We start from the raw sequence: 55,921 nt of genomic DNA on the forward strand, positions 1-55,921 counted from the left end.
GCACGCAGCGCTTGCCGGCAGGGAGATCGGCCTCGCGCCGCCGCGCGGGATGACGCAACCGCTCGTCCTGCGCGTGACGCTGGCGGGCGCACGCTGATGCGGCGTGCGCGTTTGAAGGAAGCAATCGAGAGGGCAGTCCAACGATGATGACGAAGATGAAGATGCTGGCGATGGTGGCAGGCGGTCTCGTGCTGGGCGCGCCGCTCGTGGCATGCGCGCAGGACGACGTGATCGCGAATGCCGCGCAGGCGTCGGTCACGCAGGCCGATATCGCCGGCCTGTTGAAGACGGTGAGCGCCGAAGGGCGCGAGCGCCTCGCGGCCGATCCGGCGACGCTCGACCAGGTCGTGCGTTCGACGCTCGCGCAGAAGGCCGTGCTCGCCGAGGCGAAATCGAAGGGCTGGGACAAGCAGGCGCCGGTGCAGGCGGCCATCGAGCAAGCGCAGCGCGATATCGTCGTGCGCAGCTATCTGGCATCGGTGAATGCGCCGCCGCCCGACTACCCGTCGGACGCGGAGCTTCAGTCGGCCTATGACAAGAACCGCGCGGCATTTACGGCGCCGCGCGCGCTGCACGTCGCGCAGATCTTTATCGCGGTGCCGCCGAACGCGGATGCCGCGACGCTCGACAAGGCGCGCAAGCAGGCGGCCGATCTCGCGAGCCGTGCGCGCAACGGCGATTTCGCGGCGCTGGCGAGGGCGAACTCGCAAGACAAGGCAAGCGCCGCGAACGGCGGCGATCTCGGTTTCGTGCCCGATCAGCTGATGGTGCCGGCGGTCCGTCAGGCCGCCGACGCGTTGAAGCCGGGCGAGGTAGCCGCGCCGATCCGGACGCCGGCCGGTTTTCACGTCGTGAAGCTGATCGAGATACGCGCGGCCGCGCCGCGCCCGCTGGCCGACGTGAAGGAGCAACTGCGCGCGATGCTGCGCGCCCAGCGTACGCAGCAGAATGCGCAGGCGTATCTCGCGAAGCTGGCCGCGAACGCACCGATCAACGAAGACGCGCTGAAGAAAGCGCTCGCGTCGGCCCGGTAGCGCGATCATGGCAACGCTCCGTTCGACGCCGCGCGTCGACGCGCCCGATGCGCGCACGCCAGGGCGTCGCCGCCCGGCCGCGGCCGCCGACCGTCCGCGCATGCCGAAGGCGAACCCGTGGCCGGGGCGGCCCGGCGAGTGGCCGACGCATTGCCCGCTGTGCTTTGGCGCGCTGGAGCCGTTGCCCGGTGCGGGCGGCCATGCGCGACACCGCAGCGCGCGATGTTCCGCGCAGTGCGTGCTCACGACGCGCCAGTATCAGCCCGAGGAGCCGACGATTCGCGGCTCGCGCGACCTGCAGGTCGCGACCCGCCATCGAGACCGCTTCATCGCGCAGTGGCCGCGCCATTACGCGCTGATGCGGCGGGCGTGGCCCGCGCTTACGATGGGGCGCTTCACCTCGGTGATCGCGTGCGCGGATGTCGCGGATCTCTGGTCGTACCGGACGTTGCGCGACGACGATCTGGCGGCCGTGCTGCTCGTCCTGGCCGGCTTCCTGCGCGTGCCGGACGGATCGGCCGCCGCCGCGCCGGCCGACGACGCGTGCGCGCCCGCCGTGCGCTGGGTGCGGTTCTGGTTCGACGCGAGCGTGCGCGACGTCGGCGATCTGTGGACGGCCGGCGGCGCCGTGCCGCCGCTGTTCCGCGTCGATTACCGGGAGCCGCTCGTCACGCCGTATCCGACCGGCGCGCAGGTGCACGCGTGGCAGCCCGTCGACGGGCTGCGCGATGCGTGGGCGGAGCATGCCGTCGCGGACGAGCCGGCCATCGAGGCGACCGAGCGCGCGGCGTTCGAGCGCTTCCTCGCGCGTGCGCCGGCGTCGGGGGCGGGTGGGTGAGTGCGCGAGCGCGACGACATCAGGGAAGGAGGTGCGGATGAAGCGGCGACGGAACGCGGGCGCGGTCGTCTGCCTGCTGCTGACGGCCAGCGCACATGCGCAGGGCGGCGGCGCGGCGGCGCCGGCCAGTGCCGGATCGACGGAGAAGCCGGTATGCGTCGATGCGGAAATCGACGGCAAGCGCGCGCTGTCGTACGACTGCCTGAGCCGGCAGCTGCAGCCGAAGGCCGAGCCTCAGGCGGGCGCCTCGCAAACGGATTCGGAGCGGTTGTCGAAGCAGCCGTCGAACCGTCTCGGCACGTTCAACCTGTCGACCGAGCGAAACCGTTTCGGCTCGAACTGGGGGCGCTCGATCACGCCGCAGCGGCCCGATGCACCGGTCCCGGTGCCGCCGAAGTGATGCATGCGGGCGGACGCGCGACACGGGCATCGATGTACCGAAGACGTTTCGGCCGGAATCGACGAGGAGCAGCGACATGAATACGGGCAGGCAGACGGACCGGGCGAAGGTGCTGAGGGCGATCGCGGGCGTACTCGCACTCGCGTGCGCGTGTGCCGGGGCGGCAGTCCAGTCCGCCGAGCCGCCCGCGCAGGCGGATGCCGCACCGCCGGGCGTCGCGCTGCCGAACTTCGCCGCGCTGGTCCGGCGGGTCGGCCCGGCCGTCGTCAACATCAGCGTCACGCGCGAAGTCACGCAGATGGGCATCCAGTTGCCGCCCGGCATCGCGCCCGATCATCCGCTCGCGCCGTTTCTCGCGCGGCGCGTGATCGGCAACCGCGAGGAAGTGAGCCTCGGATCGGGTTTCATTGTCAGTGCGGACGGCGTGATCCTGACCAACCGGCACGTGGTCGGCGACGCGGTCGCGATCGACGTGAAATTGACCGACAAGCGGCAGTTCAAGGGGCGCGTGATCGGCAGCGATCCGGTATCCGACGTCGCGGTGATCCGCATCGATGCGCACGACCTGCCGGTCGTCGCGACCGGCGACCCGGCACGCACCGAGGTCGGCGACTGGGTGATGGCGATCGGGTCGCCGTACGGGTTCGCGAATACCGTCACGCAGGGCATCGTCAGCGCGAAGTCGCGCTCGTTGCCCGGCGAGCAGGCGATTCCGTTCATCCAGACCGATGTGCCGATCAATCCCGGCAATTCGGGCGGCCCATTGTTCGACCTGAACGGCCGCGTGATCGCGATCAATTCGATGATCTTCTCGAAGACGGGCGGTTACCAGGGGCTCGCGTTCGCGATTCCGATCGATATCGCGCTCGACGTGAAGGACCAACTGCTGCGCACCGGCAAGGTCACGCGCGGCCGGCTCGGCGTGGCCTTGCAGGAAGTGAGCCAGGCGCTCGCGCGCTCGTTCGGGCTCGCGAGCCCGGACGGCGCGCTGGTCACGATGGTCGAGCCGGACGGCCCGGCCGCGCGCGCCGGCCTGCAGGCGGGCGACGTCGTGCTCGCGGTCGACGGCAAGCCGGTCGCGGAATCGGCGGATCTGCTCGGCACGGTGGCGGGCATGCGGGCGGGGCGGCAGGCCGACCTGCTCGTGTGGCGCGCGGGGCGGGCGATGCACGTGATCGCGACGATCGGCGCATTCGACAGCGGCGCCGCGTCGGCCGGTGGCGAACAGGGGCCGGCGCGGTTCGGGCTCGCGCTGCGGGCGGCGACGGAGCAGGAGCGCCGACGGCTCGGCGTCGGTCAGGCGCTCGTCGTCGAGCAGGCGAGCGGCCTGGCCGCACGCGCGGGTTTGCAGCCCGGCGATGTCGTGCTGTCGGTCAACGGCACGCCGGTGGCGAGCATCGGCGCGTTGATGACCGGGATCGACGCCGCGCATGGCAACGTCGCGCTGCTGGTACAGCGTGGCGGTACGCGGCTGTATGTGCCGGTCGAGATCGGCCGGGCGGACCCATCGTCGACACGGGAGGCGGGATGAAGCGAATGCGGAAGCGGAGCGCATCGGGATGGCTCGGTGCGATCCTCGTCGCGTCCGTGCTGGTCGCGGGTGTCGCGCCGGCCGTCGCGCAGACGGCCGACGTGCCGCCGACGTGGATCCGCTACGGTCAACTCGCGGGGCAGCAGTTCCAGACGTGGCTCGAAGCGGACGGCGACGCGGCCGACCGGCTCCACCGCTATCTCGAGACGCGCGTGCTGAACGCGCGCGCCGGTGCGCCGCCGCCCGCGATCGTCGTGCGGGCGTGGATCGGTACGAACGGCGTCGTCACGCGTGTCGAGTTCGCGTCGCTGGGCGATGCCGATGCGGACGCGGCGCTGCGGCAATTGCTGACGGCCGGCCCGCTGGCCGAGCCGCCGCCGCCCGACATGCTGCAGCCGCTGCGCGTGCGCCTGCGGCTCGCGCCGAATCCGGACGCGGCGGCTGCTGCGCCGGCGTCGGCCGCGCGCATGCCGTGACGTTCGGGACCGGTCGACGCGGGCGCAAATCATAATAAGATATGACGTTATCGCGTCGACGGGACGACGACGTCCCGCTTTCCTGAAAGGAGCTATCCGTGCAACTGACCCAGTTAGGCGGGCATGTCGCCCAATCCGGCATCGCCGAACGGCAAAAACACGCGCAGGCGCTGATGTTCGGGATGGCGAACATCGACGAGTACGTGTCCGCCGGCGTGTGCTACGACGCCGCGGCCTATGTCCGCTATCTGCTGCGCGCCGACGCGATGATCGCGCCCGGTGCGCTGCTCGACACGATCGGCCAGCAGTGGAGGACGCGCTTCAATTTCGAGACCGGCGTGCAATGGGACGGGCGCGCGAGCATTCCGGCGGGCACCGCGGTCGGCTTCGCGCGCGGCGCCAATGTCTTTCATGCCGCGATCGCCGTCGGCGGCACGCGGATCCGCGGGATCAACGGCGGCCTGCTGGGTGCCGGATGGCTGCGTCCGGTCGACCTGGCGCGCGTGCTGCAGCCGGATCCGGCCGGCGGCTTCGCGTACGATCGCACGACCATTCGCGTCTATCTGTCGCGGCTGTAGACTGTCCGGCGTCGAATCTCTCGCTGTCTTCGCACTTCCCCGCAGGCGGCCGCCTTCCCGGCGTCCGGCGATTTCCGCATGGCGTCGCGCGGCCCAACGCTGCTATCCTCTCGACCTTGAACGACGCGTCATGGCGGCGTGGACGCGCATGCTGCATCGCGGCGGCGCGCGCCGGTGCGAGCCCATGCGCGCACTGAGGTAGCATGCTTGAATATCCACGACGATCGATGACCTGTTTCGTGACCGATTTCCTTCCGTCCATGTCCACATGGTCAAGACAACGATGAGCGGCGCACCTGAGCCGGCGGCGTCCGGCGACGAAGAATCGTCGGGCGGCGCTTCGTCCTATCTGGTGCCGGGGCTCGAACGCGGGCTGCGGATCCTTGCCGAATTCTCCGCGCGCGAGCCCGTGCTCGGCGCGCCCGAGCTGTCGAAGCGCATCGGCATTCCGCGCACGACCACGTTCCGCCTGCTGCAGACGCTCGAGGCGCTCGGTTTTCTCGAACGCGTGAACGGCGACCGCTATTTCCGGCTCGGCGTCGGCGTGCTGCGGCTCGGCTTCGAATACCTGAATTCACTGGAACTGACCGATCTCGGCACGCCCGTGCTCGAACGGCTGCGCGATTCGACTGGGCTGTCGACGCACCTGCTGATCCGCGACCAGCGTGACGTGGTGTTCGTCGCGAAGGCGCAGAGCAATGCATCGATGTTCGGTTCGGTGAAGGTGCACGTCGGCACGCGCCTGCCCGCGCATGCGACCGTGCATGGCCATGTGCTGATGGGCGACCTGACGCGCGATGCGATGCGGCAGCTCTATCCGGAGAAGAAACTCGAACCGTTCACCGAGCGCACGCCCGGCACCGTCGACGAGCTGTACGACCGCGTGCGGCATTACGCGCGGCTCGGCTACGCGGTCAGCGAGGCGGCGTTCGAGAGCGGCATTTCGGCCGTGACCGCGCCCGTGCGCGATCATTCGGGCTCGATCGTCGCGGCGATCACCGCAACGGTGCCGCGCTCGGAGATCGGCGAGGCCGGCGAGAAGGAACGGCTCGTCGAGGCCGTGTGCGGCGCGGCGGTCGACCTGTCGCAACGGCTGAACTATCGTCCGCTCGAAAGCGATCCGACGTTCGCGCATGCGCGCCACAAGGTCGCGATGTTCTGATCCGTCGAACGAGCCGCGTCGCGCGGCTTCGCCGAGCGCCGACAGCAGTCGTCCATGAGGAAAGAGCAGCCCCGGGGCTGCTCTTTTCGTTTCGGCATCGCGGCTGCCGCGCCCGCCGGCGGTCAGAACGAGTGGTGAATGCCGGTCAGCACGATCACCTGGTTCGCGGTGCTCGACACGCCGGCCGTGAAGAACGCGGCCTTCGCTCCGCCCGAACCGTGTTCGTACAGCACGTTCGCATACAACTGCGTGCGCTTGGACAACGCGTAGATGTCGCCGAGCTCGACCTGCGTCCAGCGGCGGCCGGCCAGCGTCGTGGTCGCCGCGCCGCCCGCGATCGTGTTGAACGCGCTGCTGCGGTAGTTCACGCCTGCGTCGTAGCTCTGGAACGTGTCGGAAAACCCGTTCGACTGCATCTTCACGCGCGTGTAGAGGCCGTGCACGAGGAAGTCGCCGATCTGGTACGACGCGCCCGCGCCGATGTTCTCGACCTTGCTGGCGAGATAACCGTTCGCGGTGTTCTGCCCCTGGAACGACGCGATGCCCGTCTGGCCGATCAGGATCGCGCGGTCGTGCTCGTTCGAGTAGACGGCCGACGCCTTGAACGGCCCGTTCGCGTAGTTCAGCGCGACGCCGACCGATTTGCCAGTCGAGAAGTTCGTCGTGTTGCCGAGCGCGAGCGTCGCCGCGGCCGAGAAGCCCGCGAAGCTCGGCGAACGGTACTTGATCGAATTGTTGTACGGCACGTTGCCGGTCGCGGCGAGCCCGTCGATGTTGCCGGGGTGGAACGCAAACCAGCTCAGCGCGAGGTACGCGGTGCTGAGCGGATCGAGATAGTCGAACGTCAACGGCGTCTGGCGGCCGAGCGTCAGCGTGCCGTAGCGCTCGGCGCTGAGGCCGACGTACGCCGCGCGGTTCCATATCGTGTTCGCGGTCGCGAACTGGCCGTTGTTCGTATAGAAGCCGTTTTCCAGCTGGAAGATCGCCGACAGCCCGTCGCCGAGGTCTTCCTTGCCTTTCAGGCCCCACCGGTCGGGCTGCGTATTGCCCTGGATCATCGCCCACTTCGCATGGCCGCCGACGTTGTTCACATACGCGACACCCGCATCCATGCTGCCGTACAGCACCACGCTGCTCTGCGCCCACGCGCCCGACGCGGCGCCGATTCCGATGACTGCCGCTGCTACCGCATGCTTGACCATTTGATCTCCTGACTCTCCAACCTGATGAAAACGTGTTGTGACGGCCTGCGCGGGGACGGCCGGCCGTCGCGCATGGTCATCGCCGAGTGGGCTTTCTTATGTTCCATATAAGGAACATCATGCCTTTGATGGAATGGAGTATAGAGGCGTCATGCGCGCGGACAAAAATAAATTTTTCGGGACGGATGGGCGCCGTCGTGAGACCCGGCGGCACGGCTTGATGTCTTGAAAAAGCCGATAAACCCTCGCAATAAAACAAAAAATTACATTCGATAAGGTAGGCGAGGGGGATGGCGGATCTGTGCGTCGGTGTTTTCCCTAGGACATGCAGCTTTTTATTTTGATCGCGGAACGTCGCTCCTATAATCACCATCCATAAACTGTTGTTCCTGATATGGAACAAATCGGAACAAACCGAGTGTCGCTCAGAAGGAAGGGTGTGAGATGTCTGAACAATGGATTTGCGCCGGTCACGCCGGCGCGCTGTCGGAAGACACGCCGATCGAGTTCAAGCGGACCGACGGCGTGGAAATCGGGATCTACCGCGTCGGCGACGACGTGTATGCGCTCGAGAACGTGTGCCCGCATGCGTACGCGCTGCTGACGCAGGGGTTCGTCGACGAAGGCACGGTCGAATGCCCGCTGCACGAGGCCGTGTTCGACATCAGGACGGGCGAATGCCTGAAGGGGCCGGGCGGCCGCGCGCTGAAGCAGTACGCCGTGCGCCTCGCCGGCGAGGAAATCCAGATCAAGGTGGACTGACATGAAACCAGCGACCGTCAACTTCAATCCCTTCCTGAAGCCGTGGGTGGCGCCGCAGCCGAACAACGTCGCGGGCAAGGGGCAGATCGAGATTCCCGGCCAGGCCGAGAACCAGGTCTGGCAGAACCGCAAGGCCGAACCCACCCAGTACGAGAACGACCTCGGCGATGCGCTCGAACGCGTGTTCGAGCGCGGGGCGACCGAGCTGGACGATGTCGTCGCGGGCCTGAACCGCATCGGCTTTCGCGCGCCGGACGGCACCGCGTGGACCGCGGAGCGTTTTCGCGCCGAAATGGCCTCGCTGGCGGAATGAACGCCCCGACCGCGCCGCGCGCCTGAGCGCCGGCCCGACGACAACCGCATCCGGAGCACACTGATGACGTCCCCCGACCAACACGAAACCCAACACGACGCGGTTCGCGACTATCTCGACCGCGGCATCAAGAACTACTGGTATCCCGTTGCACCGAGCTGGCAGGTGTCGAATGCACCGGTCGGCCTCACGCGCCTGTCCGAGCAGATCGTGCTGTGGCGCGATCACGACGGCAAGGTCCATGCGCTGGAAGACCGTTGCCCGCACCGCGGCGCGCGCCTGTCGCTCGGCTGGAACCTCGGCGGCAACATCGCATGCTGGTATCACGGCATCGAAGTCGACGGCGGCGGCACGGTCAACCGCGTGCCGGCCGTATCCAACTGCCCGCTCGAAGGCACGAAGTGCGTGAAGTCGTATCCGGTCGAAGAGAAGGCCGGCGCGATCTTCCTGTGGTTCGGCGACGAAGCGCACGGCGAGCCGGCGCCGCTGAACCTGCCGGAAGAACTGGTCGCCGACGAATACGCGCACTTCCTGTGCGTGTCGAACTGGAAGTGCAATTACCAGTACGCGATCGACAACGTGATGGACCCGATGCACGGCGCGTATCTGCACGCGAGCTCGCACTCGATGGCCGAAGGCGACAAGCAGGCCGAGATGCGCGTGCGCAAGACGGAAACGGGCCTGATGTTCGAGAAGATCGGCCAGCGCGACGTGAACTTCGACTGGGTCGAGCTCGGCGAAACCGGCTGCCTGTGGATGCGCCTCGCGATTCCGTACAAGCAGAAGTTCGGCCCGGGCGGGAACTTCGGGATCACCGGCTTCGCGACGCCGGTCGACGGCGACCACTGCCAGGTCTATTTCTGGCGCACCCGCAAGGTCAGCGGCTGGCAGCGCGACGTGTGGCGCTTCATGTACCGCAACCGCCTCGAAGGCCTGCACTGGGACGTGCTCGAGCAGGATCGCTACGTCCTCGAAAGCCTCGCGCCGCACGCGCGCGATCACGAATACCTGTACCAGCACGACGTCGGCATCACGCGCGTGCGCCGGATGCTGCGCCAGCGTGCGCAGGAGCACCTGGCCGCGCTCGACGCGCACCGTGCGGCGCGCGCCGCTGCGGAGCCGACGAATGGCTGAGTTCGCTCCGGTCGTCGCGCTGCCGGGGCGCCGCGTGCTTGTCACGGGCGGCGCGCGCGGTCTCGGCGCCGCCTTCGTGAAGGCGCTGGTCGAAGCGGGCGCGCAGGTCGCGTTCGGCGACGTGCTCATCGACGAGGGCCGCGCGCTCGCCGCGCAGCTCGCGCAAGCCGGCCACACCGCGCACTTCTTCGCCCTTGACCTCGCCGACCCGGCCAGCATCGACGCGTTCGTCGCGCAGGGCGCGGCGGTGCTCGGCGGCGTCGACGCGCTGATCAACAACGCGGCGATCACGAACTCGGGCGGCAAGCTGTCGACCGAGCTCGACGTGTCGACGTGGGACGCCGTGATGAACGTGAACGTGCGCGGCGTGTGGCTCGTCAGCAATGCGGCGCTGCCGCACCTCGCGCAATCGGGCCGCGGCGCGATCGTGAACCTCGCATCGGACACCGCGCTGTGGGGCGCGCCGAAGCTGCTCGCGTACGTCGCGAGCAAGGGCGCGGTGATCGCGATGACGCATGCGCAGGCGCGCGAGTTCGGCGCGCACGGCGTGACGGTCAACGCGATCGCGCCGGGGCTCACCGAAGTCGAGGCGACCGCCTACGTACCGGCCGAGCGCCATGCGTTCTACCTGCAGGGCCGTGCGCTGACGCGCGCGCAGGTGCCCGACGACGTGACGGGCCCCGTGCTGTTCCTGCTGTCGGACGGCGCGCGCTTCGTGACGGGTCAACTGCTGCCGGTCAACGGCGGCTTCGTAATGAATTGAATCGCAGTTTTCACTCGGAATGAAGGAGAGGACGATGGCGGACGCCGATCTCGAACGCAAGTCGTGGGACCAGCCGGAAGGCACGAGCTTCAACGAATGGATGGAAGGGCGCGTCGCGCGCTACGCGACGCGGCGCTACGACTGGGACGCACTGAAGTTCCAGGCCGACTACGACCCGAAGTACCGCCGTGCGCAGATGCGCTATGTCGGCACGGGCGGCACGGGCGTCGCGAAGGACGTCAACACGGTGCCGGCCGGCAACTTCACGTTCTCGACGATGGTCATCCCGGCCGGCAACATCGGCCCGAGCCACATTCATATCGACGTCGAGGAAATCTTCTTCGTGCTGCGCGGCAAGATGAAGGTGATCTGCGAGCGCGACGGCGAGACGTGGGAAGCGATCCTCGGCGAGCGCGACCTGATCTCGGTGCCGCCGGGCGTGTATCGCACGGAAATCAACATCGGCGAGGAAGATGCGCTGATGTGCGTGATGCTCGGTTCGCCGAAGCCGATCACGCCGACGTATCCGCCCGATTCGCCGCTCGCGAAGATCAAGCGTTGAGACGGGGCGGGTAAAGCAATGCGTGTCATCGACAAACGTGAACGCGACCGCACGGCGGCGTTCGCCGCGCTGCTCGGACAGTTTCCCGAGCAGCGTTGCGCGGCCGGCGCGGCGGGCACGATCGGCTATCGCGAGGCCGGCGCGCGGCATGCGGGGCGCACGCTGCCCGTCGTGCTGCTGCACGGGATCGGCTCGGGCGCCGCATCGTGGGTGCGCCAGCTCGACACGCTCGGCGCATCGCGGCGCGTGCTCGCGTGGGATGCGCCCGGGTACGGCGTGTCGACGCCCGTGCACGGCGCGTCGCCGGCCGCCGCCGATTACGCGGCATCGCTGAACGCGTGGCTCGAGGCACTCGGCATCGAACGCTGCGTGCTGGTCGGCCACTCGCTCGGCGCGATCATCGCGGGCGGTCTCGCCCGCGTGATGCCCGCGCGGATCGCCGGCCTGCTGCTGGTGTCGCCCGCGGGCGGCTACGGCAGCGCACCGGCCGACACCCGCGAATCGCGCCGCGACGCGCGGCTCGCGATGCTCGCGGCACTCGGCCCGGCCGGGCTCGCCGAGCAGCGCAGCGGCAACATGCTGTCCGGCTTCGCGAACGAGGAGGCGCGCGCGTGGGTGCGCTGGAACATGGCGCGCATCGTGCCGGCCGGCTATGCGCAGGCCACGCACCTGCTCGCGAACGCCGATCTCGCCGCCGATCTCGCCGGCTTTCGCGGCCGCACGGCCGTGGCCGTCGGCGCGAACGACGCGATCACGCCGCCCGCCGCGTGCGAGCGGATCGCCGCGGCCGCGCAGGTGGGGCTGCAGGTGATTCCGCAGGCCGGGCACGCCGGCTACGTGGAAGCGCCGGACGTGTATTCCGCATTGATCGATACGTTCTGCCGTCAGTGCGATACGCAGTGGGGGCTGGCATGAGCGAACCGCTGCAACGAAACGAAACCGACAACGCGAGGACCGAAGCCAGCTACGTGGTGCCGGGCCTCGAACGCGGGCTGCGGATTCTCGCCGAATTCTCGCCGCGCGAGCCCGTGCTCGGCGCGCCCGAGCTGTCGAAGCGCCTCGGCATTCCGCGCACGACGGTGTTCCGTCTGCTGCAGACGCTCGAGTCGCTCGGCTTTCTCGAGCGCGCGGACAAGGATCGCAACTACAAACTCGGCATCGCCGTGCTGCGGCTCGGCTTCGAATACCTGAGCTCGCTGGAGCTGACCGATCTCGGCCTGCCGGTGATCGAGAGCCTGCGCGATGCGACCGGTTTCACGACGCACATCGTGATCCGCGACGGCCGCGACGTGGTGTTCGTCGCGAAGGCGCAGAGCCAGGCGCCGGTGTTCAGCTCGATCCGTGTGAACGTCGGCACACGGCTGCCCGCGCATGCGACGACGCACGGCCACGTGCTGATGGGCGACCTGTCGCTGAAGGAGCTGCACGCGCTGTATCCGGAAGGCGTGCTGAACCGGATGACGAGCGCGACGCCGGAAACGGTCGACGCACTGTACGAAGCGATCCGCGAGGATGCGCTGCGCGGCTACGGCGTCAGCAATTCGTCGTTCGAACGCGGGATCTCGGTCGTCACCGCGCCGGTGCGCAACGAGACGCAGAAGATCGTCGCGTGCATCACGGTGACGGTGCCGCGTCCGGAGATCGACGCGGCGTTGATCGCCGACGGGCTGATCGACAAGGTGCAGCGCGCGGCGGCGGAATTGTCGCGGCGCCTCAATTACCGCTCGGATGACGAGCACACGTTCATGAAAGCTTTAGGACTCCGATGATCCAGATCGATCTGACCGGGCAAGTGGCGGTGGTGACGGGCGGTTCATCCGGCATCGGCCTCGCGACGGCCGAGCGGTTCCTGCAGGCCGGCGCGTCGGTCGCGATTTGCGGCCGCGACGGCGACCGTCTCGCACGCGCCGAAGCGATGCTGCGCGACAGGTACGCTGGCGCTCAATTGCTGGCCGCGCGCTGCAACGTACTCGACGAAGGCGACGTGACGGCGTTCGCGCAAGCGGTGTCCGCGCGCTTCGGCCGTGCCGACATGCTGGTCAACAACGCCGGCCAGGGCCGCGTGTCGACCTTCGCCGATACGACCGACGACGCCTGGCGCGAAGAACTCGAACTGAAGTACTTCAGCATCATCCGCCCGACGCGCGCCTTCCTGCCGCTGCTGCGCGATGCGGCCGCGCCGACGATCACCTGCGTGAACTCGCTGCTCGCGCTGCAGCCGGAGCCGCACATGGTCGCGACGTCCTCGGCGCGCGCGGGCGTGCTGAGCCTCGTGAAGTCGCTCGCGACCGAACTGGCGCCGCAGCGCATCCGCGTGAACTCGATCCTGATCGGCATCGTCGAGTCGGGGCAATGGCGCCGCCGCTACGACACGCAGGCGCAGCCCGGCGAAAGCTGGGAAGAGTGGACGGGCGCGCTCGCCCGCAAGAAGAACATTCCGCTGAATCGCTTCGGCAAGCCCGATGAGGCCGCCTGGGCGCTTTTTTATCTCGCAACGCATCTGTCGTCCTACACGACGGGCAGCCATATCGACGTTTCTGGAGGCTTTGCACGCCATGTCTAAAAAAACCACGGTTGGCGAGCTGATTGCCGCCTTTCTCGAGCAGTGCGGCGTGAAAACCGCATTCGGTGTCATCTCGATCCACAACATGCCGATCCTCGATGCGATCCACTCGCGCGGCAACATCCGGTATGTCGGGGCACGCGGCGAAGCAGGGGCGCTGAACATGGCCGACGGGCTGGCCCGCGTGTCGGGCGGCCTCGGCGTCGCGTTCACGAGCACGGGCACGGCGGCGGGCAACGCGGCCGGCGCGATGGTCGAGGCGCTGACGGCCGGCACCGCGCTGCTGCACATCACCGGGCAGATCGAGACGCCGTACCTCGACCAGGATCTCGCGTACATCCACGAAGCGCCCGACCAGCTGTCGATGCTCGACTCGATCTCGAAGGCCGCGTTCCGCGTGCGCACCGTCGAGACCGTACTGCCGACGATCCGCGAAGCCGTGCGCCTCGCGCAGACCGCGCCGACGGGCCCCGTGTCCGTCGAGATTCCGATCGACATCCAGGCGGCCGAGATCGAATGGCCGGAAGACCTTGCTCCGGCCCACGTCGCGGTGCGCGAGCACGACAGCGCCCGCGTCGCGAAGCTGGCCGACGCGCTCGCGGCCAAGCGCCGCCCGCTGCTGTGGCTCGGCGGCGGCGCGCGCCATGCCCGCGACGAAGTCGAACGCCTCGTGAAGCTCGGCTTCGGCGTCGTGACGAGCGTGCAGGGCCGCGGCGTGCTGCCGGAAGATCACCCGGCGACGCTCGGCGCGTTCAACGTGCATGCGTCGGTCGAGGCGTTCTACAAGACCTGCGATGCGCTCGTCGTGGTCGGCTCGCGCCTGCGCGGCAACGAGACGCTGAAGTACAAGCTCGCGCTGCCGCAGCCGCTGTTTCGCGTCGATGCCGATGCGCTCGCCGACAACCGCGGCTATCGCAACGCGCTGTTCGTGCATGGCGATTCGAAGCGCGTGCTGGCCGAACTGGCCGATCGCCTCGAAGGCCGCCTGTCGGTCGATCCGCAATTCGCGGCCGATCTCGCGGCCGCCCGCGAGGATGCGGTGGCCGATGTCGCGAAGGGCCTCGGGCCGTACAGGAAGCTCGTCGACACGCTGCAGGCTGCGGTCGGCCGCGACTACAACTGGGTGCGCGACGTGACGATCTCGAACAGCACGTGGGGCAACCGCCTGCTGAAGATCTTCGAGCCGCGCTCGGGCGTGCATGCGCTCGGCGGCGGCATCGGCCAGGGCATCCAGATGGGCATCGGCGCGGCGCTCGCGGGCGCGGCGGCGAAGACGGTCTGCCTCGTCGGCGACGGCGGCCTGATGGTCAACGTCGGCGAGCTCGTCACGGCCGTGCAGGAAAACGCGAACGTGATGATCGTGCTGATGAACGACCAGTGCTACGGCGTGATCCGCAACATCCAGGACGCGCACTACGGCGGCCGCCGTTGCTTCGTGCAGCTGCACCAGCCCGATTTCGCGCAGTTCTGCGCGAGCTTCGGCCTCACGCACTACCGGATCACGTCGCTCGACCAGGCCGACGCGATCGTGCGCGAAGGGATGGCGAAGGAAGGGCCGGTGATGGTCGAAGTCGACATGCTGTCGGTCGGCTCGTTCGCATCCGCGTTCGCGGGCCCGCCGGTGAAGCAGGAAGCGCCGACGGAGCGCCAGTATGCGTAACGGGCAAAAGCGGGCGCACGCCCCCGTCGACGTCGCGATGATCGGCTTCGGCGCGATCGGTGCGGCCGTGTACCGCGCGGTCGAGCACGATGCGGCGCTGCGCGTCGCGCATGTGATCGTCCCCGAGCACCAGCGCGATGCAGTGCAGCGCGAGCTCGGCGACGCGGTGGAGGTCGTGTCGTCGGTCGACGCGCTGGCCCGCCGCCCGGAGTTCGCGCTCGAATGCGCGGGCCACGGCGCGCTCGTCGATCACGTCGTGCCGCTGCTGAAGGCCGGCACCGACTGCGCGGTCGCGTCGATCGGCGCGCTGTCCGATCTCGCGCTGCTCGACGCGCTGTCGCGTGCGGCCGACGAAGGCGGCACGACGGTGACGCTGTTGTCCGGCGCGATCGGCGGCATCGACGCGCTGGCGTCCGCGCGGCAGGGCGGACTCGACGAGGTGCTGTACGTCGGCCGCAAGCCGCCGCTCGGCTGGCTCGGCACGCCGGCCGAGGCGTTGTGCGACCTGCGTGCGATGACCGAAGAGAAGGTGATCTTCGAAGGCACCGCGCGCGACGCCGCGCGGCTGTATCCGAAGAACGCGAACGTCGCGGCGACGGTCGCGCTCGCGGGCCTCGGCCTCGACGCGACGCACGTGCGCCTGATCGCCGATCCGGCCGTCGCGCGCAACGTGCACCGCATCGCCGCGCGCGGCGCATTCGGCGAGATGTCGCTGGAAATGAGCGGCAAGCCGCTGCCCGACAACCCGAAGACGTCCGCGCTGACGGCATACAGCGCGATTCGCGCGCTGCGCAACCGCGCGGCCCGCTGCGTGATCTGACCGGACCCTGGAGCGTTCGCCCGCGCCACGGCGAGGGCGGGCGTGCAGAGACAGATTTGTGGGACTTGTGACATGACTCCTTTCGATACGAGCCTCGTGCCCGACGGCAACATCCTGATCGGCGGCGCGTGGCGGCGCGGCCGTGGCGCGCCTTACGCGAGCATCTATCCGGCCGACCAGTCGGTGAACATGGAAGTGTCGACGGCGAACGCGGAAGACGCGGTCGAGGCCGTCGTGGCGGCCGATGCCGCCTGGCGCCGCGCCGACTGGGCCGGGCTCAAGCCGCACCAGCGCGCGCAGCTGCTGTACCGCATCGCCGACCTGATCATGCAGCGCCACGAGGCGCTCGCGCACCTGCAGCGCCGCGACAACGGCAAGCCGATCGGCGAGACGCGCGTGCTGGTGGCCAGCGCCGCGAACACGTTCCGCTATTTCGCGGCCTGCCTCGAAACGCTCGACGAAGAACTGACGCCGTCGCGCGGCGATTACCTGACGATGAGCGTGTACGAGCCGATCGGCGTGATCGCGGCGATCACGCCGTGGAATTCGCCGATCGCGTCCGATGCGCAGAAGCTCGCGCCGGCACTGGCCGGCGGCAATGCGGTGGTGCTCAAGCCGGCCGAGGTCACGCCGCTCGTGTCGCTCGCGCTGGCCCGCATCTGCGAGGAAGCCGGCGTGCCGAAGGGCGTGCTGAGCGTGCTGCCGGGCAAGGGCTCGGTGATCGGCGACGTGCTCGTGCGTCACCCGCTCGTGAAGAAGGTGTCGTTTACCGGCGGCACCGAAGTGGGCCGCGGCATCGCGCGCATCGCGGCCGAGAAGCTGATGCCCGTGTCGCTCGAACTCGGCGGCAAGTCGCCGACGATCGTGTGCGACGACGCCGATCTCGATCATGCGGTGAACGGCGTGCTGTACGGCATCTTCAGTTCGTCCGGCGAAGCGTGCATCGCCGGCTCGCGCCTGTTCGTGCAGCGCGCGGTGTACGGCGCGTTCATGCAGCGCCTGGTGGCCGGCGCACGCAAGCTGCGCGTGGGCGACCCGTTGCGGCCCGACACGCAGATGGGCCCGCTGATCACCGCGAAGCATCGCGAGTCGGTCGAACGCTACGTCGCGCTCGGGCTGGAAGAAGGCGGCCGGCTGCTGTGCGGCGGCGAGCGGCCGTCGGGCGACGGGCGCGAGCATGGCTTCTTCTATCAGCCGACGATACTCGAAGGCTTGCCGAACAGCGCGCGCATCTGCCAGGAGGAAATCTTCGGGCCGGTGCTGGTCGCGATGCCGTTCGACGACGAAGCGTCGCTGATCGCGCAGGCGAACGACAGCGTGTTCGGCCTCGCGGCCGGCATCTGGACGCGCGACTACAAGCGCGCGTGGCGCATCGCGCGAGCGCTGGAGACGGGCACCGTCTGGATCAACACGTACAAGCTGTTCTCGATCTCCACGCCGTTCTCGGGCTGGAAGGAGAGCGGGATGGGGCGCGAGAAGGGGCGTCTCGGCATCCGCGAATACATGCAGCAGAAGAGCCTCTACTGGGGCTTGAACGACGCGCCGCTGCCGTGGGCGAACTGAGCGAAGGGGAATGACGCAATGAGCATCTTGGGAATCGAGCAGATCACGTACGGTGTCGACGATCTCGCGACCTGCCGGCGTTTTTTTGCCGACTGGGGGATGAAGGAAGTCGCGCACGACGACACGCGCGCCCGTTTCGAGACGATGAACGGCTGCACCGTGCTGGCCGTGAAGGCCGACGATCCGTCGCTGCCGCCCGCGTTCGAAGCGGGCCCGACGCTGCGGGAAGTCACGTGGGGCGTCGCGACGCGGGGCGAGCTCGACGCGTTGCGCACGAAGCTCGCCGGCCAGCCCGGCTATTACGCGCAGGACGATGCACTCGGCTGCATCGATCCGAACGGAATGGCGATCCGCATCGAAGTCACGCGCAAGCGCGCACTCGACATCACCGGCTCGCCGTCGAACGTGTGGGGCCAGGCGCTGCGTGTCGACCAGCCGAGCCCGATCTATGCACGCGCGGAGCCGGTCGAGGTCGGGCACGTGGTGTTCTTCACGAACTGCCTCGACGCGCAGGAAAAGTTCTATCACGAACTGCTCGGCTTCGAGACGTCGGACCGTTATCCGGGCCGCGGCGCGTTCATGCGCTGCGCGCCGCACGGCGGCCATCACGACCTGTTCCTGCTCGCGCTGCCGAACGGAAAACGCGGCCTGAACCACGTCGCGTTCACCGTGCGCGACATCCACGAAGTGTTCGGCGGCGGCATGCACATCGACCGCTGCGGCTGGGAAACGCAACTCGGCCCGGGGCGTCATCCGGTGTCGTCCGCATACTTCTGGTACTTCCAGAACCCGGCCGGCGGCCTGATCGAGTACTACGCGGACGAGGACGTGCTGACGCCCGAGTGGCAGCCGCGCGAATTCGAGCCGGGCCCGACCGTGTTCGCCGAATGGGCCGTCGATGGCGGCCTCGACGGCCACACGCGCCGGCAGAAGAACGCGAAGGCGCCGGAAGGCAAGTTCATGACGGAGCGCAAATCGTGAGCGAAACGAACTCGCAGGAATCGGCCGCGCCGGGCACGGTCGTCGTGATCGGCGGCGGCCAGGCCGCCGGCTGGGTGCTGAAGACGCTGCGCGCGGAAGGCTTCGCGGGCCGCCTCGTGATGATCGCCGATGAGCCGCATCTGCCGTACGAGCGCCCGCCGCTGTCGAAGGCCGTGCTGGCCGGCGACGCCGGCATCGACACCGTGCGCGTCGTGCGCCCAGACGAATTCGACGCGCTGAACGTCGAAGCGTGGCAGCCCGAACGCGCGACGTCGATCGATCGCGCGCGCCGCGTGGTGACCACCGAAAGCGGCCGCGAGATCGCATACGACCGGCTCGTGATCGCGACCGGCGGCACGTCGCGCCGCCTGCCCGAGGCGCTCGTCAGGACCCCGAACCTGCATTACCTGCGCACGCTCGACGAAGCGGCCGCGCTCGGCGAGAAGCTGCGCGCGAGCCGGCGCGTGCTCGTGATCGGCGGCGGGTGGATCGGTCTCGAAGTCGCGGCGACCGCGCGCAAGCTCGGCGTCGACGCGGTGGTCGTCGAAGGCGCGTCGCGCCTGTGCGGCCGCTCGGTGCCGCGGATCGTGTCCGACTTCCTGCTCGACCTGCATCGCTCGAACGGTGTCGACGTGCGGACGGGCGCGGCGCTCGCGTCGCTCGACCCGCAGCCGGACGACGCGTCGAAGGTGCGCGCGACGCTCGCCGACGGCACGACGATCGACGCCGATTTCGCGGTGGCGGGCATCGGCCTCGCGCTGAACGCATCGCTCGCGAGCGACGCGGGGCTCGCGGTCGACGACGGCATCGTCGTCGACGAATACGGCGCGACGAGCGACCCGGCGATCTTCGCGTGCGGCGACGTCGCGAACCATCACAACGGCTGGCTCAAGCGCCGTGTGCGGCTCGAATCGTGGGCCAACGCGCAGAACCAGGCGATCGTGGCGGCGAAGGCCGTACTCGGCGTGCGCGCACCGTACGCGGAGATTCCGTGGTTCTGGTCCGATCAGTACGACGTGAACCTGCAGATCCTCGGCGATCTGCCGGCCGATGCGCAGCTCGTCGTGCGCGGCGATCTCGCCGCGCGCCGCGCGACGCTGTTTTTCGTGGGCGACGGGCATGTGAGAGGTGTCGTCGCCGTGAACAACGCACGCGAGCTGAAGCTCGCGCGCAAGTGGATGAACCAGGGCCGGGCAGTGGATACGGAAGCCCTGGCAGACACGACCCAAGCGCTTGCCTGACCGGCCCAACCCGGAAAGAGATCCAGGAGATCCCCCGCATGAGCACTTTCGACAACGTCGTGGCCGGCAGGGCCACGATGGAAGCTGCCGCCTCCACGCCCGGCGCGATCATCGCGCGGCTCGAGCGGCTTCCGGCCAACGCGATGCAGATCCGCGCGCGCGTGCTGATCGGCACCGCGACGTTCTTCGACGGTTTCGACGTGATCACGATCGCGGCGACGCTGCCGCTGCTGATCCACAAATGGGGGCTGTCGCCGACGCAGATCGGCATGCTGATCGCGTCCGGCGCGATCGGCCAGCTGATCGGCGCATTCCTGTTTCCCGCGCTCGCGGAAAGGCACGGCCGCGTGAAGGCGATCGCATGGAGCTCGGCCGTGATCGGCATCACCAGCATCGCGTGCGGCTTCGCGCCGACGTTCGAGGTGTTCGTGCTGCTGCGGATCCTGCAGGGGCTCGGGCTCGGCGGCGAGTTGCCGGTCGCCGCGACGTACATCAACGAGATCACGCGCGCGCATGGCCGCGGCCGCTTCGTGCTGCTGTACGAGATCGTGTTCCCGATCGGCCTGCTCGTGTCGATGGCGCTCGGCGCGTGGCTCGTGCCGCGCTTCGGCTGGGAGATCATGTACTTCGTCGGCGGGTTGCCGGTGATCCTTGCGCTGGTGCTCACGCGCTTCGTGCCCGAATCGCCGCGCTGGCTCGCATCGCGCGGACGGCTCGCGGAAGCCGGGCGCGCGGTCGGCGTGTTCGAGGAATCGGTGCGCGGCGAGCTGCCGCCGGTCACGCAGGTCGCCGCGTTCGACGAGATGGTGCGCCAGCATCCGAAGCGCAGGATGAGCGACCTGTTCAGCGCCGCGTATCGCAAGCGCACGCTCGCGGTGGCGACGTTGTGGGCGACCTGCGGGTTCATCCAGTACGGGCTGTCGACGTGGCTGCCGACGATCTACAAGAACTTCTATCACGCGCCGCTGCAGCTCGCGCTGAACCTCGCGGTGATCGGTTCGGTGATGGGCGTGCTCGGGTCGCTGGCCTCCGCGCTGCTGGTCGACAAGCTCGGCCGCAAGCCGGTGATCGTGTGGTCGTTCGTGCTGTGCGCACTGTCGCTGGCGCTCGCCGGCATCTATCACGCGTCGTCGGTGTATGTGGTCGCGGTCTTCTGCTCGTTGTCGCTCGGGCTGATGGCGTCGGGCTTCATTACCGCGTACGTCTATACGCCGGAGCAGTATCCGACGAGCATCCGCGCGTCGGGCTGCGGGCTCGGCAGCGCGTGGCTGAAGATCGCGTCGTTCGTCGCGCCGATGGTCGTGCCGCACGCGATCATCGGCGGGAACCTCGCGCCGGCGTTCTACCTGATCGGCGTCGTGCCGCTGATCGCGGCGCTGACCGTGCACTTCGTCGGGATCGAGACGAAAGGGAAAGTGCTGGAGGCACTGGAGGCGTAAGCGTATTCCGCTGCGTGGATGAGGCGAACCGGAAAGGCCCGGGCGATGCGCGCCGGGCCGTTTCGTTTCGGGGTGCTGCCGTAGCCGCGGGCAGGGTGCCGGGCATACGCGATTGTTGACGCGTGGCTGGCGTGGTCTAATTCACGGTGCCGATTCCATCAGACGAATTGCCATGCCCCTGTTCGAACCCGTCACACTGCCTACTTCCCGCCTCGTCCTGCGGCCGCTTCGCGACGCGGACGCACCGACTTTCTTCGAGATCTGGTCCGATGCGGAAGCGATGCGCTATTTCTCGTTCTCGCCGATGACGCGGATCGAACAGGCCGAGGCGCGCGTCGCGCGCAACGTGCAGACGTCCGCGAGCGGGGAGAGCCTGGTCTGCGTGCTCGAACTGCGGGAAACCGGCGAAGCGCTCGGCGAGTGCTCGCTGTTCCACGCGAACGAACAGTGCCGGCGCGCGGAGATCGGCTTCAGCCTGCGGCGCACGTTCTGGCGTGGCGGATACATGCGCGAAGCGGCGTCGGCGTTGATCGATCATGCGTTCGGCACGCTGCGGCTGAACCGGCTCGAGGCCGATATCGATCCACGCAATGCCGCGTCGGCGGGGCTGCTCGAACGGCTGGGTTTCGTCCGGGAAGGGCTGCTGCGCGAGCGCTGGATCGTCGGCGACGAAGTGTCGGACAGCGCGCTGTACGGGTTGCTGGCGAGCGATCGCGGCGCGTAAGTGGCCGACTTGCCGGATTCGCGGCGCGAACGTACGCTTGATCGATACCACGATCGACCGACAGGTTATCGACCATGCAAGCCCATCCTTTGCGTCTTTCCCCCGGCGACGATCTGCGCGGCGCCATCGAGGCCGCGCTCCACCAGCACGATGCGCATGCGGCCTTCGTGATCCAGGGCATCGGCAGCCTGAGCGTCGCGCAGTTGCGCTTCGCCGGCGTCGATCGGCCGACCGCGCTGCGCGGCGACCTCGAAATCCTGACGCTGGCCGGCTCCGTATCGCCGGACGGCGCGCACCTTCATATATCGATCTCGGATGCAGCCGGCCGCGTGACGGGCGGCCATGTCGCGAGCGGCTGCGTGGTGCGCACGACGGCCGAGATCCTGCTCGCGCTGCTGCCCGCGCATCGCTTCTCGCGCGAGCCGGACGCGGGCACCGGCTTCAACGAACTGGTGATCCGGCGCGAGTCTTCGTGAGCCGGGCGGGGCTGCCACATCCACGCCGCGATGCGTCGATCGCGACGTCGTTTCCGCGCCGCATAAAAAAAGCGCCGCGGCCTTTCGGCCTGCGGCGCCTGTCGGGGCGCTGCGACGTCGACCACCCGCCGCAGCCCGATTGCGTGCCTAGATCTGCACGGTGTCGGCCACTTCCTTGAAGTCTTCGATCTGGTCGAAGTTCATGTACTGGTAGATCTTGTCGCCGTTCGCGGTGAGCACGCCCATGTCGGCCATGTACTCTTCCTTGGTCGGGATCTTGCCCAGACGCGAGCAGATCGCCGCCAGTTCAGCGGAGCCGAGGTACACGTTCGTGTTCTTGCCCAGGCGGTTCGGGAAGTTGCGGGTCGACGTCGACATGACCGTCGCGCCTTCGCGCACCTGTGCCTGGTTGCCCATGCACAGCGAGCAGCCCGGCATTTCGGTACGCGCGCCGGCCGTGCCGAACACGCCGTAGTGACCTTCCTCCGTCAGCTGCTTCTGGTCCATCTTGGTCGGCGGCGCGACCCACAGCTTGACCGGAATGTCGCGCTTGCCTTCGAGCAGCTTCGACGCGGCGCGGAAGTGACCGATGTTGGTCATGCACGAGCCGATGAACACTTCGTCGATCTTCGCGCCGGCCACGTCGGACAGCGTCTTCACGTCGTCCGGGTCGTTCGGGCAGGCGACGATCGGCTCGTGGATGTCGGCGAGGTCGATCTCGATGACGGCCGCGTATTCGGCGTCGGCATCCGGCGCGAGCAGTTGCGGGTCGGCCAGCCACTGTTCCATCGCGGCGATGCGGCGCTGCAGGCTGCGCGGATCCTGGTAGCCCTGCGCGATCATCCACTTGAGCAGCGTGATGTTGCTGTTCAGGTACTCGATGATCGGTTCCTTGTTCAGGCGCACCGTGCAACCGGCAGCCGAACGCTCGGCGGACGCATCCGACAGCTCGAACGCTTGCTCGACCTTCAGGTCGGGCAGGCCTTCGATTTCGAGGATGCGGCCCGAGAAGATGTTCTTCTTGCCCTGCTTCGCGACCGTCAGCATGCCTTGCTTGATCGCGTACAGCGGAATCGCGTTGACGAGGTCGCGCAGCGTGACGCCCGGCTGCATCTTGCCCTTGAAGCGGACCAGCACCGATTCCGGCATGTCCAGCGGCATCGTGCCGGTGGCGGCCGCGAACGCGACCAGCCCCGAGCCCGCCGGGAAGCTGATGCCGATCGGGAAGCGCGTGTGCGAATCGCCGCCGGTGCCGACGGTGTCGGGCAGCAGCATGCGGTTCAGCCACGAGTGGATCACGCCGTCGCCCGGGCGCAGCGCGATGCCGCCGCGCGTGCTGATGAAGTTCGGCAGCGTCTGGTGCGTCTTCACGTCCACCGGCTTCGGATACGCGGCGGTGTGGCAGAACGACTGCATCACGAGGTCGGCCGAGAAGCCGAGGCACGCGAGGTCCTTCAGTTCGTCGCGGGTCATCGGGCCGGTGGTGTCCTGCGAGCCGACCGAGGTCATCTTCGGTTCGCAGTACGTGCCCGGGCGCACGCCCTGGCCTTCCGGCAAACCGCACGCGCGGCCGACCATCTTCTGCGCGAGCGAGAAGCCCTTGCCGCTGTCGGCCGGCTGGTGCGGCAGGCGGAACAGCGTCGACGGCGGCAGGCCGAGCGCTTCACGCGCCTTCGCGGTCAGGCCGCGGCCGATGATCAGCGGAATGCGGCCGCCGGCGCGCACTTCGTCGAACAGCACGTCGGACTTCACCTGGAATTCGGCGATGACCTTGCCGTCCTTCAGCGCCTTGCCTTCGTACGGGCGCAGTTCGACCACGTCGCCCATGTTCATCTGCGACACGTCGAGCTCGATCGGCAGCGCGCCGGCATCTTCCATCGTGTTGTAGAAGATCGGGGCGATCTTGCCGCCGAGGCACACGCCGCCGAAGCGCTTGTTCGGGACGAACGGGATGTCTTCGCCGGTGAACCACAGCACCGAGTTGGTGGCCGACTTGCGCGAGGAGCCGGTGCCGACCACGTCGCCGACGTAGGCGACCAGGTGACCCTTTTCCTTCAGCGATTCGATGAACTTGACCGGGCCGCGCTTGCCGTCTTCTTCCGGCGTGATGCCGGGACGCGCGTTCTTCAGCATCGCGAGCGCGTGCATCGGGATGTCCGGGCGGGTGGTGGCGTCCGGCGCCGGCGACAGGTCGTCGGTGTTGGTTTCGCCCGTGACCTTGAACACGGTGATGGTCAGGCTTTCCGGCACTTCCGGACGGCTCGTGAACCATTCGGCATCGGCCCAGCTCTGCAGCACGGCCTTCGCATGTGCATTGCCCTTGTCGGCGAGTTCCTTCACGTCATGGAACTGGTCGAACATCAGCAGGGTTTTCTTCAGCGCGTCGGCGGCCACCGCGGCGACGGCTTCGTCGGACAGCAGTTCGATCAGCGGCTGGATGTTGTAGCCGCCGAGCATCGTGCCGAGGAGTTCGGTCGCGCGTTCGCGCGAGATCAGCGGGCAGGCGGTCTCGCCCTTCGCGACGGCGGCCAGGAAGCCGGCCTTCACGCGAGCGGCTTCGTCGACGCCGGCCGGGACGCGGTGGGTGATCAGGTCGAGCAGCGTCTGCTCTTCGCCGGCGGGCGGGTTCGTCAGCAGTTCCACCAGTTCGGCGGTTTGCTGAGCCGTCAGCGGCAGGGGAGGAATACCGAGCGCGGCGCGGGCGGCCACGTGAGCACGAAAGTTTTCAAGCATGGGGAGACCTGCTGATATTGCGTTGGAGGGGAAGGCCTTGCCGGCACTCCGGGGCTGTTCCAGGCACTGCTTTGAGCGGGATTCTAATCTCAATGGTGTCAAACGTCAAATGTCTTATGTCTTATATAAGAGTTGGTGCGGAAGATGCCGCGGGAGCTGGGAGCTGGGAGCCGACGGCCTTGCCGGGCGCGGCTCGACGGGCGGATGTCGGGCGTTCGCTCCGGTCGTGGATGTCGAATCGATCTGCACAAGTACGCAGGAAACGGCACACACGGTGCGCGTTCGGGGGCTAGGCTTCCTGTCGCCCAGCTTGCAATCGGGTTTCGGCGCGGGAGGCGGAAACGGATGCACGCCTGTCGAATCGGCTCAAGCGACAGCGATTTCCTCGATCCCGGCGCACGACATGCGCGCCAGATCGGCGCGGCGACGAAGCCTGGGCGGTGGTGCCGCGCGCGGCGCGGCTTATTGCCGTTTGGCGCGATACGCGTCGAGATTCTTGCGCGCCTGCGCACGGATCGCGCGCTGCACGAAAGGCGTCCAGCCGAGCAGCGCGCCTTTCATTCCGAGCGCCTGGCGCGCCCAGCGCCACAGGTCGAAATGGTCGCGATGCTCGACGATGCGCCCGTCGCGGAACCGGAAGCGCGCGTCGATCCGGTTGACCACCATCCGTCCGGTCGCGGCAAACCGGTAGTGCGCGGTCCATTTCGCGCGCCCGGTCTGGTCGTCCGCGGCGACTTCGCCGAACGTCAGCGAGAATTCCTGGGCCCGCGCAACGAGCATCCGCCACATGTCCCGCGCGTGCTCGCCGCGCAGTTCGCCGAACGCGGGATCGCTGAATACGATGTCGTCGGCGTAGCACGCGAGCATCGCGTCGATGTCGCGCTGCTGGAAGGCCGTGTAGAAGCGCTGGATCAACTCGGTGTTCGGATGCGTCATGTCGGGTGTAGCGGGAAAGGGGGGGCGGACGGCGACGTCCGTCGAAACGTTGATCGGGAAAGCGGCGGCAGGCCGCGCGAATCGGCGCCCGCGCCCGCGACGTGGGGCGCGGCCGGCTCGCCGCCGGATGATACGCGTCAGCGGGCCGCCATCGCGACGTCCTGATCGCTTCGGCCCGTCACCAGGCAGCCCGACATGAAGGCCTCGCTCTGGCTGCCGGCGGCGGCTTCGCCGAAGCCGCGACCGAGCGCGTCGGCCTTGACCTGCGCGGCGCCTTGCTCGCAGGCGAGCGGGCTGGCGTCGCGGCCCTGCGCGTGCAGGATCGCGCGATCGCCGATGAGATACGCCAGCAGGGCAAAAACAGCGATATGGACGGCTCGTCTCATGGTTCGTCTCCTCGTCGCTCAAGCGTAACGCGGACACGTTCGACGAAGCACTTGGGGCTTCCCCCGGTAAACGTCTGCTGAAAGCGGGGGCGGGGCGATCCTGTCCTGTTTTTTCCGTCGCCGTTCGGCGGGCAGGCAATGCGCGCGAGTTTGACGAATGTCAGGGTACGGGCGGGCGGCGGCGGTCGCGCGGCCGTTCAAGGCGATAGCATGAATGCATGACTTGACGGAACGCGATGCGGGTCAACGCATCGGGTCCGGCAAGCAGGCAGGTATTGAATATCGCTGTCGAAATAGTGAGGAATCCAAATGTTGAACGTCTCGTCCGTCCTGATCAGTCTTGCTCCGATGTGGGCCATCCTGCTGCTGGCGTCGTCGGCGGCCGCCTATTTCGTGTTCTGGCGCAAGGCCATCGACTGAGGGCTGCGCGGCGGCGTGCGCACGATGCGTACGCGCGCCGCGCCGCTCCCGTCACTGCACCTCCGTCACCGGCACATTCGAAATCCGCACCAGCCGGGCCATCACGCTGCGCCGAAACACCGACATCAATGCGTGCAGCGGATCGCGTCTCGGCGCGGCCACGACGATCTCGTCGCACCCGGTTTCGGCCGCCGCGGCCGCGATCGTATCGGCCACCGGCCCGACCTTCATCACGACGCTGAACTTCACGCCCGCATCGCGCAGGATGCGCTCGGCCATCGCAAGATCGTCGGTCGCGAATCGTGTCTCGATCGCGCGCAACCGCGACAGCGGGTGATAGGCCTCGAGCCGCGTCGATTCGAGCGGCGCCTGCACGTTGATCAGCACGACCTCGGATGCGCAGCGCTCGCGATACAGGAATGTCGCGTGGCGAACCGCCTGAAGCGAGCGCGGCGAGTGGCCGACCGGAACCAGCAGCTTGAGCATGGACGATGAACCCGGAAACGAAGTGCTTTCAGCGTAGCGGGCGGCCTGACGAAACGATCTAAAGAGATCGGCTGGCCGCGTAAAAATGTCGTTAACGCGCGCGGTCCCGTGACGCAGCGATTAAAAATATAAGAAATTTAAGTTTATGCGCATAAACGATTTCATCCACCGTGACGGCCTGCGAGTTTGGCATGGAGCGCCCGGATTCAGTCGGATCCTCAATGAATCGCGACGGAAAATATCGGAGGTCGGGGATCCGGCGTCACGTAGAGTAGAGCATCGGCCGCGGCGCGGCCGCCTCCCGGCGGGCATGGGAGCGCGCGCCGTCGAGCGGCCCGCCATTCCATTCCGGTTCCAGGAGACCCGCATGCCGCACGGCGCCCCGCAGCTTCTCGCTCCCGCTCCCGCTTCCATTTCCGTCGATCCGATCGTGCGCCTGTCGGCCGGCGAGCTCGCGTCGGCGATCCGCAGCAAGGCGGTGTCGTGCGTCGAGACGATGCGCGCGTATCTCGATCACGTCGAGCGCGTGAACGGCGCGATCAACGCGATCGTCGCGCTGCGCGACCGCGCTGCGCTGCTGGCGGAAGCCGCGGAAAAGGATGCGGAACTGGCGCGCGGCGCGTACCGCGGCTGGCTGCACGGGATGCCGCAGGCGCCGAAGGATCTGGCGATGACGAAGGGGCTGCGGACCACCTACGGCTCGCCGATCTTCCGCGAGAACGTGCCGCACGCCGATTCCGTCGGCGTCGCACGGATGCGCGCGGCGGGCGCGATCTTCATCGGCAAGACCAATACGCCCGAGTTCGGACTCGGTTCGCACACGTTCAACGAGGTCTACGGCGCGACGCGCAACCCGTACGACTTGACGAAGAGCGCGGGCGGCAGCAGCGGCGGCACGGCGGCGGCGCTCGCGTCGAGGATGCTGCCGGTGGCGGACGGCAGCGATTTCGGCGGGTCGCTGCGCAATCCGGCCGCGTTCTGCAATATCTACGGCTTCCGTCCGTCGCAGGGGCGCGTGCCGCGCTGGCCGGGCGTCGACGTGTTCATGCAGCAGCTCGGCATCGAAGGGCCGATGGGCCGCACCGTCGGCGACGTCGCGCAACTGCTCGCGATCCAGGCCGGCTACGACCGCCACGATCCGCTGTCGCTCGCGGAAGATCCGGCCGTGTTCGCGCAGCCGCTCGACGCGGACCTGCGCGGCAAGCGCATCGCGTGGGTCGGCGACTGGAACGGCTATCTCGCGACCGAGGCCGGCGTGCTCGCGCAGTGCGAGCACGGGCTGGCGACGCTGCGCGAGATCGGCTGCGACGTCGATGCCGCGCTGCCGGCGTTCGCGCCCGACCGGATCTGGCGCCTGTGGCTCACGCATCGGCACCTGCTGTCGGGCGGCGGCCTGCTCGCGCACTATCGCGATCCGGCGCGCCGCGCGCTGCTGAAGCCCGAGGCGATCTACGAGGTCGAGGGGCTGCTCGCGATGCAGGGCGCGGCCGTGTTCGACGCGAGCGTCGAACGGACCGCGTGGCATCAGGCGGTGCTGAACTTCTTCGAGCGTTACGACTTCATCGCGGCGCCGACCGCGCAGGTGTTCCCGTTCGACGTCGACCAGCGCTGGCCGAAGGAGATCGCGGGCCGCGCGATGGACACGTATCACCGCTGGATGGAAACGGTCGTGCCGTGGACGCTGGCCGGCTGCCCGGTGATCAACGTGCCGGTCGGGTTCAACGATGCGGGGCTGCCGACGGGCATGCAGCTGATCGGGCGTCCGCGCGCCGATCTCGCGGTGCTGCAGCTTGCGCGCGGCTACGAGCGGGCGGCCGACTGGGTCGCCCGGCGCGTGCCGGCGTGGATGGCTGCGTAACACCGCGGCCGGCAGGTCGCAGCCGGTAGCCGGGTGACGAAACGGGCAGCGACGCGCTGTCCGTCGGGTTTTGCATCGTTCGACGCGACGCTCGTCGGCGCAGGCCGGAACCGGCATCCATTGATGCAGCCGGAGAAAGAATCGCGACGCGTGCACGGCATCGCGCGGCAAACGTACGCGAATCTGCGCGACGGGGCGCGTCGGCGGCCGAATTGCAAGCGGCGGCGCCGCCTGATTTCGTTTCGATGTGTTTCAGTCGTTGCGGCGGCGCGCGACGCGCTTCGACAATATTGCCTCGTCAATTCGGGCACGAGGGAAACATGAAGCACATTCGCGCGACGGGCCGGCATCTGGCCTCGGCAGGCATCGCGTTCGGCATCCTGGCGAGCGGCGCCGCACACGCGCAACTCGACCTGCAGTCGATCGGCGCGTCGCTGCTCGGCGGCGGGCAACAGCAGGCGGCGCCGGCGCAGGGCGGCATCGCGCAGTTGCTGCAGGCGTATGTCGGCGCGAACCAGCAGGTGCTGAGCGGCCAGTCGTCGCTCGCGTCGGCGATGGGGCTGACGGGGGCGGCCGGGCAGGCGCAGCAGGCCGCGAGCCAGTTGTCCGGCGGCGACGCGCTGTCGCCGGCGGTGCTGTCGCAGATGGGCGGCGCGCAGCAATCGGTGTCGCAGGCGCTTGGCCAGGCGTTCGCGAGCGGCGGCGCGACGCACGGCCCGATCGACAAGCAGGCGTTCAGCAACGGCCTCGCGTCGCTCGGGCAGGGGCTCACGCAGTATTCGCAACTGCAGTCGGGGCTCGGCAGTCTCGGCTCGACGAGCGCCGCGTCGCTGTTGCAGGCGGGCCTGAATCCGCAGAACATGCAGGCCGCGACGTATATCGCGCAAAGCGCGCCGGGCCAGTTGCAGTCGCTCGCGGCGACGCTCGGCCAGGCCGTGCAGTTCGCGACGAGCCAGGGCATTTCGGTGCCGTCGGTCGCGTCGTCCGCGTTGAAGCTGCTGCCATAACGGGGCGCCGATGCGCGCGCGATGCGTGGCCGGCATCGCGCGCGTCGACCGCGAACAATAGTCCCGCCCACCATGGGGATTTCGCGCGATGCTATCGTGGCGTGTTCCCTTATCGGTGCCGGTTCATGACTGACTTGTTCGATCTCTCGCGCTATTTCTCCCGCATCGGCTACGACGGCCCGGCCGAGCCGACGCTCGACGTGCTGCGCCGGCTGCATCTGCTGCACCCGCAGGCGATTCCGTTCGAAAACCTCAATCCGCTGACCGGCGCGCGCGTCGCGCTCGATCTGCCCGCGCTCGTCGACAAGGTGATCGAACGTCGCCGCGGCGGCTACTGCTTCGAACTCAACAAGCTGTTCCACACCGCGCTCACGACGATCGGTTTTTGCGTGACGCCGCTGATCGCGCGCGTGCGCTGGATGCGGCCGCCCGAGGTCGTCACCGCGCAGACGCACATGCTGCTGCGCATCGATCTCGACGGCGCGGCGTGGCTCGCGGACATCGGCTTCGGCAGCGCGACGCTGACCGCACCGCTGCGCTTCGTGCCCGGCGAGCGGCAACAGACGCCGCATGGCGCGTTTCGCGTGATCGACGCGCCGGTCGTCGGCGAATTCGACATGCAGTTCGAGATTCCCGACGGCTGGCAGACGACCTACCGCTTCTCGCTGAAGCCGGCCGAGTGGATCGATTACGAGGCCGCGAACTGGTTCACGTCGACGTATCCCGAATCGATCTTCGTGAACGACCTGATCGCGTGCCGCGTGCTGCCGGACGGGCGCGCGGCGCTGCTCAACACCGTGCTGACGCTGCGCGACGCGGCGGGGGCCGGGCGCACGGTCGCCTTCGACAACGCAGCCGACTGGGCCGCGTGCCTGCGCGACACGATCGGCATCGATACGGCGGGATTCGATCTCGACGCGCTGTTTGTACGGCTTGCGGCGCGAACGGCGCGGTAACGCGGACGCACGAAATCCGACGGCGGTCCGCACGCGGGCCGCGATCCATCCACCATCGCCCCGATTGACTTTTGCTAGATTGCTAGCATACTAGTATCCATGACCGACGAAGAAGTGAAGCAATTCAACGTGTACCTGCCGCTCGGCCTGATCCGGCAGGTCAAGCATCGCGCCATCGAGACGGAGCAATCGCTGTCCGCGCTGGTGGCCGACGCGTTGCGCGCGTATCTGGCCGCGCCGCCGCCCGGCGCGGAACCGTCCAACCAGGAGGAGTGACATGTCGTCCGAGCGAATCGAAGCCGTGTATCTGACCACGCACAACTGGGGCAAGTCGGCGAAGTTCTTTCAGGCGCTGGGCTTCAGGCTGGAATTCGAAACCGACCACAATTCGGGCCAGTTGCGCCGCGGCGACGGTCCGTTCCTGTTCATCGCCGAAGTGCCGCCGAGCGAAACGCCCGACATGCAGGTCGTGATCAAGGTGGCCGACGAGCAGGCGGTGCAGCCCCAGCCGATCGTCGATGTCGTCACGCGGTTCGAGGATACGCACTGGGGCACGCGCGACATGACCGTGCGCGATCCGGACGGCCGGGTGTGGCGCCTGCAGGCGCCGGGCAAGCAGCGCGCGTGAGATCGACATGACGGATCTCCGCGAAGACGACGCGCCCGACAGCACGGCCGCGCGCGTCGCGCTGTGGCGTGCGCTGCACGTCGCACTCGATGCGCCGCCGCACGTGCTCACGGACGAAATCGGGCTGCGATTGCTCGCGCCGGCACCCGGCTGGCAGCAGCGCGGCGACATGGATCCGCAGTTCACGCGGCCGTTTCGCGCGTCGATCGTCGCGCGGGCGCGCTTCATCGAGGATCTCGTGGCCGAGCAGGCCGCGCGCGGCGTGAGCCAGTACGTGATCCTCGGCGCGGGGCTCGACAGCTTCGTGCAGCGCCGGCCGGACATGGCGTCGCGCGTGACGGTGTTCGAAGTCGACCAGCCGGCGCCGCAGCGCTGGAAGCAGCGCCGCCTGGTCGAACTCGGTTTCGGCGTGCCCGACTGGCTGCGTTTCGTGCCCGTCGATTTCGAGGCGAAGCAGTCGTGGCGCGACGCGCTCGTCGGCGCGGGCTTCGATGCCGGCCAGCCGGCGGTCGTGGTCTCCACCGGCGTCAGCATGTATCTGACGCGCGAAGCGAATGCGGCCGCGCTGCGCGAAGTCGCGTCGCTCGCGCCGGATTCGACGTTCGCGATGACCTTCCTGTTGCCGCTGGAGCAGGCGGATCCGGACGTGCGCCCGGGGCTGGAAATGGCCGCGAAGGGCGCGCGGGCGAGCGGCACGCCGTTCATCAGCTTCTTCGTGCCGGCCGAGATCCAGGCGCTCGCACGGGAGGCCGGCTTCGCGCGGGCCGAACACGTGTCGGCCGCCGAGCTGACGCGCCGTTATTTCGCCGGGCGCACGGACGGTCTGCGGCCGCCGAACCGCGCGGAAGAGCTGCTGGTCGCGACGGTCTGACCCGTCGCGATCGTCATGCGCGTTCGAGCACGGCCATTTCCCGCACGACCACGAGCAGCACCGCGAGGCTCGCGCCGCCGGACGCACGCAGATCCGCGAGCAGGTGCTCGTAGCGCGCGAGCGCGGCCTCGCGGCGCGCGCGCCACGCGCCGACGATCGTCTCCGGCGTGGTCGAATCCGGCGATTCCGCGAGCGCGCTCGTCGCGAGCGTGCGCTTGAGCCGCGCAACTTCGGCGAGCGCGGCGGCGCGGGCGAGCATGTCCCAGTGCGTCGGCGTCGGCAGGTTCGCCGCGCGGTCGCCGATCCACCCGTAATTGAGCAGCGTGCCGAGCGAGAAGTAGACGCCGGCGACGAGTTCGAGGCTGCGGTTGCAGGTCGCCGCCACTTCGGCGATGTCGAGCAGCGCGGCCGAGATGTCGCCGCTCGCGACGCGTACCGCGAGCGCGCTGTCGACGCCAGCGTCGACCAGCGCGCGCTGCCGTTCGGACAGCGCATCGAGATCGTCGGCCGGCAGCAGCGACGGCAGTTGCGGCGCGAGCCGCGCGGCGGCATCGCGACAGCGTGCGATCAGTTCGGCGACGCCGCCGTCGGCCACCGCGCCGGACTGCAGATGCCGCAGGAACCACAGCGCCGCACGCTCCAGCAGCCGCGCGACGTCGATGAACATGCGCGCCTGCACGTCGTCGGCCACACGGTTGTCGAGCGCGTCGATGTCGCGCCATACCGCATCGAGGTCGAACACGTCGCGCGCCATGATGCATGCGCGCACGATGTCGCCCGGCTGCGCGTCGGTTTCCTCCATCAGCCGGTGCACGAATGCACAGCCGACGCGGTTCACGAGCGCGTTGGTCAGGTGCGTCGCGAGAATCTCGCGGCGCAGCGGATGGCGGCGCATCGGCTCGCTGAAGCGCTGCTGCAGCGGCTTCGGGAAGTAGTCGACGAGCATCGCGGCCACCAGCGGATCCTCGGGCACGTCGGATTCGAGCAGCGCGTCGTAGAGCCACATCTTGCTGTACGCGAGCAGCACCGCGCGCTCCGGCGACGTGAGGCCCAGCTTCGCGGCCTGCCGTTCGGCGACTTCGTCGTCGGTCGGCAGGAATTCGATCACGCGGTTCAGGCGGCCCGCGCGTTCGAGCCAGCGCATCAGCCGCGCCTCGGCGTCGAGCAGCTCGACCGCGTAGCGGCCCGCGATCGACAGCGCCTGCGTCTGGTAGTAGTTGTCGCGCAGCACGAGCAGCCCGACTTCGTCGGTCATCTCGGCGAGCAGCGCGTTGCGCTGCTTCTCGGTCATCTCGCCATCCGACACGACGAGCCCAAGCAGGATCTTGATGTTGACTTCGTGATCCGAACAATCGACGCCGGCCGAGTTGTCGATCGCATCGGTGTTGATGCGCCCGCCGCGCTGCGCGAACTCGATGCGGCCGAACTGCGTGCAGCCGAGGTTGCCGCCTTCGCCGACGACCTTGCAGCGCAGGTCCGCGCCGTTCACGCGCACCGCGTCGTTCGCGCGGTCGCCGACCTGCGTGTGGGTTTCGCGCGCCGCCTTCACGTAGGTGCCGATGCCGCCGTTGTACAGCAGGTCGACCGGCGCCTGCAGGATCGCGCGGATCAGCTCGGTCGGCGGCAGCGCGTGCGCGTCGATGCCGAGCGCGGCCTGTACGGCCGGCGACAGCGGGATCGTCTTCGCGGTGCGCGGATACACGCCGCCGCCCGCCGAAATCACCGAGGTATCGTAGTCGGCCCAGCTCGAGCGTTCGAGCGCGAACATGCGCTGACGCTCCGCGAAGCTCGTCGCCGGGTCGGCGTTCGGGTCGAGGAAAATGTGCCGGTGATCGAACGCGGCGACGAGCCGGATATGCGGCGACAACAGCATCCCGTTGCCGAACACGTCGCCGGACATGTCGCCGATGCCGACCACGGTGAAGTCGGTGGTCTGCGTATCGATGCCCATCTCGCGGAAGTGCCGCTTCACCGATTCCCACGCGCCGCGCGCGGTGATCGCCATCTTCTTGTGGTCGTAGCCGACCGAGCCGCCGGACGCGAACGCGTCGTCGAGCCAGAAGCCGTATTCGTGCGAAATCGCGTTCGCGTAGTCGGAGAACGTGGCCGTGCCCTTGTCGGCGGCGACGACGAGATACGGATCGTCGGCGTCGTGGCGCACCACGTCGGGCGGCGGCACGATCGCGTTGCCGGCGAGGTTGTCGGTGAGGTCGAGCAGCCCCCGCAGGAACGTCTGGTAGCACGCGATGCCTTCGCGCATCCAGGCTTCGCGATCGCTCGGCGGCGGCGGGTTCTTCACGACGAAGCCGCCTTTCGAGCCGACCGGCACGATCACGACGTTCTTCACCATTTGCGCCTTCATCAGCCCGAGCACCTCGGTGCGGAAATCCTCGCGGCGATCGGACCAGCGCAGGCCGCCGCGCGCGACGCGCCCGCCGCGCAGGTGCACGCCCTCGACCCGCGGCGAGTACACCCAGATCTCGAACATCGGCTTCGGTTCGGGCAGGCCGGGCACCTTCGCCGGATTGAACTTGAACGACAGGTACGGCTTCGGCTCGCCGTTCGCGTCGGCGAGGAAGTAGTTCGTGCGCTCGGTCGCGTTGATCACGCCGAGGAACTGGCGCAGGATGCGGTCCTCGTCGAGGTTCGGCACCTGGTCGAGCGCGCCTTCGATCGCCTTCAGCAGCCGTTCGGCCTGCACGTCGCGCGTGTCGCCGATACGCGGGTCGAAGCGCAGCACGAACAGCTCGACGAGTTGCCGCGCGATTGCCGGGTTGCCGGTCAGCGCGCGTTCGATGTACGCGTCGCTGAAGGTCGAGCCGACCTGCCGAAGATATTTCGCATACGCGCGCAGGATCGTCACTTCGCGTGCGCTCAGGTGCGCGCGCAGCACGAGGCGGTTGAAGTCGTCGTTCTCGATCCGGCCGCTCCAGATCCGGTCGAACGCATCCTCGAACAGGCCTTTCACGCGCTCGATGTCGAACTCGGTATCGTCGGCCAGCTCCAGGCCGAAATCGTGTACCCACGCATGCGCGCCATCCTGCGTCTGGATCCGGTAAGGCCGCTCCTCGTCGACGCGCACGCCGAGATGTTCGAGCATCGGCAGGCTGCGCGACAGCGCGATCGGGTCGCCCGCGCGATACACCTTGAAGCGGAACGCGCGCGGCTCGGCCTCGATCGGCCGGTACAGGTTCATCGCGAGCTGGCCCGAGCCCTTCACGCGCTCGATCAGCTCGATGTCGCGCACGGCCGTGCGCGCCGGATAGTCGTCGCGATAGCCGGCCGGGAACGACTCGGCATAGCGCTGCAGCAGGCGGTTGCCTTGCTCTTCGCCGAATGCGTCGAGCAGTGCGTCGGCGAGATCGTCCTGCCAGCGGCGCGTCACCTGCACGAGCCGCGTTTCGAGCTCGCGCGTGTCGACGTCGGGCATCGTGCCCGGTTCGGCATGGACGACGAAATGAATGCGCGCGATCGCCGATTCCGACAGCAGCGGCGTGAATTCGACGTTCACGCCGTTGTACGCGTCGACCAGCAGCTTCGCGATGCGGCGGCGCAGGTCGGTGTTGTACTTGTCGCGCGGCACGAACACGAGGCACGACACGAAGCGGTCGAACCGGTCGCGCCGCACGAACAGGCGCGTGCGCTGGTGTTCCTGCAGGCGCAGGATGCCGAGCGCGATGTCGTAGAGCTGGTCTTCGTCAGCCTGGAGCAGCTCGTCGCGCGGATAGGTTTCGAGCACCGTCACGAGCGACTTGCCGAGATGCCCCTTCGGCAGGAAGCCCGCGCGCCGCACGATGTTCGCGCACTTGCGGCGCACGATCGGGATTTCGGCGCTCGACACCATGTAGGCGGTCGACGTGTAGAGCCCGATGAAGCGTCGCTCGCCGGTGACCTTGCCGTCGGCGCCGACGAGTTTCACGCCGACGTAGTCGAGATAGCCGGGGCGGTGCACCGTCGCGCGCGAATTCGCCTTGGTCAGGAAAATCGGCCATGCGCCGTTGATGATGTCGGCCGCGGCCGGCGGCAGCGGCGTCACGTCGGGTGCGCCGGACGTGCGCAGCGATTCGCGCAGGATGCCGAAGCCCGAGCCCTCGATGCCGCGCAGGCCGAAGCCCGTGCCGTCCGATACGAGCGCGTAGTCGCGCTGGCCGAGGAACGTGAAGTGGTCGGCGGCCATCCATTCGAGGAACGCGCGCGCCTCGATGTCCTCCGCGCTCGATTCGCGCGCCTTCATCTCCTTGATCGTCGCGCGGACGATGTCGACGATCTTCGGCCAGTCCTCGACCGACGCGCGCACGTCGCCGAGCACGCGTGCGATGTCTCCGCGCAGCGTGTCGAGCAGTGCGGCGTCGCCGCAGCGGTCGACTTCGAAATGGATGAAGGAAGCGAGTTGCGACTGGCCGTCGCTGGAGGCCGCACCGCCCGCGTCGACGCGCTCGATGCCGCCGCCGGCGCCGCGCCAGATGCGGAACACCGGATGCAGCGCCGAATGCAGCGCGAGCCCGAGACGGTTGATGGCCATCGTCACCGAGTCGACGAGGAACGGCATGTCGTCGTTGACGATCTCGATCACCGTGTGGTCGGAATGCCAGCCGTGCTGTTCGAGGATCGGGTTGTACACGCGCAGGCGTTCGCTGCCGGGCACGAATTTCTGGGCGGTCTGCCAGTGGGCCATCGCGGCGCCGTACAGGTCGGCGATGCCGCGGTTCTGCAGATCGTCGGCGTCGACGAAATCGTAGTAATGACGCAGGAAGGGTTCGACGATCCGGAACGTGGCTTCGGGCAGGCGCGCACGCGCGAATTCGACGACGTCGGAGAGCAGGTGTGCGACGACTTCCTCGTTCTTCGCTTCCATGGCGGTCTCCTGGGCGGGTGGCCATCGGCTGCTGCGTCTGTCCGGCATTATGCGCCGATTGCGTGACAAAGCGATGTGCGGGCGCACAACGGAGGCGGACGGCAGCGCCCGCGTGCGGCGTCCTGAGCGGGCGCCGCGGTGCAGGGTTGACGGCAGGACGGGCGGGCCGGAAGCGACGGTGCCTTCGTCGCTCAGCCCTCGTCGCTCCACAGCTTGCCGGCGGTCGCCCAGTTCTCCTTCTTCACGTCGGTCAGGATGATGTCGACCGAGCCCGGCGTGCAGCCGAGCGTCTCGCACGTGACGCGCGTGATCGCTTCGACGAATGCGCGCTTCTGGTCGACGGTGCGCCCTTCGAACAGCTGGATATTGAAAGTCGGCATGGCGGATGCTCCGGTTGGGATTGAACGATTGACGATGAGCGATTCGGTCGGGCGGATGCGGCGTCAGTCGCGATACGACGGATCGATCCGGTCGAGGCGACGCAGCAGCGCCGGCCATTCCAGTTCGCCTTCGATCGCGCCGCCATCGCGCAGTTGCTCGGCGGTGCGTTCGGCGACGGCCGGCTCCGGCAGCACGAGCGGCCCGCCGCCTGCCTGCGCGCGCAACTGGATGTCGCATGCCTTGATCAGCGTATCCATCAGCACATAGGCTTCGGCGACGGTCCGGCCGACCGTCAGCGTGCCGTGATTGCGCAGCAGCATCGCGGATTTCGCGCCGAGGCTCGCGGTCAGCCGCGCGCCTTCGGCCGGCGAGAACGCGAGCGCCTCGTAGTCATGGTACGCGAGGTCGCCATGAAAGCGCAGCGCATGCTGCGACGCCGGCAGCAGCCCGTCGCGCTGGATCGACACGGCGATGCCGGCCGTATTGTGCAGGTGCATCACGCACACGGCGTCGGCGCGCGCCGCGTGCACGGCCGCATGCAGCGCGAAGCCGGTCACGTTGACCGCGTGCTCGCCGTCGCCGATCCGGTTGCCGGCCAGGTCGATCTTCACGAGGTTCGATGCGCGCACCTCGTCGAACGTGAGGCCGAACGGGTTGATCAGGAAGTGGCCGGGCTCGCCGGGCACGGTCGCGGACAAATGCGTGTAGATCAGGTCGTCCCAACCGTTCAGCGCGACGAGCCGGTACGCGGCGGCGAGGTCGACGCGCAGCTTGCGTTCGGCGTCCGAAATCGGGCCGCCGGGCTTCACGGCATCAGGACGGTGTGCGAATGACGACATCGGGTTCTCCGAGGGTGAAGCGGCGCGCGACGGTTACGGTTACCCATGACGCAAGCGCGAACGGGGCCGTGAACACGGGGACGTCCACGCACGTCGCGAGCCACTGGATCAGCGCGGCGAGGGCGGCGGCCGCGAGCGCCGCACGCGGGCCGCGCGGCATCAGCGCGAGCGCGGCGAGCGCACCGTTGAAGCCGAGCAGGCCGTCGGCGAACGACGCGCCGCTTGCGCCGAGCGCGACCAGCAACACGGTCGACACGAGCGCGCCGCCGAGCGCGAACGCGGCCGCGCGGCGCGACGCGATGGCGAGGCCGGCGACGATCAGCACGCCGGCCCACGCGCCGTGCGCGAAGGTGGTCTGGGCGACGCCCGACAGCAGCGCGTCGGCGGCGGAATCGAACGTGAGCACCGGGCTGGCGTTCGCGCCGTCCGCATGCTGCAATGCGACGAACGGCAGCCACAGCGCGGTGACGGCCAGGCACGGGCTCGAATACGGGCACTGGCGCCAGCGGGCGAGCGGCATGCGCATCGCGCGTTGCACGAGCGCCGCGCCGATGGCAACCAGCGGCACCAGCGCGACCGCGGCGAGTTGAGCGGGCGCGAACAGCACGGCGATCAGCGCGGCCAGCGCGCCGTTGAAGCCGTGCAGCCCCCGTTCGACGTCGCGGCGTTCGGCGCCCGTCAGCACGGCGGTCATGCTGGCGGCGGCCGAGCCGACCAGCGCGGCGCACGCGAGCCGCAGATCGGTCAGCGCGAGCGCGGCGAGCAGCAGCGCGCCGGTGAGCGCATTCGCCTGCAGCACGACCTGCCCGATGCCGCGCAGCAGGATGCGCAGGTCGATCGATGGCGTGGCGGGGCGGGCGGTCGGCATGATGGCGGCGGAGCTGGACGAGCCGCGAGCATAGGACACAATCCCATGCACCGGAATAGGGAATCCTGGATAGTCAGGATTTGTGCAACGATGCCCCGTGGCGGGCAAACCGGGAGGCGGAAACATGCGTGAGGTACGGTGGGCGTCGCTCGAAGGCGACGGGGTCGAACATCTGACGTTCGACCGGAGCGACGGTGCGATCGTCGTCGAAAGCGCGGTGGTCGGCCAGCGGTACGGCCGCGCGTACGGGCTCGCGTACCGGGTCGAGTGCGATGCGCAATGGCGCGTGACCTACGCGGTGCTCAAGGTGATGGGCGGCGGCACGCTCGAGCTGCACGGCGACGGGGCCGGGCACTGGCGCGACGGCTCAGGCCAGGAGTTGCACGAGCTGGATGGCTGCATCGACATCGACATCGCGGCGACGCCGTTCACGAATGCGTTGCCGATCGGCCGCCTCGGCCTCGCGCGCGGCGAGCGGCGGCCGATCGACGTCGCGTACATCTCGACGCCGGATCTGAAAGTCACGCCCGTGAAGCAGGCTTATGCGTGCATCGAGCCGGGCCGCCGCTATCGCTACGAAGGCATCTTCCGGAATTTCACGGCGGAGATGGACATCGACGATGACGGGCTCGTGATCGACTACGAAACGCTGTTCAGGCGCCTGCCGCCGCTGCGCTGAACGGCCGCTCCCGTTCGCGTGGCCGGCGCCGCCGCCGGTACTGCGGCGTCCGCCGGCCGCTCGTGCGCGGCCGCGAAACGGTCGATCCGCGACGCGATCATGTCCGGGTGGCGCAGCACGATCCAGTGCGTGCCGTCGATTTCCTCGCGCACGTGCTCGCCGAGCCAGCGGTCGAGGCCGACCGACATCTCGGGCGTCACGTAGCGGTCGCGTACGGGCACCAGGATCTGCACCGGCGCCTGTGCGTACCGTTCACGCGGCTTGCGCGCTCGCGCGAGGAAGTTCGCGCGGTACATCTGGATCCCGTTCAGCGCGTTCTTCAGTTGCACGGGATCGGGCTCGGCGCGCACGCGTTCGGTGAGCTGCAGCCAGCGCGGCCACAGCGCGGCCCCGCCGAGCCGCCATGCCAGCGACGGCACGACCGGCAGATGGAAGAACGCGATGTACCACGACTTCAGGCTCTGCCTGAGCCGCATCTTCGCGCGGAACACGTGATCGAGGCATGGACCGGAAATCGACGTGTACGACGCGATGCGGCCGCGCAACGCCGGATCGGTCACGGCCTCCCAGCACTGGATCGAGCCCCAGTCGTGGCCGACCAGGTGGAACGGCCGGCCGCCGCAGGTCGCGTCGGCCACCGCCTTCAGGTCGCCGGCGAGCCGCTCCAGCGTGTAGTCGGCGCGGCGGCGCGGCGCATCGGATGCGCCGGCGCCGCGCACGTCGTATGCGATCACGCGGTAGCGCTTCGCGAGCCGCGCACGGATCGGCGCCCACACGGCCGCCGAGTCGGGATAGCCGTGCACGAGGATCAGCGGCGGCGCGCGACGCGACCCGCTGACGTAGACGGCGAGCTTCACGTCGCCGGACTGGACGGTGAGCATCGCGTGAGCGCGCGTCATCGCGTCATGCCTGCGCGACCGAATGCAGCGGCACGCGGCGCGGGGCCGCTTGCGCCGCATAGCGCGCGTTGGTCGCGTCGATGTTCTCGAGCAGCGTATCTAGCTCCTTCAGATACTGATGGTTGTCGTGATCCCACGGGTGGAAGCCGGGCCGGAAGTAGTCGAGCCATTCGCGCGCGATGCTCGGGAACACGCCGTTCTTCGGGCTGTACAGATACTTCACGAGGCGCCACATGCCGCCGAACTTGCCGTGTTCGCGACGGTGCGCGCGCATCAGGCGCACGTGGAAGTCGAACACGATCGCCCAGAAGAACACCGTCGTCACCAGCATCGTGCCGGTGCGCAGCAGGTAGCTGCCGAGGCCCGGTTTCATCACGGTGCGCCACACGTCGTAGGACACCGCCTTGTGCTCGGTTTCCTCCATCGCGTGCCACATCCACATCTGCTGGTAGCCTTCGACCGAGCCGTCGATCCGGTGCTCGTGGCCCGACAGCAGCTGGTTCGCGAGGATCGCCGTGTAATGCTCCAGCGCGATCGTGATCGCCAGCTGCATCGAGTGCGGCAGCACCTTCTTGAACCAGCCGAGGATCCTCCACAGACGCTTGTCGAGCTTGTGCGCGGGCAGGCCGCACGCCTGCAGCAGATCGTTGTACTCGATGTGCTCGCGCGTGTGCATCGCTTCCTGGCCGATGAAGCCGAGCACCTGCTTCTTCAGCTCGGGGTCCTCGATCCGGTCGCGGTAATTGCGCACCGAATCCATGAAGAAGCGTTCGCCGGCCGGGAACAGCAGCGACAGCGCATTCATGAAGTGCGTGACCGGCACGCCCTGCACGTGCCAGTCCTTCGCGCGTTCGGGCGGCAGCGCGAAACGGATGTCGCGCCGCACCGGCATCATGTTCGGTGTCGTCATGATTGTTCTCCCTGATTGCCTGCATTGTTGTAGGTGGCGTGCACCGGGGCCGGTGCCGGCGTGCCGCGTGCGGCACGGCGGGCCTTCGCGGCCTCGCGGCGCGTCGCGAGCACGACGAGCGCCTGGTAGGCGGCGGGCAGGATGCGCGCCATCCAGTCCGCGCCCTTCGCGTCGCGGCCGATCAGCACGCGACGCTGGTTCTTGCGCACGCCGGCGAGGATCGTGCGCGCGGCGTCGTCGGCGGTCGTGATGAAGAACTTCTCGAAGTTGTCCTTGCCTTGCTGTTCGCTCTCGCAGATGAAGCCGACCATGTTCTTCGAGACGCGGCTCGACTGCGCGATGTTCGTGCGGATGCCGCCCGGATGCACGCAGGTGGCCGACACGCCGCACTTCATCATGTCGAGTTCCTGGCGCAGCGATTCGGTGAAGCCGCGCACCGCGAACTTGGTCGCGTTGTAGCCGCTCATGCCCGGCTGCGCGAAGATCCCGAAGATGCTCGACGTGTTGATCACGTGGCCGTCGCCCGATGCCTTCAGGTGCGGCAGGAACGCCTTCGTGCCGTGCACGACGCCCCAGAAGTTGATGTTCACGATCCATTCCAGATCGCTGTATTCCATGCCCTCGATCGTGCTCGACAGCGCGACGCCCGCATTGTTGAAGATCAGGTTGACCTTGCCGTGTTCCTTCGCGGTGTCGTCGGCCCACGCGAACATCGCGTCGCGATCGCCGACGTCGAGCACGCGCGTCGACACGCGCACGTTCGGCGCGATCGTGCGGACGATCCGTTCGGTTTCCGCGAGGCCGACGCCGTTCTTGTCGGCGAGCGACACGTGGCAGCCGGCCTGCGCGAGCTGGATCGCGAGCGCGCGGCCCATGCCCGAGCCGGCGCCCGTGATCGCGGCGACCTTGTTGGCGAAATCTCTCATGTCGTGGCTCCTTGTGGGGCTCAGGCCGCTTCGGCGGACGTGGACGCGGAAGCGGCCGGCGCGGCGGCGGGCCGCGCGGTCGTGTCGTGTTGCGGCGCGCGATACGCGTGGTAATCGGCGATCGAGAAGCGCGCGGTGGCCTGGCGGAAACGCCAGGTGAAGCCCGGCCACAGCGTCGTGTTCTTGCCGGTGCGCGGGTCGAGGTACCAGCTCTTGCAGCCGCCCGTCGACCAGATCGCCTTCTTCAGCTTGCCCTGCAGGTCGCTGTTGAACTGCGCCTCGACGAGCGGGCGTACCTCGATCGCGTCCGCGCGTTCGCGGCGCATCGCCTGCAGCGCGCCGAGGATGTATTCGATCTGCGACTCGATCATGAACACCATCGAGTTGTGGCCGAGACCCGTGTTCGGGCCGACGATCATGAAGAAGTTCGGGTAGCCGGGCAGTGTCGTGCCGAGATACGCGTGCGCGCCGTCGCGCCACGCATCGACGATGTCGAGCCCGCCGCGGCCGATGATCGCGCCGCGCGGATACGGGTCGGCCACCTGGAAGCCGGTGCCGTAGATCAGGCAGTCGACTTCGTGGCGACGGCCGTCGGTCGTCACGACCGCGTCGGCCTCGATGTGGTCGATGCCGGTCGTGATCACGTCGACGTTCTTGCGCGACAGCGCCGGGTAGTAGTCGTTCGAGATCAGCACGCGCTTGCAGCCGAGCGTGTAGTTCGGCGTGACGGCCTTGCGCAGTTCCGGATCGGGGATCTGCTTGCGGATGTGGCGCAGCGCGAGCTTCTGCACGTTCTTCATCAGCGACGGATGGATCGCGAAGCCGAGCACGCGCGATTCGAGCATCCAGTAGATGCCGCTGCGCACGACCTTCTGCGTGAACGGCAGCGTGCGGAACAGCCATTGCTCGAAGCCGCTCAGGTTGCGATCGGGCTTCGGCATGATCCACGGCGGCGTGCGCTGGAACAGCGCGAGCGACTTCACGCGCGGTGCGATCTGCGGCACGAACTGGATCGCGCTCGCACCGGTGCCGATCACCGCGACGCGCTTGCCTTCGAGCGGGTAGTCGTGATCCCACTGCTGCGAATGGAACGCGCGGCCCCGGAAGGTTTCGACGCCGGGAATCGCCGGCAGCGCGGCGCGCGACAGGCCGCCCATGCCCGACACCAGCACGCGCGCGGACAGCCGCTTGCCGTTCGCGAACGTGAGGCGCCAGCGTTGCGCGGCTTCGTCGTACTCGGCGCGCTGCAGCTCGTGATTCAGCCGCAGGTGCGGGCCGACGCCGAAGCGCTGCACGCAGTCTTCCAGATACGCGCGGATTTCCGGCTGCGGCGCGAACATGCGCGTCCACCGCGGGTTCGGCGCGAACGAGAACGAATAGACGTGCGATTGCACGTCGCACGCACATCCGGGGTAGTGATTGTCGCGCCACGTGCCGCCGACCGACGCGGCCTTCTCGAGGACGACGAAGTCGGTCACGCCCGTTTGCTTCAGGCGGATCGCCATCCCGAGGCCGGCGAAGCCGGTGCCGATGATGGCGATGTCGATGGTTTCGTCCGGGCCGTCGTGGCCGGGTGGACCGAAAGGCAACGTGCGAGCATTCATCCGGGTGTCTCCGATCTGGCTCATTTTTGAATGTTACATTGTTCGATGTAACGATAGTGGGTGAACCGGGAAATCGCAAGAGGCTAGAAGGGGCGCTCTAAGCGCCGGAAACCAGACGGGAAAAGGCTGAGCGGGGTTTGGAACGGTTCGGTTTCCGCAATGCGGGATGACCGGAAACGGCCGTCGGCTGGGCGACGGAGGAAAGAAACGGCACCGCCGTTGCGCGGCGGTCCGTTTGAAACGGTATCAGGGACGGATCGAACGGGCGGCCGTCTCATGGAAAACCCCGGCCACGATCGTGACCTGCGCGAGCGCGTAGAGGCCCCAGATCGGGTAGTCGATGCCTGGAAAGCCGCCAAGGAACCGGCCGACGCCGATCAGCGTGTCGGAGCCGACGAAGATCAGGCCGCCGACGGCGATCAGCGGGCCGCGCGAGCGGGCGGCGAGCGCGAAACTCGCCATCGCGCACAGCACGAGCATGTAGACGGCGACCGGCGCCACCAACTCGCCGAGGTGCGGGAAGAACGCGACGTAGAACGCCGGCGCGGCGATCCACAGCCCGACGAGCGCGACGATGCGCCAGCCGTGCGGCCGCGCGCGCCACCGGAAGAAGATCGCGCAATAGCACACGTGCGTGAGCAGGAAGGCGCCGAGGCCGAGGACGAACGACAGCGGCCAGTCGGGCAGCGCGAGCAGCACGTCGCCGAGCACGGCGGTCGCGAGCGCCGCGCACAGCCACGCGCGTTCGCGCGGCGCACCGCAGGCGCTGCCCGCCGCGAGCAGCAGGATGCCCATCGCGGCTTTCGCGGCAGCCTGGCCCGGATAGGGTGCGGCGGCGAGCGACAGGCCGTACAGCAGTGCCGCGGCGATGGCGAGCGGCCAGAGCCGGCGGTAGGGGGCGGGGAGCGTGGCGATCAAGGCGGGTGTCTCCGGGTTGTTGTTTTCTGCGGTGGACGGCGCGCCGTCGAGGGCGCGGTTGCCGGCCATTATCCGGAAGAACCGGCGCGCGCAAACCGGCGAATCCTTCTAGGAACGCGCGATGGCCAGCGACGTCGCCGCCGGATTTTTCCGCGCGTTGCCCCGGCTGAACCGGGGCAACGGCGTCGATTCGGCTTGCTATGATCGCCGCGGCATTGCCGTTGTCGCCGGCGATGCCCCGGCTGGCCGCGCGACCGGATGCGCGAGCCGGTGCATGTCCGATGAATCCCCGCCGTGCCCGGCCCGTGCGCTCATGCGAAGGGCGGCCCGGCCTCCACGAAAACAGGTCCGACCATGACCGAACTTCTCCACGGCGACGGCGCGATCCGTCGCACGACGCCGTACGGCTCGTCGATCGAAAACACCTATGCGGGCGTGCTGTCGTTCATGCGCCGCAATTACTCGCGCGCGCTCGACGGGATCGACGTCGCGATCTCCGGCGTGCCGCTCGATCTCGCGACGACCTATCGTTCCGGCGCGCGGCTCGGGCCGGCCGCGATCCGCGCGGCGAGCGTGCAGCTCGCGGAGCTTCATCCGTATCCGTGGGGCTTCAATCCATTCGACGACCTCGCGGCCGTCGACTACGGCGACTGCTGGTTCGACGCGCACAACCCGCTGTCGATCAAGCCCGCGATCGTCGAGCATGCGCGCACGATCCTGCGTGCCGGCGCGAAGATGCTGACGCTCGGCGGCGACCACTACATCACGTATCCGCTGCTCGTCGCGCACGCGGAGCGCTACGGCAAGCCGCTGTCGCTGATCCATTTCGACGCGCACTGCGATACGTGGGCCGACGACGATCCGGACAGCCTCAATCACGGGACGATGTTCTACAAGGCCGTGAAGGAAGGGCTGATCGATCCCGCGACGTCGGTGCAGGTCGGCATCCGCACGTGGAACGACGATTTTCTCGGGATCGAGCGGCTCGATGCCGCGTGGGTGCATGACCATGGTGCGCGGGCGGCGGTCGAGCGGATCGTCGAGATCGTCGGCACTCGGCCTGCGTATCTGACCTTCGACATCGATTGCCTCGATCCGGCGTTCGCGCCGGGAACGGGGACGCCGGTGGCGGGCGGGTTGTCGTCCGCGCAGGCGCTGGCGATCGTGCGGGCGCTCGGCGCGGTGAATCTGGTGGGGGCAGACGTGGTGGAGGTGGCGCCTGCGTACGATCATGCCGACATCACGGCGATCGCGGCCGCGCACGTGGCGTGCGACCTGCTGTGTCTGTGGCGGCAGAAGAAGCTGGCGCAGGCGTTGAAGTAGGTGAACGGACGCATGCCGCCGGGGCGATGTGCGCGTCGGCGGCATGCGCTTGCCGTACTACAGGAACAGGCGATAGGCGAGATTGTTGCCTTCCTCGACATACGGATAGCCGAGCGCCGCGAGAAAGCGTTCGAATTCGGCGCGATCGGCCTGCGGCACCTGCAGCCCGACGAGGATCGAGCTGTAGTCCGCGCCCTGGTTGCGGTAGTGGAACAGGCTGATGTTCCAGTCCGGCGCCATCGACGACAGGAACTTCATCAGCGCGCCCGGCCGTTCCGGGAATTCGAAGCGGAACAGGCGCTCGTCGAGCGCGAGCGGCGAGCGGCCGCCGACCATGTAGCGGATGTGTTCCTTCGACAGCTCGTCGTGCGTCAGGTCGACGCTCTTGAAGCCGTGCGACTCGAAGTTCGCGGCGATCTCCGCCGATTCGCCGCGGCGCTTGATCTGCACGCCGACGAAGAGATGCGCGGATTGCGCATCGGCGATCCGGTAGTTGAACTCGGTGACGTTGCGATCGCCGACGAGCGAGCAGAAGCGCTTGAAGCTGCCGCGCTCCTCGGGGATCGTGACCGCGAACACGGCTTCGCGCGCTTCGCCGACCTCCGCACGCTCGGCGACGAAGCGCATCCGGTCGAAGTTCATGTTCGCGCCGGACGTGACCGCGACGAGCGTCCGGTTCTCGATGCCTTCGCGTTCCGCGTACAGCTTCGCGCCGGCGACCGCGAGCGCGCCGGACGGCTCCAGCACGCTGCGCGTGTCCTGGAACACGTCCTTGATCGCCGCGCACAGCGCGTCGGTGTCGACCGTGACGACGCCGTCGAGGAATTCGCGGCACAGCCGGAAGGTTTCCTCGCCGACGAGCTTCACCGCGGTGCCGTCCGCGAACAGGCCGACTTCGCTCAGCTCGATGCGTTCGCCCGCGTCCAGCGACTGCTTCATCGCGCACGAATCCTCGGCCTGCACGCCGATCACCTTGATCTCCGGGCGCACGGCCTTCACGTACGCGGCGACGCCGGACGCGAGCCCGCCGCCGCCGATCGGCACGAAGATCGCGTGGATCGGGCCCTGGTGCTGGCGCAGGATCTCCATCGCGATCGTGCCCTGGCCGGCGATCACGTACGGGTCGTCGAACGGATGGACGAACGTGAGGTCGCGCTCCTGCTGGACCTTGACCGCGTGCGCGTACGCGTCGCTGTACGATTCGCCCGCCTGGATCACCTCGACGCTCGGGCCGCCGTGCGCGCGCACCGCGTCGACCTTCACCTGCGGCGTCGTGACCGGGACGACGATCACGGCCTTGATCCCCATCCGCGCCGCCGAGAACGCGACGCCCTGCGCGTGGTTGCCGGCCGACGCGGTAATCACGCCGCGCGCGAGCGCATCCGCCGGAATGTGCGCCATCTTGTTGTACGCGCCGCGCAGCTTGAACGAGAACACCGGCTGGTTGTCCTCGCGCTTCAGGTACACGGCGTTGCGCAGCCGGGCCGACAGGTTGCGGGCGGGTTCGAGTTCCGTCTCGATCGCGACGTCGTAGACGCGCGCGGTGAGGATTTTCTTCAGGTAATCGTGGGATGCCATGGGCGCTCGCGTGCAGTGCGGATGCAGACGGTAAAGGGTCAATGATAGCGCCAAGGGTCCGCGCGCACGCAAGCGGCATGCCGGGGAGGCGGCCGCGGGCGGGCGCGTGCGTGCCGGCGGGGTGGGGCATTCGCATCGCCGGGCGCCGCCTTTTACCGGTTTAACCGCGTGGTTACCGACCGGACGGACGGCGAATGATCGTACGAAACCGCGCCGAGCCCCGCCCGGCGCGGCTCGCGGCGATAGCCCCACGACCTGTCCGGCGTGTCACGGGCGGCCCGATCATGGGTTAGAATTCCGTTTTGAATCAAGGATTCGGAAGATGCAGAGGCACCCTCGGATCGCACCGTTGAAGCCGACGCCGCGCGCAGCCAGCCCCGCGGCCGAACGGCATGCGCGCCGCGCGCGATCGTGCTGATGGTCCCGAGTGCCGCCAGGCCCTGTCGCCGGCCAGGAGGGGCGAGTCGCCCGCTCCGGCCCCATGAAGGACAGCCGCGCGCCTGGTAACAGAACAGATTTCCCCAAGATTGCGCCCACGCGCTTGCCGACGCCCGTGCACGGTGTATCGGCCCTCCGAGTCGTCCGAACATGAACGCACCACAAGTTTTCGATCCGCATGGCGCGGCCGCCGCCGTCGCCGCCGACCCCGCGCCCCGCTTGCGCGAGATTCCCTACAACTACACGTCCTTCTCGGATCGCGAGATCGTGATCCGCCTGCTCGGCGAAGAGGCGTGGGCGGTGCTCGACGAACTGCGCGCCGAGCGCCGCACGGGCCGTTCGGCACGGATGCTGTATGAAGTGCTCGGCGACATCTGGGTCGTGCGTCGCAACCCGTACCTGCAGGACGACCTGCTCGACAACCCGAAGCGCCGCGCGCTGCTGATCGAGGCGCTGAACCACCGCCTGACCGAGATCGGCAAGCGCCGCAGCGCCGACCTCACCGAGCATCGCGACGAAGCCGGCCGCGAGCGCGCATCGCGCGTCGAGATGCTCGAGCGCGCCGCGCAGCGCGCGGTCGACGAATTCGCCGACGAGTTCGACAAGATGGCCGAGCTGCGCCGCCGCGCGACCAAGGCGCTCGGCCGCTGCACGCAGAAGGACAACATCCGCTTCGACGGGCTGTCGCGCGTGTCGCACGTGACCGACGCGACCGACTGGCGCGTCGAATACCCGTTCGTCGTGCTGACGCCCGATACCGAAGCCGAGATCGCCGCGCTGATCAAGGCGTGCTTCGAGCTCGGCCTGACCGTGATCCCGCGCGGCGGCGGCACCGGCTACACGGGCGGCGCGGTGCCGCTCACGCCGTTCTCGGCGGTCATCAACACCGAGAAGCTCGAACAGCTCGGCGCGGTCGAGCTGACGGAGCTGCCGGGCGTCGCGCACAAGGTGCCGACGATCTTCTCCGGCGCGGGCGTCGTCACGCGTCGCGTGACGGAAGCGGCCGAAGCGGCCGGCTACGTGTTCGCGGTCGATCCGACGTCGCTCGACGCATCGTGCATCGGCGGCAACGTCGCGATGAACGCGGGCGGCAAGAAGGCCGTGCTGTGGGGCACCGCGCTCGACAACCTGGCCTGGTGGCGGATGGTCGACCCGGACGGCAACTGGCTCGAGGTCACGCGCCACGAGCACAACCAGGGCAAGATCCACGACATCGCGGTCGCGCGCTTCGAGCTGAAGTGGTTCGACGGCGCGTATGCGCCGGGCGAGAAGCTGCTCAAGACCGAGATGCTCGAGATCGAAGGCCGCCGCTTCCGCAAGGAAGGGCTCGGCAAGGACGTGACCGACAAGTTCCTGGCCGGCCTGCCGGGCGTGCAGAAGGAAGGCTGCGACGGGCTCATCACGTCCGCGCGCTGGGTGCTGCACAAGATGCCCGCGCACACGCGCACCGTCTGCCTCGAATTCTTCGGCCAGGCGCGCGAGGCGATCCCGAGCATCGTGGAAATCAAGGACTATCTGTTCGAGACGTCGAAGCAGGGCGGCGCGATCCTCGCGGGCCTCGAGCACCTCGACGAGCGCTACCTGCGCGCGGTCGGCTACGCGACCAAGAGCAAGCGCAACGCATTCCCGAAGATGGTGCTGATCGGCGACATCGTCGGCGACGACGCCGATGCGGTCGCGCAGGCGACGTCCGAGGTGATCCGGATGGCGAACGGCAAGAGCGGCGAAGGCTTCGTCGCGGTCAGCGCGGAGGCGCGCAAGCGCTTCTGGCTCGACCGCAGCCGCACGGCCGCGATCGCGAAGCACACGAACGCGTTCAAGATCAACGAAGACGTCGTGATCCCGCTGAACCGGATGGGCGAGTACACCGACGGCATCGAGCGGATCAACATCGAGCTGTCGCTGAAGAACAAGCTGCAACTGGTCGACGCGCTCGAAGCGTTTTTCCGCGGCGGCAACCTGCCGCTCGGCAAGACCGACGACGCGAACGAGATCCCGAGCGCCGAACTGCTGGAAGACCGCGTGCAGCAGGCGCTGGAGCTGCTCAAGCGCGTGCGCGCACGGTGGGAATTCGTGCGCGACCGGCTCGACCAGCCGCTGCGCGAGGCGCAGCACTACCTGGTGCAGCTCGGCTACGAGGCGCTCGCCGAGAAGTTCGCGGATCGCGCGGACGAGCAGCCCGGCGCGACCGTGTTCCACATCACGCAGGACCGCACGGTCCGCATCTCGTGGAAGCAGGAGATCCGCGCGGAACTGCGCGCGATCTTCAACGGCGGCGCGTTCAAGCCGATCCTCGACGAAGCTCAGGCGATCCACAAGCGCGTGCTGCGCGGCCGCGTGTTCGTCGCGCTGCACATGCACGCGGGCGACGGCAACGTCCACACGAACATCCCGGTCAACTCCGACAACTACGAGATGCTGCAGGACGCGCACGCGGCCGTCGCACGCATCATGACGCTCGCGCGCTCGCTCGACGGCGTGATTTCCGGCGAACACGGGATCGGCATCACGAAGCTCGAGTTCCTGACCGACGACGAGATCGCCGAATTCCGCGCGTACAAGCAGCGCGTCGACCCGAACGGCCGCTTCAACAAGGGCAAGCTGCTCGACGGCGCGGACCTGCGCAACGCGTACACGCCGAGCTTCGGGCTGATGGGCTACGAGTCGCTGATCATGCAGCAGTCCGACATCGGCGCGATCGCCGATTCGGTGAAGGACTGCCTGCGCTGCGGCAAGTGCAAGCCGGTGTGCGCGACCCACGTGCCGCGCGCGAACCTGCTGTACAGCCCGCGCAACAAGATCCTCGCGACGTCGCTGCTGGTCGAGGCGTTCCTGTACGAAGAGCAGACGCGCCGCGGTGTGTCGATCAAGCACTGGGACGAGTTCAACGACGTGGCCGACCACTGCACGGTGTGCCACAAGTGCGCGACGCCGTGCCCGGTGAAGATCGACTTCGGCGACGTGACGATGAACATGCGCAACCTGTTGCGCAAGATGGGCAAGAAGAAGTTCAACGCCGGCAATGCGGCGGGCATGTTCTTCCTGAACGCGACGAATCCGCAGACGATCAACCTCGCGCGCGGCGTGATGATGGGTGTGGGCTACAAGGTGCAGCGCTTCGCGAACGACATGCTCAAGAAGGTCGTGACGAAGCAGACGCAGCACCCGCCCGCGACGACCGGCAAGCCGCCGGCGGTCGAGCAGGTGATCCACTTCGTCAACAAGAAGATGCCGGGCAACCTGCCGAAGAAGACGGCGCGCGCGCTGCTGGACATCGAGGACAACAAGATCGTGCCGATCATCCGCAACCCGAAGTCGACGACCGTCGATTCGGAAGCGGTGTTCTACTTCCCGGGCTGCGGCTCGGAGCGCCTGTTCTCGCAGGTGGGGCTGGCCACGCAGGCGATGCTGTGGGAGGCGGGCGTGCAGACGGTGCTGCCGCCGGGCTACCTGTGCTGCGGCTATCCGCAGCGCGGCTCGGGCCAGTACGACAAGGCCGAGAAGATCGTCACGGACAACCGCGTGCTGTTCCACCGCGTCGCGAACACGCTGAACTACCTGGACATCAAGACGGTGGTCGTGTCGTGCGGCACGTGCTACGACCAACTGGCCGGGTATGAATTCGACAAGATCTTCCCGGGCTGCCGGATCATCGACATCCACGAGTTCCTGCTCGAGAAGGGGATGAAGCTCGACGGCGTGACGGGCACGCGCTACATGTATCACGACCCGTGCCACACGCCGATCAAGACGATGGATCCGGTGAAGCTCGTCAACGAGCTGATGGGCGCGGAGAAGGACGGCTACAAGATCGAGAAGAACGATCGCTGCTGCGGCGAGTCGGGCACGCTCGCGGTCACGCGTCCGGACGTGTCGACGCAGGTGCGCTTCCGCAAGGAAGAAGAGATCCGCAAGGGCGCGGCGAAGCTGCGCGCGATTCCGGTGGTGGCGGGCGATGCGCCGGCGCCGGCCGCCGCGGGCGCGAACGGCCCGGACGTGAAGATCCTGACGAGCTGCCCGTCGTGCCTGCAGGGCCTGTCGCGCTACAACGAGGATGCGAACATCGAAGCCGACTACATCGTGGTCGAAATCGCGCGCCAGGTGCTCGGCGAGAACTGGATGGCCGATTATGTCGCACACGCGAACAATGGCGGGATCGAGCGCGTGCTGGTCTAATGCGGGCATGACGACCGCCCGACCGGGCAACGGATGAGAGCGGGCGCCGGCGCCGACGCGCCGGCGTCCGTGCACAAGGGAGCGACGATGGAATGCGTGTTTTGCCGTGAAGACGGCGGCGAGGTGCTCTGGCAGGACGACATGCTGCGCGTCGTGCTGGCCACGGGCGAGCACGACTACCCGGGCTTCTGCCGGGTCATCTGGGGCGCGCACGTCGCCGAGTTCTCCGATCTCGGCGAGCCCGAGCGGGCACATCTGATGCGCGTGGTCTACGCGGTCGAGCGGGCCGTGCGCCGCGTGATGCAGCCGAACAAGGTGAATCTCGCGAGTCTCGGCAACATGGTGCCGCACGTGCACTGGCACGTGATTCCGCGCTTTTCCAACGACGCCCATTTTCCGCAGCCCGTGTGGGCGCCACGCCAGCGCAGCGTGTCCGAGGCGCTCTTGCGCTCGCGCGCGGCGCAGGCCTCGCTGCTGCACAATGCGGTGCGCGAGGAAATTCAACGCATGACCGATTCGAGGCAGCCATGAGCGGTTTGACTTCCACGACGCCGATTCCGTCCGGCGTCGTCGTGCACGCGGTGTCGCGCGTGCTCGAATTGCAGTACCCGAACGGCGAGAGTTACCGGATTCCGTTCGAGCTGATGCGCGTGTATTCGCCGTCGGCCGAGGTGCGCGGCCACGGGCCCGGCCAGGAGACGTTGCAGACCGGCAAGCGTGAAGTGACGATCACCGCGCTCGAGGGCGTGGGCAACTACGCGCTGCAGCCGACGTTCTCCGACGGCCATTCGACCGGCATCTACTCGTGGGACCTGCTGTACGAGCTGGCGACGCAGCAGGACGCGCTGTGGCGCGACTATTTCGACAGACTGAAGGCCGCGGGCGTCGAGCGCGACGCCCCGATGCAGGCGGCCAGCGCGCCGCACGGCCACTGCCACTGAAATCGACGGCGCCCGCTCGGCGCCGTCTTGCCATTTACTGAGGATCAACGCGATGAGCAAAACCCACTTCGGCTTCGAAAGCGTCGAGGAAAACGAAAAAGCGAAGAAAGTGGCGGGCGTGTTTCATTCGGTCGCGAGCAACTACGATCTGATGAACGACCTGATGTCGGCGGGCATGCACCGCGCGTGGAAGGCGTTCACGATCGCGCAGGCGAACGTGCGCCCCGGCTTCAAGGTGCTCGACATCGCGGCCGGCACCGGCGACCTGACCAAGTCGTTCGCGAAGGCGGCCGGGCCGACGGGCGAGGTCTGGCATACCGACATCAACGAATCGATGCTGCGCGTGGGCCGCGACCGGCTGCTCGACAAGGGCATCGTGACGCCGTCGCTGCTGTGCGACGCCGAGAAAATCCCCTTTCCGGACAACTACTTCGATGTGGTCACGGTCGCTTTCGGGCTGCGCAACATGACGCACAAGGACGTCGCGCTCGCCGAGATGCGCCGCGTGACGAAGCCCGGCGGCCGCGTGATGGTGCTGGAATTCTCGAAAGTCTGGGATCCGCTGAAAAAAGCGTACGATCTGTATTCTTTCAAAGTATTACCGTGGCTTGGCGACAAGTTCGCGAAAGATGCTGAAAGTTATCGGTATCTTGCTGAATCTATCCGGATGCACCCCGATCAGGACACGCTGAAGACGATGATGGAACAAGCGGGCCTCGACGCCGTCAAATATTACAATTTGTCAGGTGGCGTGGTAGCTTTACACCTCGGAACCAAGTACTAAGGGGTTCTTTCCATACATTCGCCTTACATCTGGAGAAGCTGATGTCCGAATCGCGTTCGTTGTTCAACCGTAGCAAGCCGTCGAAGCCGTGGGCTCGACGGGTCGGCACGCTGCTGATGGTCGGCCTGCTCACGGCCGGCACGTTCGCGTCGCTCGACGCCGAAGCCAAGCGCATGGGCGGCGGGCGCAGCATCGGCCGCCAGAATTCCACCGTCACGCAGCGCCAGGCCACGCCGCCGGCGCAACAGCCGATGCAGCAGGCCGCGCCGTCGCAGGCGCAGCGCACGAATCCGGCCGCGCCCACGCCGGCCGCGCAGCCCAACCGCTCGCGCTGGCTCGGGCCGATCGCCGGCCTCGCGGCCGGTCTCGGCATCGCGGCGCTGCTGTCGCACTTCGGTCTCGGCGGCGCGTTCGCGAGCATGATGGCGAACGTGATCGTGATCGCGCTGCTCGCGATGGTCGGCATCTGGCTGATCCGCAAGTTCATGAATCGTCGCCGCCCGCAGGAGCCGGCGTATTCGGTCGGCGGCGCGTCGTCGTCGTCGGGCGGCTACTCGCAAGGCCCGTCGTTCCAGCAGGGCAACACCGGCGGCAACTACGCGGGTAGCGGCAGCAGCTATGCGAACGAAGCGCAAGGCGTGTTCGGCGGCGGCGCAGCGGCCGCCGGCGCGGCAGCGGCGGCAGCGGCGCCGCTGCAGGTGCCGGCCGGCTTCGACACCGAAGCGTTCCTGCGCAGCGCGAAAGTCTACTTCGTGCGCCTGCAGGCGGCGTGGGACCAGGGCAACCTGGCCGACATCCGCGAGTTCACGACGCCGGAAATGTTCGCCGAGATCAAGATCGACCTCGATTCGCGCGGCAACGACGCGAACCAGACCGACGTCGTGCAGCTCGACGCGGAACTGGTCGCGATCGAGGATCGCGGCATCGAGCAGTCGGCGAGCGTGCGCTTCCACGGTCTGATCCGCGAATCGGCGAACACGTCGGCGGCGCCGTTCGACGAGGTGTGGAACCTGTCGAAGTCGGGCAGTCAGGGCTGGCTGCTCGCGGGTATCCAGCAGATCAACACGCACTGAGCGTGGCCGGCGGCCCGCGCTGCCGGGCGCCCGGGCAGCGGTCGCCGCACTGCGACCGCTTGCCGCCCGGGTGTACGGTCAGGCACGGTCTGCCGTCGATCCGACGTTACAATAGAAACCCGCGTGGGCGCCCGGCCCGCGCGGGTTTTTTCTTTCCCAGCCCGATGACTTTTGCCGCCAAGCCTTTTGCTGCTGCCGTCAATCACCTGCTCGCACGCGAATCCTG

53 protein-coding genes (2 of these 53 only partly in view) are annotated in these 55,921 nt (G+C 68.2%); 38 read left to right on the forward strand and 15 right to left on the reverse strand.

Features of this window, described 5'->3' with window-relative positions:
- From HWX62_RS22600 to HWX62_RS22635, 8 genes are all read left to right on the forward strand, one after another.
- Positions 1 to 97, forward strand: the 3' portion of a protein-coding gene (locus HWX62_RS22600; RefSeq protein WP_175932549.1) for a hypothetical protein. 323 nt of this gene lie to the left of the window's left edge; the window shows 97 of its 420 coding nt (coding positions 324-420); its start codon lies off the left edge, out of view; its stop codon occupies positions 95 to 97.
- A 46-nt stretch (positions 98 to 143) separates the two neighbouring features.
- Complete coding sequence (locus HWX62_RS22605; protein ID WP_175932550.1) at positions 144 to 1,034, forward strand: peptidylprolyl isomerase; 891 nt, start codon at positions 144 to 146, stop codon at positions 1,032 to 1,034.
- 7 nt (positions 1,035 to 1,041) lie between these two features.
- On the forward strand, positions 1,042 to 1,872 hold the full coding sequence (locus HWX62_RS22610; protein WP_175932551.1) for a hypothetical protein: 831 nt from the start codon (positions 1,042 to 1,044) through the stop codon (positions 1,870 to 1,872).
- A 37-nt stretch (positions 1,873 to 1,909) separates the two neighbouring features.
- The gene (locus HWX62_RS22615) at positions 1,910 to 2,272 is read left to right on the forward strand and encodes a hypothetical protein (RefSeq protein WP_175932552.1); all 363 of its coding nucleotides are present in this window, start codon (positions 1,910 to 1,912) and stop codon (positions 2,270 to 2,272) included.
- A gap of 76 nt (positions 2,273 to 2,348) precedes the next feature.
- Positions 2,349 to 3,803: a Do family serine endopeptidase gene (locus tag HWX62_RS22620; RefSeq protein WP_175932553.1), complete on the forward strand. Its 1,455-nt coding sequence runs from the start codon at positions 2,349 to 2,351 to the stop codon at positions 3,801 to 3,803.
- Positions 3,800 to 4,279 (forward strand): YbaB/EbfC family DNA-binding protein, encoded by a 480-nt coding sequence (locus HWX62_RS22625; RefSeq protein ID WP_175932554.1) that lies wholly within the window; start codon positions 3,800 to 3,802, stop codon positions 4,277 to 4,279. Before HWX62_RS22620 ends, HWX62_RS22625 begins: the two co-directional genes overlap by 4 nt.
- Positions 4,280 to 4,377: 98 nt before the next feature.
- Positions 4,378 to 4,857, forward strand: a complete 480-nt coding sequence (gene tecA, locus HWX62_RS22630; protein ID WP_175932555.1) for a type 6 secretion system effector deamidase TecA — start codon at positions 4,378 to 4,380, stop codon at positions 4,855 to 4,857.
- Positions 4,858 to 5,125: 268 nt separating this feature from the next.
- Positions 5,126 to 6,019 carry an IclR family transcriptional regulator gene (locus tag HWX62_RS22635; protein ID WP_175932556.1) on the forward strand — a complete coding sequence of 298 codons (894 nt, stop codon included), beginning with the start codon at positions 5,126 to 5,128 and terminating at the stop codon, positions 6,017 to 6,019.
- A gap of 122 nt (positions 6,020 to 6,141) precedes the next feature.
- On the opposite strand, the gene HWX62_RS22640 is transcribed toward HWX62_RS22635, so the two are convergent.
- Positions 6,142 to 7,221 (reverse strand): porin, encoded by a 1,080-nt coding sequence (locus tag HWX62_RS22640; RefSeq protein ID WP_175932557.1) that lies wholly within the window; start codon positions 7,219 to 7,221, stop codon positions 6,142 to 6,144.
- Positions 7,222 to 7,665: 444 nt separating this feature from the next.
- Here HWX62_RS22640 and HWX62_RS22645 point away from each other — a divergent pair, with 444 nt between their 5' ends.
- The 16 genes from HWX62_RS22645 (at position 7,666) to HWX62_RS22720 (ending at position 22,222) form a co-directional block, all read left to right on the forward strand.
- Positions 7,666 to 7,983: a non-heme iron oxygenase ferredoxin subunit gene (locus HWX62_RS22645; RefSeq protein WP_175932558.1), complete on the forward strand. Its 318-nt coding sequence runs from the start codon at positions 7,666 to 7,668 to the stop codon at positions 7,981 to 7,983.
- 1 nt (position 7,984) lies between these two features.
- Complete coding sequence (locus HWX62_RS22650) at positions 7,985 to 8,296, forward strand: recombinase-like helix-turn-helix domain-containing protein (protein ID WP_175932559.1); 312 nt, start codon at positions 7,985 to 7,987, stop codon at positions 8,294 to 8,296.
- Positions 8,297 to 8,359: 63 nt separating this feature from the next.
- Positions 8,360 to 9,430: an aromatic ring-hydroxylating dioxygenase subunit alpha gene (locus HWX62_RS22655; protein WP_175932560.1), complete on the forward strand. Its 1,071-nt coding sequence runs from the start codon at positions 8,360 to 8,362 to the stop codon at positions 9,428 to 9,430.
- Complete coding sequence (locus HWX62_RS22660; protein ID WP_175932561.1) at positions 9,423 to 10,193, forward strand: SDR family oxidoreductase; 771 nt, start codon at positions 9,423 to 9,425, stop codon at positions 10,191 to 10,193. Before HWX62_RS22655 ends, HWX62_RS22660 begins: the two co-directional genes overlap by 8 nt.
- Positions 10,194 to 10,227: 34 nt before the next feature.
- Positions 10,228 to 10,755: a cupin domain-containing protein gene (locus HWX62_RS22665; RefSeq protein ID WP_175932562.1), complete on the forward strand. Its 528-nt coding sequence runs from the start codon at positions 10,228 to 10,230 to the stop codon at positions 10,753 to 10,755.
- 18 nt (positions 10,756 to 10,773) lie between these two features.
- Positions 10,774 to 11,670 (forward strand): alpha/beta fold hydrolase, encoded by an 897-nt coding sequence (locus HWX62_RS22670; protein ID WP_175932563.1) that lies wholly within the window; start codon positions 10,774 to 10,776, stop codon positions 11,668 to 11,670.
- Complete coding sequence (locus tag HWX62_RS22675; RefSeq protein WP_175932564.1) at positions 11,667 to 12,524, forward strand: IclR family transcriptional regulator; 858 nt, start codon at positions 11,667 to 11,669, stop codon at positions 12,522 to 12,524. Before HWX62_RS22670 ends, HWX62_RS22675 begins: the two co-directional genes overlap by 4 nt.
- Positions 12,521 to 13,318, forward strand: coding sequence for an SDR family oxidoreductase (locus HWX62_RS22680; protein ID WP_175932565.1), 798 nt, complete (start codon positions 12,521 to 12,523; stop codon positions 13,316 to 13,318). The genes HWX62_RS22675 and HWX62_RS22680 overlap by 4 nt, the downstream gene beginning before the upstream one ends.
- Positions 13,311 to 14,978, forward strand: coding sequence for a thiamine pyrophosphate-binding protein (locus HWX62_RS22685; protein WP_175932566.1), 1,668 nt, complete (start codon positions 13,311 to 13,313; stop codon positions 14,976 to 14,978). The genes HWX62_RS22680 and HWX62_RS22685 overlap by 8 nt, the downstream gene beginning before the upstream one ends.
- Positions 14,971 to 15,798 carry an aspartate dehydrogenase gene (locus HWX62_RS22690; protein WP_175932567.1) on the forward strand — a complete coding sequence of 276 codons (828 nt, stop codon included), beginning with the start codon at positions 14,971 to 14,973 and terminating at the stop codon, positions 15,796 to 15,798. The genes HWX62_RS22685 and HWX62_RS22690 overlap by 8 nt, the downstream gene beginning before the upstream one ends.
- 72 nt (positions 15,799 to 15,870) lie before the next feature.
- Complete coding sequence (locus HWX62_RS22695; protein WP_175932568.1) at positions 15,871 to 17,361, forward strand: aldehyde dehydrogenase; 1,491 nt, start codon at positions 15,871 to 15,873, stop codon at positions 17,359 to 17,361.
- A gap of 18 nt (positions 17,362 to 17,379) precedes the next feature.
- A complete protein-coding gene (locus HWX62_RS22700; RefSeq protein WP_175932569.1) occupies positions 17,380 to 18,342 on the forward strand; it encodes a VOC family protein in 963 nt (320 codons plus the stop codon).
- Positions 18,339 to 19,583, forward strand: a complete 1,245-nt coding sequence (locus tag HWX62_RS22705) for an FAD-dependent oxidoreductase (protein WP_175932570.1) — start codon at positions 18,339 to 18,341, stop codon at positions 19,581 to 19,583. Before HWX62_RS22700 ends, HWX62_RS22705 begins: the two co-directional genes overlap by 4 nt.
- Before the next feature lie 38 nt (positions 19,584 to 19,621).
- Entirely contained in the window at positions 19,622 to 21,022 is a 1,401-nt protein-coding gene (locus HWX62_RS22710) for an MFS transporter (protein WP_175932571.1), read from the forward strand.
- A gap of 172 nt (positions 21,023 to 21,194) precedes the next feature.
- Positions 21,195 to 21,746: a GNAT family N-acetyltransferase gene (locus tag HWX62_RS22715; RefSeq protein WP_175932572.1), complete on the forward strand. Its 552-nt coding sequence runs from the start codon at positions 21,195 to 21,197 to the stop codon at positions 21,744 to 21,746.
- Between the two features lie 74 nt (positions 21,747 to 21,820).
- Complete coding sequence (locus HWX62_RS22720; protein WP_175932573.1) at positions 21,821 to 22,222, forward strand: PPC domain-containing DNA-binding protein; 402 nt, start codon at positions 21,821 to 21,823, stop codon at positions 22,220 to 22,222.
- A gap of 147 nt (positions 22,223 to 22,369) precedes the next feature.
- On the opposite strand, the gene acnB is transcribed toward HWX62_RS22720, so the two are convergent.
- The 4 genes from acnB to HWX62_RS22740 all read right to left on the reverse strand — a co-directional run bounded on the left by acnB (position 22,370) and on the right by HWX62_RS22740 (position 27,183).
- Positions 22,370 to 24,955 carry a bifunctional aconitate hydratase 2/2-methylisocitrate dehydratase gene (acnB, locus tag HWX62_RS22725; protein ID WP_175924594.1) on the reverse strand — a complete coding sequence of 862 codons (2,586 nt, stop codon included), beginning with the start codon at positions 24,953 to 24,955 and terminating at the stop codon, positions 22,370 to 22,372.
- Between the two features lie 462 nt (positions 24,956 to 25,417).
- Positions 25,418 to 25,891 (reverse strand): nuclear transport factor 2 family protein, encoded by a 474-nt coding sequence (locus HWX62_RS22730; RefSeq protein ID WP_175932574.1) that lies wholly within the window; start codon positions 25,889 to 25,891, stop codon positions 25,418 to 25,420.
- Between the two features lie 137 nt (positions 25,892 to 26,028).
- Positions 26,029 to 26,277 (reverse strand): hypothetical protein, encoded by a 249-nt coding sequence (locus tag HWX62_RS22735; RefSeq protein WP_006487226.1) that lies wholly within the window; start codon positions 26,275 to 26,277, stop codon positions 26,029 to 26,031.
- Between the two features lie 471 nt (positions 26,278 to 26,748).
- Positions 26,749 to 27,183: a universal stress protein gene (locus HWX62_RS22740; protein ID WP_175932575.1), complete on the reverse strand. Its 435-nt coding sequence runs from the start codon at positions 27,181 to 27,183 to the stop codon at positions 26,749 to 26,751.
- Between the two features lie 367 nt (positions 27,184 to 27,550).
- On the opposite strand from HWX62_RS22740, the gene HWX62_RS22745 reads away from it, so the two are divergent.
- From HWX62_RS22745 to HWX62_RS22770, 6 genes are all read left to right on the forward strand, one after another.
- Positions 27,551 to 29,041 carry an amidase gene (locus HWX62_RS22745; RefSeq protein ID WP_175932576.1) on the forward strand — a complete coding sequence of 497 codons (1,491 nt, stop codon included), beginning with the start codon at positions 27,551 to 27,553 and terminating at the stop codon, positions 29,039 to 29,041.
- A 320-nt stretch (positions 29,042 to 29,361) separates the two neighbouring features.
- Positions 29,362 to 30,048: a hypothetical protein gene (locus HWX62_RS22750; RefSeq protein ID WP_175932577.1), complete on the forward strand. Its 687-nt coding sequence runs from the start codon at positions 29,362 to 29,364 to the stop codon at positions 30,046 to 30,048.
- 125 nt (positions 30,049 to 30,173) lie between these two features.
- The gene (locus tag HWX62_RS22755) at positions 30,174 to 31,004 is read left to right on the forward strand and encodes an arylamine N-acetyltransferase (RefSeq protein WP_175932578.1); all 831 of its coding nucleotides are present in this window, start codon (positions 30,174 to 30,176) and stop codon (positions 31,002 to 31,004) included.
- Between the two features lie 99 nt (positions 31,005 to 31,103).
- Positions 31,104 to 31,280, forward strand: coding sequence for a ribbon-helix-helix protein, CopG family (locus HWX62_RS22760; RefSeq protein ID WP_175932579.1), 177 nt, complete (start codon positions 31,104 to 31,106; stop codon positions 31,278 to 31,280).
- 1 nt (position 31,281) lies between these two features.
- Positions 31,282 to 31,632 carry a VOC family protein gene (locus tag HWX62_RS22765; protein WP_175932580.1) on the forward strand — a complete coding sequence of 117 codons (351 nt, stop codon included), beginning with the start codon at positions 31,282 to 31,284 and terminating at the stop codon, positions 31,630 to 31,632.
- Between the two features lie 7 nt (positions 31,633 to 31,639).
- Positions 31,640 to 32,503, forward strand: coding sequence for a class I SAM-dependent methyltransferase (locus HWX62_RS22770; protein ID WP_175932581.1), 864 nt, complete (start codon positions 31,640 to 31,642; stop codon positions 32,501 to 32,503).
- A gap of 13 nt (positions 32,504 to 32,516) precedes the next feature.
- On the opposite strand, the gene HWX62_RS22775 is transcribed toward HWX62_RS22770, so the two are convergent.
- The 4 genes from HWX62_RS22775 to HWX62_RS22790 all read right to left on the reverse strand — a co-directional run bounded on the left by HWX62_RS22775 (position 32,517) and on the right by HWX62_RS22790 (position 39,446).
- The gene (locus HWX62_RS22775; RefSeq protein ID WP_175932582.1) at positions 32,517 to 37,358 is read right to left on the reverse strand and encodes an NAD-glutamate dehydrogenase; all 4,842 of its coding nucleotides are present in this window, start codon (positions 37,356 to 37,358) and stop codon (positions 32,517 to 32,519) included.
- Positions 37,359 to 37,549: 191 nt separating this feature from the next.
- Positions 37,550 to 37,738: a 4-oxalocrotonate tautomerase gene (locus HWX62_RS22780; protein WP_175932583.1), complete on the reverse strand. Its 189-nt coding sequence runs from the start codon at positions 37,736 to 37,738 to the stop codon at positions 37,550 to 37,552.
- A gap of 63 nt (positions 37,739 to 37,801) precedes the next feature.
- The gene (locus HWX62_RS22785) at positions 37,802 to 38,578 is read right to left on the reverse strand and encodes a class II aldolase/adducin family protein (RefSeq protein ID WP_175932584.1); all 777 of its coding nucleotides are present in this window, start codon (positions 38,576 to 38,578) and stop codon (positions 37,802 to 37,804) included.
- Entirely contained in the window at positions 38,553 to 39,446 is an 894-nt protein-coding gene (locus HWX62_RS22790) for an urea transporter (protein WP_175932585.1), read from the reverse strand. Before HWX62_RS22790 ends, HWX62_RS22785 begins: the two co-directional genes overlap by 26 nt.
- Before the next feature lie 124 nt (positions 39,447 to 39,570).
- Here HWX62_RS22790 and HWX62_RS22795 point away from each other — a divergent pair, with 124 nt between their 5' ends.
- Entirely contained in the window at positions 39,571 to 40,125 is a 555-nt protein-coding gene (locus HWX62_RS22795; protein WP_175932586.1) for a putative glycolipid-binding domain-containing protein, read from the forward strand.
- Here HWX62_RS22795 and HWX62_RS22800 read toward each other — a convergent pair.
- The 5 genes from HWX62_RS22800 to HWX62_RS22820 all read right to left on the reverse strand — a co-directional run bounded on the left by HWX62_RS22800 (position 40,086) and on the right by HWX62_RS22820 (position 45,382).
- Entirely contained in the window at positions 40,086 to 41,024 is a 939-nt protein-coding gene (locus HWX62_RS22800) for an alpha/beta fold hydrolase (RefSeq protein WP_175932587.1), read from the reverse strand. The genes HWX62_RS22795 and HWX62_RS22800 overlap by 40 nt on opposite strands.
- A gap of 4 nt (positions 41,025 to 41,028) precedes the next feature.
- Positions 41,029 to 41,934, reverse strand: a complete 906-nt coding sequence (locus HWX62_RS22805) for a metal-dependent hydrolase (protein ID WP_175932588.1) — start codon at positions 41,932 to 41,934, stop codon at positions 41,029 to 41,031.
- On the reverse strand, positions 41,931 to 42,860 hold the full coding sequence (locus HWX62_RS22810; RefSeq protein ID WP_175932589.1) for an SDR family oxidoreductase: 930 nt from the start codon (positions 42,858 to 42,860) through the stop codon (positions 41,931 to 41,933). The genes HWX62_RS22805 and HWX62_RS22810 overlap by 4 nt, the downstream gene beginning before the upstream one ends.
- Before the next feature lie 20 nt (positions 42,861 to 42,880).
- Entirely contained in the window at positions 42,881 to 44,464 is a 1,584-nt protein-coding gene (locus tag HWX62_RS22815; RefSeq protein WP_175932590.1) for an NAD(P)/FAD-dependent oxidoreductase, read from the reverse strand.
- A gap of 246 nt (positions 44,465 to 44,710) precedes the next feature.
- Entirely contained in the window at positions 44,711 to 45,382 is a 672-nt protein-coding gene (locus HWX62_RS22820) for a lysoplasmalogenase (RefSeq protein WP_175932591.1), read from the reverse strand.
- Positions 45,383 to 45,736: 354 nt separating this feature from the next.
- On the opposite strand from HWX62_RS22820, the gene speB reads away from it, so the two are divergent.
- The gene (gene speB, locus HWX62_RS22825) at positions 45,737 to 46,705 is read left to right on the forward strand and encodes an agmatinase (protein WP_175932592.1); all 969 of its coding nucleotides are present in this window, start codon (positions 45,737 to 45,739) and stop codon (positions 46,703 to 46,705) included.
- A gap of 57 nt (positions 46,706 to 46,762) precedes the next feature.
- Here the strand turns inward: speB and ilvA are convergent, their stop codons facing one another.
- Positions 46,763 to 48,283 carry a threonine ammonia-lyase, biosynthetic gene (ilvA, locus tag HWX62_RS22830; protein ID WP_175985238.1) on the reverse strand — a complete coding sequence of 507 codons (1,521 nt, stop codon included), beginning with the start codon at positions 48,281 to 48,283 and terminating at the stop codon, positions 46,763 to 46,765.
- Between the two features lie 588 nt (positions 48,284 to 48,871).
- Between ilvA and HWX62_RS22835 the strand changes: the two genes are divergently transcribed.
- The 6 genes from HWX62_RS22835 to HWX62_RS22860 form a co-directional block, all read left to right on the forward strand.
- Entirely contained in the window at positions 48,872 to 52,897 is a 4,026-nt protein-coding gene (locus tag HWX62_RS22835; RefSeq protein WP_175927806.1) for a DUF3683 domain-containing protein, read from the forward strand.
- 87 nt (positions 52,898 to 52,984) lie between these two features.
- A complete protein-coding gene (locus HWX62_RS22840) occupies positions 52,985 to 53,428 on the forward strand; it encodes an HIT family protein (RefSeq protein ID WP_175927805.1) in 444 nt (147 codons plus the stop codon).
- A complete protein-coding gene (locus HWX62_RS22845) occupies positions 53,425 to 53,838 on the forward strand; it encodes a DUF971 domain-containing protein (RefSeq protein ID WP_175927804.1) in 414 nt (137 codons plus the stop codon). Before HWX62_RS22840 ends, HWX62_RS22845 begins: the two co-directional genes overlap by 4 nt.
- Before the next feature lie 52 nt (positions 53,839 to 53,890).
- On the forward strand, positions 53,891 to 54,622 hold the full coding sequence (ubiE, locus tag HWX62_RS22850; RefSeq protein WP_175927803.1) for a bifunctional demethylmenaquinone methyltransferase/2-methoxy-6-polyprenyl-1,4-benzoquinol methylase UbiE: 732 nt from the start codon (positions 53,891 to 53,893) through the stop codon (positions 54,620 to 54,622).
- A gap of 41 nt (positions 54,623 to 54,663) precedes the next feature.
- The gene (locus HWX62_RS22855; protein ID WP_175927802.1) at positions 54,664 to 55,695 is read left to right on the forward strand and encodes a TIM44-like domain-containing protein; all 1,032 of its coding nucleotides are present in this window, start codon (positions 54,664 to 54,666) and stop codon (positions 55,693 to 55,695) included.
- A 164-nt stretch (positions 55,696 to 55,859) separates the two neighbouring features.
- A protein-coding gene (locus HWX62_RS22860) for an SCP2 sterol-binding domain-containing protein (RefSeq protein WP_011546187.1) crosses the window boundary here: on the forward strand, positions 55,860 to 55,921 show its 5' end (the start). The gene runs 565 nt beyond the window's last position; 62 of the gene's 627 nt are visible here — the first part of the coding sequence; the start codon lies at positions 55,860 to 55,862; the stop codon falls past the right edge of the window.

It is taken from the genome of Burkholderia sp. BCC0506 (assembly GCF_902833145.1).
GTDB lineage: Bacteria > Pseudomonadota > Gammaproteobacteria > Burkholderiales > Burkholderiaceae > Burkholderia.

Excerpts from the sequence above, each read along its gene's own strand:
- HWX62_RS22670 (WP_175932563.1), top strand. The coding sequence starts at position 10,774 with ATGCGTGTCATCGACAAACGTGAACGCGACCGCACGGCGGCGTTCGCC.
- HWX62_RS22835 (WP_175927806.1), top strand. The coding sequence starts at position 48,872 with ATGAACGCACCACAAGTTTTCGATCCGCATGGCGCGGCCGCCGCCGTC.
- HWX62_RS22715 (WP_175932572.1), top strand. The coding sequence starts at position 21,195 with ATGCCCCTGTTCGAACCCGTCACACTGCCTACTTCCCGCCTCGTCCTG.
- HWX62_RS22625 (WP_175932554.1), top strand. The coding sequence starts at position 3,800 with ATGAAGCGAATGCGGAAGCGGAGCGCATCGGGATGGCTCGGTGCGATC.
- HWX62_RS22800 (WP_175932587.1), bottom strand. The coding sequence starts at position 41,024 with ATGACGCGCGCTCACGCGATGCTCACCGTCCAGTCCGGCGACGTGAAG.
- HWX62_RS22775 (WP_175932582.1), bottom strand. The coding sequence starts at position 37,358 with ATGGAAGCGAAGAACGAGGAAGTCGTCGCACACCTGCTCTCCGACGTC.
- HWX62_RS22635 (WP_175932556.1), top strand. The coding sequence starts at position 5,126 with ATGGTCAAGACAACGATGAGCGGCGCACCTGAGCCGGCGGCGTCCGGC.
- ilvA (WP_175985238.1), bottom strand. The coding sequence starts at position 48,283 with ATGGCATCCCACGATTACCTGAAGAAAATCCTCACCGCGCGCGTCTAC.
- HWX62_RS22735 (WP_006487226.1), bottom strand. The coding sequence starts at position 26,277 with ATGAGACGAGCCGTCCATATCGCTGTTTTTGCCCTGCTGGCGTATCTC.
- HWX62_RS22745 (WP_175932576.1), top strand. The coding sequence starts at position 27,551 with ATGCCGCACGGCGCCCCGCAGCTTCTCGCTCCCGCTCCCGCTTCCATT.
- HWX62_RS22690 (WP_175932567.1), top strand. The coding sequence starts at position 14,971 with ATGCGTAACGGGCAAAAGCGGGCGCACGCCCCCGTCGACGTCGCGATG.
- HWX62_RS22795 (WP_175932586.1), top strand. The coding sequence starts at position 39,571 with ATGCGTGAGGTACGGTGGGCGTCGCTCGAAGGCGACGGGGTCGAACAT.
- HWX62_RS22730 (WP_175932574.1), bottom strand. The coding sequence starts at position 25,891 with ATGACGCATCCGAACACCGAGTTGATCCAGCGCTTCTACACGGCCTTC.
- HWX62_RS22810 (WP_175932589.1), bottom strand. The coding sequence starts at position 42,860 with ATGAGAGATTTCGCCAACAAGGTCGCCGCGATCACGGGCGCCGGCTCG.
- HWX62_RS22695 (WP_175932568.1), top strand. The coding sequence starts at position 15,871 with ATGACTCCTTTCGATACGAGCCTCGTGCCCGACGGCAACATCCTGATC.
- HWX62_RS22605 (WP_175932550.1), top strand. The coding sequence starts at position 144 with ATGATGACGAAGATGAAGATGCTGGCGATGGTGGCAGGCGGTCTCGTG.
- HWX62_RS22765 (WP_175932580.1), top strand. The coding sequence starts at position 31,282 with ATGTCGTCCGAGCGAATCGAAGCCGTGTATCTGACCACGCACAACTGG.
- HWX62_RS22645 (WP_175932558.1), top strand. The coding sequence starts at position 7,666 with ATGTCTGAACAATGGATTTGCGCCGGTCACGCCGGCGCGCTGTCGGAA.
- HWX62_RS22855 (WP_175927802.1), top strand. The coding sequence starts at position 54,664 with ATGTCCGAATCGCGTTCGTTGTTCAACCGTAGCAAGCCGTCGAAGCCG.
- acnB (WP_175924594.1), bottom strand. The coding sequence starts at position 24,955 with ATGCTTGAAAACTTTCGTGCTCACGTGGCCGCCCGCGCCGCGCTCGGT.
- HWX62_RS22740 (WP_175932575.1), bottom strand. The coding sequence starts at position 27,183 with ATGCTCAAGCTGCTGGTTCCGGTCGGCCACTCGCCGCGCTCGCTTCAG.
- HWX62_RS22805 (WP_175932588.1), bottom strand. The coding sequence starts at position 41,934 with ATGACGACACCGAACATGATGCCGGTGCGGCGCGACATCCGTTTCGCG.
- HWX62_RS22840 (WP_175927805.1), top strand. The coding sequence starts at position 52,985 with ATGGAATGCGTGTTTTGCCGTGAAGACGGCGGCGAGGTGCTCTGGCAG.
- HWX62_RS22665 (WP_175932562.1), top strand. The coding sequence starts at position 10,228 with ATGGCGGACGCCGATCTCGAACGCAAGTCGTGGGACCAGCCGGAAGGC.
- HWX62_RS22815 (WP_175932590.1), bottom strand. The coding sequence starts at position 44,464 with ATGAATGCTCGCACGTTGCCTTTCGGTCCACCCGGCCACGACGGCCCG.
- HWX62_RS22755 (WP_175932578.1), top strand. The coding sequence starts at position 30,174 with ATGACTGACTTGTTCGATCTCTCGCGCTATTTCTCCCGCATCGGCTAC.
- HWX62_RS22750 (WP_175932577.1), top strand. The coding sequence starts at position 29,362 with ATGAAGCACATTCGCGCGACGGGCCGGCATCTGGCCTCGGCAGGCATC.
- HWX62_RS22770 (WP_175932581.1), top strand. The coding sequence starts at position 31,640 with ATGACGGATCTCCGCGAAGACGACGCGCCCGACAGCACGGCCGCGCGC.
- HWX62_RS22780 (WP_175932583.1), bottom strand. The coding sequence starts at position 37,738 with ATGCCGACTTTCAATATCCAGCTGTTCGAAGGGCGCACCGTCGACCAG.
- ubiE (WP_175927803.1), top strand. The coding sequence starts at position 53,891 with ATGAGCAAAACCCACTTCGGCTTCGAAAGCGTCGAGGAAAACGAAAAA.
- HWX62_RS22650 (WP_175932559.1), top strand. The coding sequence starts at position 7,985 with ATGAAACCAGCGACCGTCAACTTCAATCCCTTCCTGAAGCCGTGGGTG.
- HWX62_RS22610 (WP_175932551.1), top strand. The coding sequence starts at position 1,042 with ATGGCAACGCTCCGTTCGACGCCGCGCGTCGACGCGCCCGATGCGCGC.
- speB (WP_175932592.1), top strand. The coding sequence starts at position 45,737 with ATGACCGAACTTCTCCACGGCGACGGCGCGATCCGTCGCACGACGCCG.
- HWX62_RS22720 (WP_175932573.1), top strand. The coding sequence starts at position 21,821 with ATGCAAGCCCATCCTTTGCGTCTTTCCCCCGGCGACGATCTGCGCGGC.
- HWX62_RS22685 (WP_175932566.1), top strand. The coding sequence starts at position 13,311 with ATGTCTAAAAAAACCACGGTTGGCGAGCTGATTGCCGCCTTTCTCGAG.
- HWX62_RS22845 (WP_175927804.1), top strand. The coding sequence starts at position 53,425 with ATGAGCGGTTTGACTTCCACGACGCCGATTCCGTCCGGCGTCGTCGTG.
- HWX62_RS22640 (WP_175932557.1), bottom strand. The coding sequence starts at position 7,221 with ATGGTCAAGCATGCGGTAGCAGCGGCAGTCATCGGAATCGGCGCCGCG.
- HWX62_RS22700 (WP_175932569.1), top strand. The coding sequence starts at position 17,380 with ATGAGCATCTTGGGAATCGAGCAGATCACGTACGGTGTCGACGATCTC.
- HWX62_RS22660 (WP_175932561.1), top strand. The coding sequence starts at position 9,423 with ATGGCTGAGTTCGCTCCGGTCGTCGCGCTGCCGGGGCGCCGCGTGCTT.
- HWX62_RS22615 (WP_175932552.1), top strand. The coding sequence starts at position 1,910 with ATGAAGCGGCGACGGAACGCGGGCGCGGTCGTCTGCCTGCTGCTGACG.
- HWX62_RS22710 (WP_175932571.1), top strand. The coding sequence starts at position 19,622 with ATGAGCACTTTCGACAACGTCGTGGCCGGCAGGGCCACGATGGAAGCT.
- HWX62_RS22790 (WP_175932585.1), bottom strand. The coding sequence starts at position 39,446 with ATGCCGACCGCCCGCCCCGCCACGCCATCGATCGACCTGCGCATCCTG.
- HWX62_RS22760 (WP_175932579.1), top strand. The coding sequence starts at position 31,104 with ATGACCGACGAAGAAGTGAAGCAATTCAACGTGTACCTGCCGCTCGGC.
- HWX62_RS22655 (WP_175932560.1), top strand. The coding sequence starts at position 8,360 with ATGACGTCCCCCGACCAACACGAAACCCAACACGACGCGGTTCGCGAC.
- HWX62_RS22675 (WP_175932564.1), top strand. The coding sequence starts at position 11,667 with ATGAGCGAACCGCTGCAACGAAACGAAACCGACAACGCGAGGACCGAA.
- HWX62_RS22620 (WP_175932553.1), top strand. The coding sequence starts at position 2,349 with ATGAATACGGGCAGGCAGACGGACCGGGCGAAGGTGCTGAGGGCGATC.
- HWX62_RS22680 (WP_175932565.1), top strand. The coding sequence starts at position 12,521 with ATGATCCAGATCGATCTGACCGGGCAAGTGGCGGTGGTGACGGGCGGT.
- HWX62_RS22785 (WP_175932584.1), bottom strand. The coding sequence starts at position 38,578 with ATGTCGTCATTCGCACACCGTCCTGATGCCGTGAAGCCCGGCGGCCCG.